Here is a 57,671-nt window from a genome sequence, read left to right on the forward strand (position 1 = left end):
AGTAAAAATATTTTGGCCGCAGGGCTTGCGGTGTCAGTCTGTAGAGCGACCATAAGACCAGAACAGAGTAAATCTGTTAAGGCAGGTGCGGAACCCCGCAAGGGAAAGAAGCAGAAACCCAAATCGTGAGGTTTGGGAATCGCCGTCCGTTTTACGGCGGCGAGGATGTCAATCCACAATACCCTCGATCGAGCTTAGGGTAACATCTCGGGCTTATTGAACTTAACTAGCGATAGATTCGAGAATTTATTAGCCCCATCAAAACAAAAAACCCTGATTTTACCTCGATTTTACCCGCTCTACCGCCCTAGCCCGACAAATAATTTCTCGCACAGATAAGAATTATTCTCAATAGCTGTACAATAGGAAAAGACAACTTTGCCAAGAATCGAGCAATGAACGATAAAATAACTCGGAGAGTCTTTCTAGGCGCGGGAACAGCCACCTTAGCGTTAGCAGTGGGTCAATTAGGGAAAATAAACGAAGTTTCCGCCCAAACTAAACAATTAAACCTCTATTCCTCCCGTCACTACAACACCGACCGACGATTGTATGACAACTTCACCCGACAAACGGGAATAAAAATTAACCTCGTGGAAGGGGAAGCGGATCCATTAATCGAACGGATTAAAAGCGAAGGCAGCAATAGTCCTGCCGATATACTCCTGACGGTAGATGCGGGGAGACTATGGCGCGCCGACCAACAGGGAATTTTTGCCCCCGTCAATTCCCGCATTCTTACCCAAAGAATTCCCGCTCATTTGCGTCACCCCAAAGGTCACTGGTTTGGGTTTAGTAAACGCTTGCGGGTAATTATGTACAACAAAGACAGAGTTAACCCCAGAGAAATCGATTCCTATGCAGATTTAACCAATCCCAAATGGAAAGGAAAAGTCGTCACCCGGTCATCCAGTAACATCTATAGTCAATCTTTTACCGCTTGGTTAATCGACATCCAAGGGGAAGCGGCCGCAGAAAAATGGTGTCGAGGATTAGTGGCTAATTTTGCCCGTCCACCCCAGGGTAATGATAAGGCACAAATCGAAGCTGTAGCCGCAGGAATTGCCGATTTAGCCCTAGCTAACACCTATTACTTAGCGGGGTATGCCGAAGAAAAAGACCCGGCTAAACGGGCAATTTATGACCAAGTAGGCGTAATTTTCCCCGACCAAGCAGGCCGCGGCACTCACGTTAATATTAGCGGTGGTGGTTTAATTAAAACTGCCCCCAATCGAGAATCGGCCATTAAATTTTTAGAATATCTTTCTAGCAATGAAGCACAGAACTTTTTTGCTAAGGGTAATCGAGAATATCCCGTCGTTCCAGGGGTTGCTTTAGACCCTTTCCTAGCAAAACTCGGACGCGGGAAAGAAGATACAGTTAGCGTGGCTAATTATGGTCCTAATTTAGCCAAAGCGGTACAGGTAATGAATCGCGCTGGTTGGAAATAAGTTATCAGTTATCAGTTATCAGTTATCAGTTAAGGCAATTGAAATAAAACCGAGAGATTATTAGCTGGCATAGGAATTACTTCTAACAATTGTAAACCTCGATCGCTCGCTGCTTGCACCACATCTTCTAAATTCCTAACTCCCCAAGTAGAGTTTTGAGAACGGAGAGAAAAATCAAAGCTTTCGTTACTAGGAGAAGTATGTTTTCCCTGCAGTTTATAGGGACCATAAAGATAGAGAATTCCCCCCGAACCGAGAATGCGACTCGCTCCTGCCATTAACGCTAAACAAGCGGACCAAGGGGCGATATGAATCATGTTAATATTAACAATCGCATTAATAACGATATTTTCCGTCTCTACCGCCCAAACTGACTGATGAACATCGATAAATAGGGGGCGATCGAGATTAGAACTAGGACAATAATCGCACCAACTGCGAATACTATCTAGAGCCAGAGGGTTACAATCCGAGGGAATCCAACGACAAGGAGCAAGACGAGGAGCAAAAAAAACAGCGTGTTCACCCGTGCCGCTAGATATTTCTAGGATATTCCCAGTCTTCGGTAAAAATTGGCTGAGAACTTCTAAAATCGGCTGACGATTGCGTTCTGTTGCCGGAGCATATTGACGTAAATCAGACATAACTAGGGTTTGCGGCAAAAAGTTGGTTGGTGGGGTTAGGAGTCGGTCGTCAGGCGTTGGTCGTCAGGCGTCAGTCCTGATGAAAAAATTTTCACCACCACAGATGAAAGAGGTTTCCTTCCCTACACCCCACACCCCACACCCTACACCCTCTTTCCAGTCAGGAGGATTATTTTTATTTATTCTCCCTTCTCCCCATCCTACTCTGCAATAACTACTGGCAGCCAGAAATACGTTGGTTTCTTATCATACTTTGTGCTTTTTGTCAAAAAAACTTTTTTTTTGCAATAAAACTACACAAAAAAAAGATCATCGTTGTTGGTGAAATTGACTAATTTACCCGTCCTAATTAGGATAACCTTCTAGGTTTGGTGAGGGTTTCAACCATTGCTGCCTAAAAAAGCACAGAATATCCCATTATGAAATTCAGTAAAATCGCTGTAACCATTGTAACATCGTTGTTAAATAAAAATCTTTCTCAATTAATTTTTAAGAATTTGTAAATATTGCGGAATGTTAATTTAAATATTCTCAAGTTTTTGGAGTCAATAAATAATTTTTGCTTATCTTTGGCGAACATTGGGTTAGGAGTCAGTATTCTCCGAGTCAGCTTTTTTCTCCCTTCTCCCTGCTCCCTGCTCCCCTCTCCCTGCTCCAGAAAAATATTAAGTTTTGTTAAGAAGTTAGTGACAAAAGACCAGCTTTAATCTCTATTATCGTAGTAAGTGGCTTTTGACCCGAATCAAGCCGGTCAAGATAAATAGTAACTTTTGCCCATCATCAAACAACGATTGTCAGTCTAACTAAAACAGTCGCTGTGGCCATGCCCTCGTGATCAATTCCTATGTCAACCCTGGTTATTGTCGAATCCCCCACCAAAGCTCGGACGATCAGCAATTATCTGCCTAGCGGCTATCGAGTCCAAGCCTCCATGGGCCACATCCGCGATCTGCCCGCCTCCGCCGAAGAAATTCCCCCCGCCCACAAAGACAAATCCTGGGCCAATTTAGGCGTGGATGTGGAGAACGATTTCGATCCCCTCTACGTCGTCCCCAAAACCAAAAGTAAAGTCGTCAAAGAATTAAAAGAAGCCCTCAAAGGGGCCAGCGAACTGATCCTCGCCACCGACGAAGATCGGGAAGGCGAAAGCATCAGTTGGCATCTCTTGCAGGTACTCAACCCGAAAATACCCACCAAAAGGATGGTATTTCACGAAATCACCAAAGAGGCAATCCAAGCCGCCCTCAAAAATTGTCGCTCCATCGACGAAAATTTAGTTCACGCCCAAGAAACCCGCCGCATACTCGATCGCCTCTACGGTTATACCCTCTCCCCCCTACTCTGGAAAAAAATCTCCAAAGGGTTATCCGCCGGCCGCGTGCAATCCGTGGCGGTACGTCTGCTCGTACAACGGGAACGAGAACGACGGGCCTTTAAAACCGCCAATTATTGGGACCTGAAAGCCACCCTCGAAAAGGACAAAAATCAATTCGAGTCGAAATTAGTCACCTTAAACGGTCAAAAAGTGGCAAATGGGAGCGATTTCGATGCCGACACCGGCAGACTGCTCCCCGGTCGCCAGGTGACACTTTTGGATCAAGCCACCGCCGCCGCCTTAAAAGAACGCATCCAAGACAAAATCTGGCGCGTTAGCCACACCGAAGAAAAACCCACCACTCGCAAACCTTCCCCCCCCTTCACCACCTCCACCCTGCAGCAAGAGGCTAACCGGAAACTGGGCATATCCGCCCGCGACACCATGCGAATCGCCCAAAATCTCTACGAACAGGGCTACATTACCTATATGCGAACCGATTCCGTCCATCTTTCCGATCAGGCCATCACCGCCGCCCGCAATTGTGTAGAACAAATGTACGGAAAAAATTACCTCAGTCCCCAACCCCGGCAGTACACCACCAAAAGCAAAGGCGCACAGGAAGCACACGAAGCCATCCGGCCCGCCGGTAGTAGCTTTCGCCTGCCCCGGGAAACCGGCCTGAGCGGACTAGAATTCGCCCTCTACGACCTAATCTGGAAACGTACCGTCGCCTCACAGATGGCCGATGCCCGCATTACCCAGATCGCCGTCAATATTCAGGTAGAAAATGCCGGATTTCGCTCCTCTGGCAAAAGAATCGACTTCCCCGGCTTTTTCCGCGCCTATGTGGAAGGTTCCGACGATCCCGAAGCCGCCATCGACGACCAAGAAATAATCTTACCCGCCCTCAACGTCGGTGACACCCCCAATTGTCGCCAACTAGAAGCGATTAGCCACGATACCCAACCCCCCGCCCGTTATAGCGAAGCCTCCCTCGTAAAAACCCTCGAAAGTGAAGGAATCGGGCGACCCAGCACCTACGCCACCATTCTCGGCACAATTATCGATCGCGGTTATGCCCAAATGCGGAATAAAACCCTCATTCCCACCTTCACCGCTTTTGCCGTGGTTAGTTTGTTAGAAAATCATTTCCCCGACCTGGTAGATCCCAAATTTACCTCGAAAATGGAGGAAACCCTCGACGATATTGCCACCGGTTCCGCTCAATGGTTGCCCTATCTCGATCGCTTCTATCGCGGCGAAAAGGGGCTAGAAAGCCAAGTAAAAGAGCGCGAGAGTCAAATTAACTCTAGCACCGCCAAATCGGTGATTTTAGAGGATTTACAGGCAACTATCAAGATCGGCAAATACGGTCCCTATCTGGAAGTCTCCCGAGGCGATGAAATCCTCACCGCTTCCATCCCCGCCGATTTAACCCCCGCCGACCTCAACCCCGAACAGGTAGAAACCCTGCTGCGACAAAAAACCGAGGGTCCCGATAAATTAGGTCTTCATCCCGACAGCGGAGAGCCAATTTATCTGCTGGTGGGTAGTTACGGCCCCTACGTCCAGTTAGGAGATGTCAGCGATGACAACCCCAAACCGAAACGCGCCTCCCTACCCAAAGGAGTCAAACCAGAGGATGTCACCCTCGAACAAGCGGTGGGTTTATTGGCACTGCCGCGACTACTGGGAACCCATCCCCTCACCGGAGGCAAAATTAAAGCCAGTTTAGGTCGTTTTGGCCCCTATATAGTTCAGGAACAGGGTAAGGAAAAAGAATATCGTTCCCTGAAAGCCGGCGATGATGTCTTAACCATAACCCTCGATCGAGCTTTGGCCTTATTAGCCGAACCGAAAAAAACTCGCAGCGCCCGCGGTTCCACCAAACCACCTCTAAAAGAATTGGGTAAGCATCCCGACGACGACGAATCCGTGGGATTGTACGAAGGTCCCTACGGAGTTTATATCAAACACGGTAAGACCAACGCCAAGATTCCCGAAGGAGAAACCGCCGAAACCCTGACTCTAGAACAAGCTTTAGTCGCCCTAGCGGCCAAGACAACCACTGCCAAGAAAACCACTACTAAGAAAACTACTTCTAGCACCACTAAAAAAACTACTTCCCCAGGCAGTAAAACTGGCAAAAGTAAGACGGTTTAGCGGTTACTGGCGGGGCGATTTTCTCCCTGGTTAATTCCTCGCTCTGATGCGAGGACAAATCTGGCTGGCTTTTTTGTCTTTTGCACCACTTTGAACGAGCTGCTCATATACCCCAAATTCCCTACTGTAAAGCAATCGCCATCGCTTCTTGGGGAATTTGCCGGTAAATTGGTTTTAAAAATTGTTCTATGGCATCTGATTCGGGGGCAGCGAGGGGAAAATTGCCTAAAATGTCGAGAATGGTTTGATTTTCATTCCCCGGCGTAATCACAACTAGGGAGGGATCTAGCTCCTCATCGTACTGCCAAAAGCGATCGATAGTGCTGTCGGGGGCAGTTTTTTCGACTACTGTGGGGGGTTCACTGACTGCTAAAGGTTGATTATCAGAGGAATAGGAGCGTTTTTCCCGTAAAGCTTCCAGAATTTGGCTTTTGCTTCGGCCGCGCAGTTGCAAAAGCAGGAAGGGATCGACAATAAAACGATCACCCAATTGATAGTATACTGCTCCTATATGTTTGCAGGGGTTGGCTTGATCGGGACAGGTACAACGAGAGCGAATATCAGCTAGGGAAAAGGGAAATAAATTCACCCCACTATCGATAAAAACACGCTCGATATGATCGGGCATTTGTCCCGTGAGCAATTGAGCGGAATAAATGGCCTTTTTGGAGAGAAGCTTAATAATATAGTCCCATTCTTCATCACTGAAAGCGACTAGGGATAAATCCACTATATAAGGCTCTGGTTCACTGCCTTGTACTCTGGCAATAACTTGCGAGTCTTCAAAGTCAATACTTAAAACATTGCCTTCTCTGGCGTAAAGTCTAGCTCGTTCCAAGCGTTTTTTAAAGCGATAGGAATCGAGTAGTTCTAGCCATTTTTGTACCCACCAAGCTTGTTCTGTCATTTTTTATTTCGCCAATTCAAAAATGAAACACATCAACCTTAAGAGTTGACAGAGAAAGGCTCATCAGGTATATTCTGATCTTTAACAACAACAAATCAGACCCAAAAACGAAGCCCTCAACATCTTAACATAGAACAAAGAAACTTGCTCTACCAACTTGGTCAAGAGGTAAATTTATCTCAACGGCAAATAGCCGTCTTGCTGGGATGTCATGTCATCTATGAAGCAGAAACCCAAATTGTGAGTTTTGGGAATCGCCGTCCGTTTTACGGCGGTCAGGATGTCAAGAAACCATCTACAAAATTTCTTGGGAGAGGGGATTAAACGAGCATACTAATGGACTGTTAAGACAATTCTTTCCCAAGAAAAGGAATTTTAAAATCCTTAAGCCAGAGGAAATAGAAAGAGCCGTAAACTTGATTAACAATCGTCCTCGAAAATGTCTTGACTATCGTACCCCGAATGAGCTATTATGTGATAGCTCAGACAGTGATGAAATTCAGAATTGAATTGGCAAGATGTACACAAAAACGAGGATTTTAGGTATGAAGACAGAACAGAAAAATCCACAATTAAATTGTCATAAATTAGCAGAAGTCTTTTTATCAAATCCCTTAATTGAAGATTGCTATTTTATGGTACGAGAGGATGAATTAGTCGCCTATATCGTTTCCTCTGGAGCTTGGAATTCTGAACAATTGTCCTCCGATTTACAGTCTCAGTTACCGGACAATCTTCTACCTAATATCTATGTGCAGATTTCCAGTTTACCCTTAACCGATAGCGGTGATGTCGATGAAACTGCATTAAAGAATATTGAAATTATCGATGATCATCAAGTTCAGGAAACAGAAGAAAAACTACGCTCTTTGTCAGATATTGATCAAGTTGCCGCTGTCATGACTTCCAAAAAAATCAAAATTTTACCCCTACATCTATCGGACTTATTGCCCTTAAAACCAGAGAAAAAAAATGATCATCAAGAATCTCAAACCCCGATTCATCTGGGGATTCACACTTCTAACACTCAAGCTAGAATCAGTCACGGACAGCTTTTAGAAGAATCTGAAATTCAGCCTAAAACCTTGGCAGAAATCCTCCAAAAAGCTGCTGAAAATCATTCAAATAAAGGGATTATTTATATTCAATCTAATGGATCAGAAGTTTTTCAATCTTATCAACAATTATGGGAAGAAGCTCAACAAATACAAGCCGGATTACAAAAGCAGGGTTTACAAGCTCAAGATAAAGTGATTCTTCAGCTATCGGAAAACTATGATATCATTTCCGCATTTTGGGGGTGTCTTTTAGGGGGATTTATTCCTGTTATTATTTCAGTGCCACCCAGCTATAAAGATTTTAATAATGAAATTCATAAAATATCTCAAGTTTGGCAGTTGTTAGATGAGCCTATTATTATCACAAATCAATCCCGTCAGCAAGAGATAAAATATTTAGAACAATGGTTGCCTAATCAAACCTTAAGCTTCAGTTTTATTGAAGAATTAAAAACTTATTCTCCCCATCAGACTCATATTAGTCAACCGGATGATATCGCGTTCTTTAATCTCACATCAGGCAGTACAGGAATACCGAAATGTATCTCATTAACCCATAAAAATGTCATCTCTCGTGCGCGAGGAACAAACATCATTTGTGAACATCAAAACGACGATATTATTCTTAATTGGCTTCCTTTTGATCATATTGGAAGTATTTCCGACTGGAATATTCGCTGTGTCGAGTTAGGATGCCAAATGGTTTATGTTCAAACTGAATATATATTAGGTCGTCCTTTGAATTGGTTAGATTTAATTGATCAATATCGAATTACCCACAGTTGGGCTCCTAATTTTGCCTATAATTTGATCAATGAAGCTTTAAAAAAAGAACCGGATCAAAATTGGAATTTAGATTGTGTCAAATTCTTTTTGGCAGCGGGTGAAGCTGTTTCTGGTCAAGCAGTTGGAGAATTTATTAACACCCTTCATCTTCAATATAATCTGAAAAAAACGGCGATGCGTCCTGCTTTTGGGATGGCAGAAATGGGGTCAGGAATTACCTATTATCAGCCTACAGAGCAACAGCCATTACTCTTTCATACGGTTGATAAATCCTCCTTAAATTCTTCCTTAAAACGAGTTCATCCTGAGCATCCCAATGGTGCAACCTTTACGGATTTAGGATTACCCATTCCGGGTATATCAATTAGAATTGTTAATGCTGATAATTTCCTATTACCAGAAGAAACCATTGGTCATTTACAAGTTAAAGGAGATGCAGTTTCACCGGGGTATTATAAAAACCCAGAAGCGAATCAAGACGCTTTCTTAAAAGATGGCTGGTTTAAGACAGGAGATTTAGCATTTATTAGTAACGGTCATTTAGTTATTACTGGAAGAAGTAAAGAAACCATTATTATTAATGGAGTCAATTATTATAGCCATGAAATTGAAAATGTGGTTGAAACCATTGAAGAATTAGAAGTGTCCTACACCGCCGCTTGTGCTGTTTATGATCCTAGGAATAGTACCGATCAATTAGCTTTATTTTTTAGTGCAGAAACCTTTGACCACCAGCATCTAGCGGAACTTCTGAAAAAGATTAGACGAAAAGTAATTAACAGTTTTGGCGTTAATCCTGAATATTTAATCCCCTTAAATAAAACGGAGATTCCTAAAACTTCTATTGGTAAAATTCAGCGATCGCAATTAACAAAACGGTTTACGAACGGAGAATTTAATTCTATTTTAAAAGAAATAGATATTTTATTAGAAAACGATCAAACCATTCCTGATTGGTTTTACCAGAAAGTTTGGAAACCTCGATCTCCAGTTAACTTAAAACCCGAACTTTCCAAGTATTGTACTTTAATTTTTCTGGATTGCTTGGGTTTAGGAGCATCTTTAGCAGAAAAAATCCAAGGTCAAAACTTACCCTGTATCACGGTTTTAGCAGCGGAAGAATTTTCTCAAATCAGTCAAAATTGCTATACCCTCAGACCCGGGACAGCCAATCATTATCAACAGTTAATGGCATCTTTATCCGAGCGAAAAATTATCCTTAGCAATATTATTCATCTGGGTACTTATCAAGACTATCAGGGAGAAATTTCAACAATTGAACAGTTAGAAAAAGCACTAGAAAAAGGAACCTATGATTTATTATTTCTAGTTCAAGCTTTAGCTAAAATTCATGATTTTAACTCAAAAATTCAATTGTTATTTGTTTCTAGTTATAGTCAATTTGTCATAGAAACCGATGAAATTGCCTATGAAAAATCTCCAGTTTTAGGACTGATCAAAACCCTAGCTCAAGAACTTTCTTGGTTGAATACTCGTCATGTTGATTTACCTCTGGATCAAACCGAAATTAATGTCAATTATCTGCTGCAAGAACTATCCGTTTTATCCAAGGAAAGAGAAATTGCCTATCGCAACGGGAAACGTTTAATTGCAGGTTTGGAAAAAGTCAATTTACTTCAACACCCCCAACAGGAATTACCCTTTAAATCAGGGGGAATTTATCTGATTACCGGAGGACTAGGAGGGATTGGCATACAAATCGCTCAGTATTTACTCAAAAATTATCAAGCTCGTTTACTGTTAATTGGAAAAACACCTTTACCAGAAAAACACCTTTGGAGTGAGTACCTCAAAACCGAAGATCAATTATCCTTAAAAATAAAAAATCTCCAAGCTTTAGAAAACCTTGGGGGAGAAGTAATTTATCAAGCGGTAGATGTGGCTAATTTCCCTCAAGTTAAACAGGCTGTAGAACAGGTGAAAAAACAATGGCAAGGAGAACTTAATGGGGTGATTCATCTGGCTGGAATTTACAAAGATTGTTTACTTCTGGACGAAACTCAAGAGGGTTTATCGACAATTCTTCGTCCTAAAGTAATAGGAACTTGGGTTTTACATCAACTCCTCAAAGAATCTCAGGGAATTTTTATTAGTTTTTCTTCCTTGGCTAGTTTTTTTGGAGGAGCAGCTTTGGGTTCCTATGCGGCGGCTAATAGTTTCCTTGAGTCTTTGAATACCTATCAAAAATCTAAGAATTTGTTCCCCAGTTATTGTTACAGTTGGACAACTTGGCAAGAAACCGGGATTAGCCAAGGTTATCAGATGCAATACATAACCCGATCTCAAGGGTATTATGATATGACAGTACGGCAAGGTTTAGACTCATTTCTAACCAGTTTATATCACAACCAAAGACAATTAATAATCGGTTTAGATGGGAGTAATAGCAAGATTAATCGTTTCACATCTAGGTCTGAAGGATGCCAAAAGTTAACGGCTTATTACACTCGTAAATCTACAGTTCAATCGGTCAATCTACCTAATCATGTTAGTCTAAAAGATCGATTGGGAACGTCCTATCAATGTCCCCTGGTGCTGCGACAATCTCTCCCTATTAAGGATAATGGAGACATTGATAAGCGGCAATTACTCAAGGAACTCCAAGGCAAAGAAAATAACGAATTGATAGCACCCAGAACGGAAGCTGAACGTCAAGTTGCTAAGATTTGGCAAAAGGTGTTAAATCTATCTCAAATTGGAATTCATGACAATTTCTTTGAACTAGGAGGACATTCTTTACTGGCGAGTCAAGTTATTTCTCGTTTACGGGATGTTTTCTCGGTAGAATTGTCTTTGCACAGTTTATTAGAATACCCCACCGTTGCCAGTTTAACTCAAACGATTGAGGTGCTTAATGTAGCCAACAATAGTCAAAGTGTATCCAAAAGTGGTAAAGTTATGACAACAGCCTCAGAAAATTATGAAGAAGGAGAATTATGAAAATAGCTTAACTAAAATTTAAGCTTTTCAGATCCATTTTGGAAAAAAATGTAAAAAATTGTATCCATCACTGAAATTTATCATCCAGAATATGCTATAAATAGTTTCGGTTTAAAACAGTCTTTTTGTGGAGTATGTAAGCGGTTGCTCCCATAGCAACTGACTTTAACAATAACCACCGACTCCTCGCCATTGATAATTGTTGTTGGGTCTATAGTGTTTAGTCTTTGAGGGACTTAAATTTATGAAAACAGTTGAATTTTTATCGGATCTGAATCATTTAGGTGTGACAATTTGGATGGAAGGGGATAAGCTGCGCTATCGTTCTCCTCAAGGTGTTATGACTCCCGATTTACTCGAACAATTGAAAGAGCATAAAGAAGAACTCATCGTTTTATTGCGTGAACAAGCTGACAATTTTAGTTCGGAAACAGACTATGATGTGGCAATTTGTGGCGGTGGATTAGCGGGTTTAACCTTAGGGAGACAGTTAAAACTTAAACAACCTAATCTTTCCGTTGTTGTTCTTGATAAAATGGCTCGTCCTTTACCCGAAGCTGGTTTTAAAGTGGGAGAATCAACCGTTGAAGTCGGGGCTTTTTATTTAGCAAATACGCTTCAGTTAACCGATTATTTTGATCATCAACATTTGCCTAAATTGGGATTACGCTATTTTTTCAAACCTCAAGAAACTGAATTTCATAAAAGACCTGAACTGGGATTATCAGAGTTTCATGCTCCTAAATCTTATCAAATTGATCGGGGTAAATTAGAAAATGATTTACGCCAATTTAATATTGAAGCAGGAATTGACCTTAAAGAAAATTGTTCGGTTAAAGACATCGAGTTTGCTGAAGGGCTACAGCAACAGCATAAAATTATTTATACTCAAGGCAGTGGAGCGAATCAAAAAACTCATTGTATTAAATCCCGATGGGTTGTCGATGCGATGGGTCGCCGTCGATTTATACAGAAGAAACTCGGTTTAGCGAAACCTAATCATAATAATTACAGTGCGGTTTGGTTCCGAGTTGAGGGTCGTTTTGATGTCAGCAATTTTGTGCCAGCCAGTGAAGAAAAATGGCATCGGCGTGTTCCTAATAACAACCGTTATTATTCTACAAATCATTTATGCGGTGAAGGATACTGGGTTTGGTTAATTCCTTTATCCACAGGTTATACCAGTATTGGCATTGTGACTCGTCAAGATATTCACCCGTTAAAAAATTATCATAACTATGAATTAGCCTTTCAGTGGTTAAGGGAAAATGAACCCGTTTTAGCGGCTCATTTAGAAGGTAAATCCCCAGAAGACTTTAGAAAGATGCCGAAATATAGCTACTCCTCGAAACAAGTCTTTTCCTTTAATCGTTGGGCTTGTGTCGGTGAAGCAGGCCTATTTCCTGATCCGTTTTATTCCCCCGGTTCAGATAGTATTGGTTTTGGCAATTCTTTAACCACTCAAATGATTGAACTTGACCTTAAAGGTCAACTAACTCCCGAAAGAGTTGACGATGCGAATCACTTTTATTTAACCTATCACGATGGGTTAGCCTTTAATATTCAAAATTCCTATAACTGTCTTAAAAATGGGACAGCGATGGCTACAAAAGTCATCTGGGATACGTTAGCTGGATGGACATTTGGTTGCTTAATGATGTTTAATTCCATCTTCCTTGACCCGGAACTTAAGATGAAAGTTCAACAGATTAATGCAGAATTTTTCCCTCTTTCCTATCGAATACAACAACTATTCCGAGATTGGGCAAATCAATCCCTGGGTCGGGTTAGCTTTGAATTTATTGATTACTTAGCAATCCCCTTTGTGAATGAACTGCGAACCAGGAATTTACAATCTAATAAAACCGAAGCTGAAATCATAGAAGCTTATCGAGCCAGCTTAAAATTATTAGAAGAATTTGCTCAAGTCATTTTTCAAATTGCCTTAGAAGATACCAGTCCCGAACTGTTAACTAAAATTAACGAACACCCCTGGTTAAATGCTTGGGCAATTAGTTTGGATGCCAGTAAATGGGAGACTGATGGGCTGTTTTCTCCTAAGAACGAACCTCGTAATTTACACAGCATTAAAAAACAATATTTAGAGGCAATAAACCGATAAAAATAGACGAATCAAGTTGATTGGATTTCTAACAGTAGCTCAAGTTAGAGCTACTAAACTCAGCCAAACATCACCCCCATTCCAAAAATACCAGAACATTAATTAAGGAAAAGGATACTATTAATGAAAGTCGCAGAATTTTTATCTTACTTAAATAGTTTAGACATCAAGCTTTGGCTTGAGGAAGAAAAGTTAAAATATCAAGCTCCCCAGGGAGCGATGACACCAGAAATTAAGCAAGAAATCGGCACAAGAAAACCAGAAATTCTCACTTTTTTAAGAAGCGCAACAACACCGTCTAAACCCCTTGAATCGGTCATTAATACCGTTGCCAGAACTGAAGATTTACCCCTATCTTTTGCTCAACAGAGAATGTGGTTTCTCTATCAGATGGATCAGCAAAATTCGGCTTATAATGAAGCTCTAACCATCCGTTTAACGGGACGCTTAAACATTGATATTTTAGAGCAAACGATTAATGCTATTATTCAACGGCATGAGAGCTTACGCACAAGCTTTCCAATGGTTGAAGGAAAACCTATTCAAAAAATTGCTCCATCTCTGAAGATTAAATTATTAGTTGTTAATTTAAAAGATATCCCCCAAGAGCAAATTGACAAACAGATTATTAAAGAACTACAAAAACCCTTTGATTTAACTCAAGCTCCCCTATTACGATGTACTCTGTTTGATCTGGGATATGAAAATTATATTTTAGTCAACGTCTTCCATCATATTATTATCGATGGTTGGTCAAAAGGCATTTTATTTAAAGAATTATCTGAATTTTATCAGGCATTTTTATCCAATTCAACCGTAGATTTACCCGAATTACCTATACAATATGCGGATTTTGCGGTATGGCAAAGACAATGGTTACAAGGTGAAATCTTAGAAAATCAGTTAAATTATTGGAAAAAACAATTAACGGGCGCTCCTCCTTTATTAGAACTTCCAACCGATAAACCCCGTCCAGCTACTGCCAATTTTCGAGGTCATAGTATCTCGTTTCAAATTAACTCAGAACTCACCGAAAAACTGAAACTTTTGAGCCAAAAGTCGGGGGTGACTTTATTTATGACCTTACTGGCTGCTTTAAACACTTTACTCTTCCGTTATAGTGGCCAAGATGATATTTTAATCGGGACACCCACCGCCAACCGAAACCGACAAGAAATTGAACCTTTGATTGGTTTTTTTGTCAATACTTTAGTGCTGCGGAATTCCCTAGAAGGAAATCCGACTTTTTCAGGATTATTACAGCAAGCTCGCAATGTTGTTTTAGAAGCGTATGCTAATCAAGATGTCCCCTTTGAGCAAGTGGTTGATGGGTTAGAAATCGAACGAAGTTTAAGTTATAATCCCTTATTTCAGGTAATGTTTGCGCTGCAAAATGCCCCCCTCAATGCTTTAGAATTACCCAATTTAAAAGCTCAATATCTAGCCGTTGAACAACAGAGAATTAAATTTGATCTCAGCTTAGTTTTAGAGGAAATCGAAACCGAAAAAGGAGCTTATTTAGAAGGTTTTTGGGAATATGATAGCGACCTATTTACTCCTGAAAGAATTAACCGCATGGTGGGTCATTTCCAAACTTTATTAAAGGGGATTGTAGCCAATCCTCAGCAAACCATCGGGGAATTACCGTTACTGACTGAATCGGAAAAACAGCAATTATTAGTAGAATGGAATCAAACTCAAACGTCTTATCCTGATCATTACTGTATTCATCAGTTATTTGAAGAACAGGTTGTTAAAACACCTGATGCTATAGCGGTCATCGATGGAGAACAATCCCTCACCTATGAACAGTTAAATCAAAAAGCCAATCAGATTGCCCGTTATTTACAAAAATTAGGGGTTAAACCAGATCAATTAATTGGGATTTGTGTCGAGCGATTGCCCTTAATGATTATTGGATTTTTAGGAATCTTAAAAGCTGGAGGAGCTTATGTACCACTGGACACAAGCTATCCCGAAGAACGACTTGAATCTATCATAAATGATGCTGAAATCAAAATTTTATTAACGCAACAGCACCTCATCAAAAAACTACCAACAACAGTCAATCAATTGATTTGTTTAGAACAAGATGAAGACCCAATTAAACAACAAAGTAAACAGAATCCTCTCAGTCATGTTAACGCTGAGAATTTAGCCTACGTCATCTATACTTCAGGTTCTACAGGTAAACCTAAAGGAGTTGCTATTCCCCATCGAGGAGTGACTCGTTTAGTCTGTAATACTAACTATATATATTTAAAACCAACTGATAGAATGGCTCAGGTTTCTAATCCTTCTTTTGATGCCGCTACTTTTGAAATTTGGGGGGCGCTGATACATGGCGCACAGTTAATAGGAGTAGATAAAGATACAGTTCTTTCTCCTGAAAAATTTGTTCATTTTCTCCAAAAATATCAAATTACTATTTTATTCTTAACGACAGCGTTATTTAATCAGTTAGTTCAGACTATTCCCCATGCTTTTCAAAGCTTAAGATATTTACTTTTTGGTGGCGAAGCAGTTGATCCTCAATGGGTCAAAGAATCCCTTAATAAAGGAACCGCTCAAAATTTACTTCATGTTTATGGGCCAACAGAAAGCACAACTTTTACCTCTTGGTATTTAATTAAAAATATTCCTTCAGAAGCTACAACTATTCCAATTGGTCGTCCTTTAGCTAATACAGAAATTTATATTCTTGATCCCTATTTGCAACCTGTTCCTATTGGTGTTAAAGGCGAATTGCATATTGGTGGTGATGGTTTAGCCCGTTGTTATCTCAATCGTCCTGACTTAACTGAACAAAAATTTATTCCCAATCCTTTTAGTCAAGATTCGTCAGCACGTCTGTATAAAACAGGTGATATAGTACGCTATTTAGCCGATGGGAATATTGAATTTATTGGACGGATTGATCATCAGGTAAAAATCAGAGGTTTTAGAATTGAATTAGGCGAAATAGAAGCCGTTTTATTTCAGCATCCTCAAGTCAAAGATGGAATTGTTATCGCCAGAGAAGATCTACTTGGAATCAAGCGTTTGTATGCTTATGTTGTTCCGAAAGATAAACAACTCACTCAGCCAGAATTACGAATTTTTCTCCAAGAAAAGCTGCCCAATTATATGATTCCTGCTTTCTTGATTTTCTTAGATGCTTTTACTCTTAATCAGAATGGAAAAATTGATCGCAGTGTTTTACCTAGACCAGAAATTGATGTTAATGAATTAGAAAATTATCTTCTTCCTAGTACCGAGAAAGAAACAATTCTAGCCCAAATTTGGCAGGAAGTTTTAGGGCAAAATCAAATTAGTATTAATGAGAATTTCTTTGACTTAGGAGGCGATTCAATTATCGCCATTCAAATTGTCGCTAAAGCTAATCAAGTGGGATTACAAATTACTCCTAAACAATTATTTAGTCATCAAACTATCGCTCAATTAGCCACCGTAGCGGAGACAACTGCTATCACTGAAATTGACCAGGGATTAGTTACAGGTGAAGTCCCCTTAACTCCGATTCAAAAATGGTTTTTTGAACAAAACTGGCCCGAACGTCATCACTTTAATCAATCTATCTTGTTAGAGGTTCCCAATAATCTACAACCAGATTTATTAAAACAAACTATTTCTAAATTACTCTATCACCATGATGCTTTGCGGTTACGGTTTGTTCAAAAAGGGGAACAATGGCAACAAAATCACAGCGATGATTGCAATAATTTTGCTTTTGAAAAGGTGGATTTATCCCGTCTATCTTGCGATGAACAATTGACCAAGATCGCAGAAATTTCCGAGGTTCAACAACGGGTACTGAATTTAGAGGAAGGCCCCTTAATGGCGGTGGTTTTCTTCGCCTTGGGTGAGAGTGGAAAAATGTTAATTGTAATTCATCATTTAGCAGTAGATGGAATTTCTTGGCGGATTATCCTCGAAGATTTCGTTACGATTTACCAGCAATTAGAAACCCAAAAGCCCCTGCAACTTCCTCCTAAAACCAGTTCTTTTAAAACTTGGGCTGAGGAACTGCAAAACTATGCGAAAACCCCAGAGTTTTACGCTCAATTCAAGTATTGGCTAAACCGTGATTTTTCATCCGTTTCTCCTCTTCCTGTAGATGTTCAGGGGGATGCCCAATCTAACATTGTTGCCCATGCCAAAACGGTCTCTTTCACCTTAACCGAAGAACAAACCCGCTTACTCTTACAGGAGGTTCCGCAAGCTTATAACACCCAAATTAATGATATTCTATTGACCGCTTTAGTCCAAGCTTTTGGCCGTTGGACAGGAAATTATAAGCTTTTGCTTGACATGGAAGGTCATGGAAGAGAGAATGTAATTGAATCCGTGAATTTATCTCGAACTGTGGGTTGGTTTACCAGTATTTTTCCCGTCTTTTTCACCTTAGAAAATCTTCACCATCCGGGTGAATGTCTCAAGTCCATTAAAGAGCAATTACGACAAATTCCGAATCGGGGATTTGATTATGGAATTGGATATTATCTGAATTCAGATTTAACGATTCAATCCCCGTTAAAAAACTATCCAAAAGCTCAAATTAGCTTTAATTATTTAGGTCAATTTACCAGCCATCAAATCGGCGAGATGGGCTGGAAATTATCTCAAGAATCCAGTGGTTCCATTCATAGTCCTTTGGGACAACGTTCCCATTTAATTGCGATTCATGGAATTGTGGTTGATGGGCAACTTGACATGGAATGGCAATATAGTGAAAATTTTCATCATCAAACAACGATCAAAAATTTAGCCGCTGCTTATCGAGATTCTTTAGAAAGCCTGATTAACCATTGTTTATCGGCAGAAGGGGGCTATACTCCATCGGATTTTCCCGATGCGGATCTTAATCAGGTAGAACTAGATGAACTGCTTTCAGAACTCGATTTTTAAACTCAATTTAATGTTTAACCCTCATGCTTGATAACAACTATGTCATCTCCTAATCTTCCCAGTGAAATTGAAAATCGTAAAAGCGAACATCTGCGAGTTTGTATCGAAGAAGATGTAGAATTTCAACAACTTACAAGCGATTTAGAAAAATATCGTTTTACCCATTGTTGTCTTCCTGAACTTGACCGCAGTGATATTGAACTGGGGACAACCTTTTTGGGGAAATCTTTAAAAGCTCCAATTCTAATCTCTTCCATGACCGGAGGAACAGAATTAGCCCATTTAGTCAATACTCGATTGGCAACGGTCGCTCAACGCTATGGTTTAGCGATGGGGGTGGGTTCTCAACGCATTGCACTCGAACAACCGGAATTAGCGCCGACCTTTGCAGTCCGTTCTCTGGCGCCAGATATTCTCCTGTTAGCGAATTTAGGGGCTGTACAGTTAAATTACGGCTGCGGTTTAGAAGACTGTTTAAAATTGGTGGAATTATTAGAAGCTGATGCCTTAATTCTGCATCTCAATCCTTTACAAGAATGGGTGCAATCGGGAGGCGATTCTAATTTTAAAGGGTTACTCGCTAAAATTCAGCAAATTTGCGCTCAATTACCCGTTCCTGTCATCGCCAAAGAAGTCGGAAATGGCATCTCTGCGGTGATGGCCAAACAATTAATTGAAGCCGGAGTCGCCGCGATTGATGTGGCGGGAGCCGGAGGCACGTCCTGGGCCAAAGTCGAAAGCCAAAGAGCCAAAGACAACAGACAAAGGCATCTCGGACAAGTTTTTGCCGATTGGGGTTTACCTACGGCTGAATGTATTACCGCCATTCGGTCCATGAATTCAACCATTCCTTTAATTGCTTCTGGGGGCTTAAAAAATGGCTTAGATCTTGCCAAATCCATCGCTTTAGGAGCCGATTTAGGAGGGTTGGCTCGACCGTTTCTCGTAGCAGCGATTGAATCAGAAGCCGCCGTTGATGAGTTGGTAAAATTTTTAATTGCTGAACTTGAAATTGTTTTATTTTGCACCGGAAATCCTAATTTATCCGCCCTTAAAAATTCAGGAGCCTTAAAACCATGTTAAAGTTTTCAATGGAATTGTGTTATCCCCAGCTTGATGTCAAAACCTTAAGCGTTGGCACTTTGGGTCCAAAAGAAACCAGTAGTGAACAAACCTTAAATTATCTAATTTCTCAATGGAAATTACAACAGATTTCGGTTAATAGTCATTTATTTGATAGCTTTACAGATTTAAAAGAATCTTTACTCGAAAATCAGATAGATTTGGCGTTAGTCCCCCATGCCTATGAAAAAATTAATGATTTCTATATGGAACCGAGGTTTAAACTAGGTTTTATCTTCACCTATCCCACACCCGTTTACGGATTAGCCAAGCGAAAAAATGAAGAAATCGTTTTAGAAAATTGTACCCTGGTCACTCATCCCGCTCCTCTTCCTTTACTTCCTTATTTATTACCTGGCGACCTGAATCAAAATAAGATTAAAATCAAATTTGTCAATTCTACCAGTGTGGCCGCTATTCAAGTTAAACAAGGGTTGGCAGATTTAGCCATTACCAATGAAAATGCCCTCCGAGAATATGATTTAGAATTTATTTCACAATATGGTAAAATTGAGATGAGTTGGTCTTTATTTCACAAAAAGGAAAACACCATGATTCAAAGTATTTATTTACCAGTGCATACCTAAAAAAGCTACCTATCCGCTCAAAATAGTTGCCTTCATCACATAAAAATAATTGAGATTTAACCTCTCAATTTCATTTTGAACCTGTACCCTAAAATCATGTCTGAATTTTTCCCAATTCCCGATCCTCTTAAACTCAATCATCATGTAGAATTAGAGGTTTTTCAATGCCAAGATACCATTTTTCAATTATACGTTATAGCTCCTAATGCTAAACTTGAATCCCACCAACATCCTGAAAGTCAAATTGGCATGGTATTCTCAGCAGAACTAGAACTGTATATTAAAGATTTGATTAAACCCTTAAGACCTTTGCAAGATGTTTATATAGCTGATGGCAATATTCCTCATGGTGCTTTTAATCCTTTATCAGAACCGATGATTGGATTTGATCTTAAACGGATTACCTCTGCTTTACCGTCAGAAGATGTTTTATTAACACTATCCAACAACCAAGATAAAATCACTCATTTACCTTGTCAATCTGTTAAGGGTTCTTGGTTTGAAATTGTCATGATGAAAATCCCTTCTGGTTATTCCATTCCCCCACATCAAGGTGAGCAAGAAGAAATCGGATTTATTTTGAATGGAAAATTAGAAATCTCCATAGAAAATGAAGGACAGTTTTTAGAATATGGTCAAATTTATTATGCTCCTTCAAAAGTTTTAAAAAAGGGATATAATTCATCGAACCAAGATATTAATTTGATTAAAATTTTAATTTAGTTCGTTTTATGATTTTAAGTTTAACCTCAAAATGCTAGGACAAAGTTTATGGATTTAGGATTAAAAGATAAAGTGGCTTTGATTACGGGAAGTAGTGCGGGAATTGGGTTTACCATTGCTGAAAAATTAGCAGAAGAAGGCTGTCACTTAATTATTTGTGGTCGCAATTCCCAACGCTTAGAACAAGCTTATCAATCTCTGGCTCAAGCTTATCCTGTCCAAGAAATTCTGCGTTTAGTGGCTGATGTCCATCAAGCTCAAGATTCTGAACAATTAATACAGAACTCTTTAAATCAATATGGCAAAATTGACATTTTAGTCAATAATTCTGAAGGAGCTAACTTTGCTGAAAATTTAATTGAAAACCTTTCCGATGAAGATTGGTTAAACGTTTTTCAAGGAAAATTAATTGGTTATATTCGCTTAACCAATTTAGTGTTACCGATTATGAAAAAACAACATTGGGGAAGAATTGTTAATATCATTGGGACATCGGGAAAAGAGCCATCTCCTCGTTTAGTTAAATCGGGTGTTGTCAATGCAGCTTTAATGAATTTTACCAAATCAGTAGCTAGACAAACCGCCCCCTATAATGTTTTAATTAATAGTGTTAACCCCGGCGTTATTGATACCCCTAGACATCGAGAATATTTAGAAATTTATGCCAAAAAGCAAGGAACAACCCCAGATTTAATCCGAGAAGGAATTCTCAAAACAATTCCCATGAATCGAATTGGTACGACTGAAGAATTTGCTAATCTCGTTGTATTTTTAGCTTCAGAATGTGCGAGTTATATAACGGGAATTACTATTCCCATCGATGGTGGTTTATCCTCGTCAGCATTTTAAATTCAACCCTCCAGCATCATCAACAAGCATCATGAACACACAAACTAAACTCTCAAACCAAGCTCTTAACTATTATCCCATCGCAGATAAACAGTTTTTTCCCGTGTATTCCTATATGAATAATAGGATTAATATGTGGAATACAGAAAGAAAATTAAAACAAGAACTTCTCAATAATTCTTCAGTCATATTTGTTTATCAAATGGGGAAAGTCGGTTCAATGAGTACCTATTTGACCCTAAAAAAACATCTGCAAAATCAAGCTATTTATCATATCCATAATCTGAATTCAGAACATTTCTCAAAAATTTGGGAAACAATGCAACTGGAGAAACATTATCATGCTTTTACCTTTGGGCATTCCTGTATGACCAAATATTTAAGCGAACACATTGAGGAAATTAAAAATCAAAAAAATATTAAAATTATTACTGGAGTCCGAGAACCCATCGCCCGTAATATTTCTTGGTTTTTTCAAGTCATTCATTGTCAATCTGTTTTTCCTGAATTTTTCATAAAATATCAAGAAGGATTAATCACAATGGATGAAATTATTAAAAAATTTTGGTCTCAAAAATTTGTTTATGGAAAGCAGTTTGACTGGTTTGAAGAAGAATTGCAACCAGTTTTCGGCATTGATATCGCTTCCATTGATTTTCCGAAAGAAAAAGGTTATGCGATTGCGAATTTCCCAGACAGAAATATTGACTTATTAGTCTTAAAATTAGAAAAACTTGATTCTTGCTTAAAAGAAGCCCTAGAAACTTTTTTAGGTGTTGAAAATTTAGATTGTGAACGACTTGACCGAGCAGACTTTTTAGAAGCGGATGACTATCTCATCTATGATAATTTAAGAAAGAGTCTGACCTTTAGTGATGAATATTTAGAAGAGATTTATGATCAACCATTAGTGCGTCATTTTTACACCGATGAAGAAATTAACAAATTTAAACTCAAGTGGTCTAGTCAACGTTAAAGGTAATTCGTTCTAAGTTTATCGTATTTATTGAATAAAATTTGATTCAATAAACTCACGCACATTTTTATTTAATCTATTGGGAAAAATAATGGTAACACCTCAACAATCTAGGGTTAGTAAAAAAGATATTGAATCCATTTATCCCCTTTCTCCCATGCAGCAGGGGATGCTGTTTCATTCTTTATATAATCCAGAATCAAAGACGTATTTATCACAAATTCAAATCACCTTGCAAGGTAATTTAGATATTAATGCATTCCAACAAGCTTGGCAAAAAGTAGTAGATAGACATAGTATTTTACGGACTTGTTTTGCTTGGAAAAAAACCAAACAGCCTTTACAAGTGGTTAGAAAAAATGTCACCTTACCTTGGTTTAATTATGATTGGCGAGCGCATTCTCTCGCCGAACAAGAAACTAAATTTCAGGAATTATTAATCTCTGATAAAGAGCAATATTTTGAATTAGATAAAGTCCCCTTACTTCGATGTCATTTAATTCAAGTCGAAGATCAAAAATATGAATTTATCCATACTGGACATCATATTTTATTAGATGGTTGGGCAACAGCAATTCTGTTGAAAGAAGTTTTCGAGTTTTACGCTGGACTCATCAACCATCGACCCGTCAATTTACCGACACCCCGCCCTTACCAAGACTATATTAATTGGGTACAACAGCAAGATCAAACTGAAGCCGAACGATTTTGGCGACAAAATCTTCAAGGTTTTACCTCTCCAACTCCATTAGTCGTTGATAAACCGTTAAATCCTCTTGTTACTCAAAGTAAAAATTATCTTCATCAAAAATCAAAACTTTCTCCAGAAATTACCAGTCGTCTGAAATTACTCGCCCAAGAATATCGCCTTACTCTTTCTACCCTAATTCAAGGAGCTTGGGCTTTATTATTACATCATTATAGTAGTGAATCTGATATTGTATTTGGGGCAACCGTTTCGGGACGACCGCCCAATTTTACAGGAATTGAATCGATGGTGGGGATGTTTTTAAATACCTTACCCGTTCGCATCAAAATTGAGCCTCAACTTGAATTATTAACTTGGTTTCAACAATTACAACAAGAGCATTTAGAACGAGAGCAATATAGTTATAGTTCTCTAATTGATATTCAAAAATGGAGTGAAATTCCGTCCCCTCATTCAGTTTTTGAAAGTTTTGTTGTCTTTGAAAATTTACCCTTTAGCGACAATGATAGTCAGAATTTAGGCGGTTTACAAGTCGGTGAAATGCAAGATTATGGCAATGCTGATTATCCCTTAACGGTTATTGTCACCCCTGGAGAAGCCTTAAGTATTAAAATTATTTATCCTCAAGAACGATTTGAAAATGACACCATTGAACGGATGTTAGGTCATTTTAAAACCTTATTAGAAGGAATCGCTATTAATCCCCATCGTCGGATTCAAGACTTACCTTTATTAACGGAAGCTGAAGGTCAATTATTATTAATTGAATGGAATCAAACTGCAACCCAAAAGCCTCTAAAACACTGCGTTCATCAATTATTTGAGCAACAAACTCTCAAAACTACTTCAGCCATTGCCGTTGTTTTTCAAGAGCAACAATTAACCTACCAAGAACTGAATGAATCTGCTAATCAATTGGCTCATTATTTACAAAAAATTGGGGTGAGTTCTCAATCTTTAGTCGGGATTTGTTTAGAACGGTCTGTTAATATGGTAATTGCCATTTTAGCGGTGTTAAAAGTAGGCGGTGTTTGTGTTCCTCTAGACCCAACCTATCCTCAAGAAAGACTTTCTTACATCCTGCAAGACACCCAAATCAAAACCTTATTAACCCAAAAAGATTGTCAATTTATTTTAAACAGTGAAACCATTTCTCAACGGATTTTATTGGATGAACAAGGGTCAGAAATTGCCTTAGAACCCAAGACTAATCTCGGCAACCCCGTGAGTTTAAAGGATTTGGCTTATCTTATTTATAGTTCAGGCTCTACGGGTGTGCCCAAAGGGATTATGATCCTGCATCAATCCTTAACAAATATTATTGAGCATCATCAAGTAAAAATGTCATCTGCAAGGAATTTCTTACAATTTGCTCCCTTTAATTTCGATGTCAGCTATCACGAAATCTTTGCCGCTTTGTGTTTAGGGGGAAGCTTATTTATTGTTCCAGAAGATTCTCGCTTAGACCTTGCTAAATTAAGTCAATTGTTCGCTAACAATCCAATTCATAAAGCCATTTTGCCCGTCACCTTATTACAACAATTAATCGAAACCTATAGTGAGGAAACCTACTTATTTGCTAACTTGCGTGAAATTATTTCAGCTGGAGAGCAATTACAAATTACTCCAACGATGATTTCTGTATTCAAAAAACTCGAACATTGTACCCTTTACAATTATTATGGACCCACAGAAGCGGATATCGTTACCAGTTATACCTTTGACCCCAATCCTGAGCTTTGGCCGAAGTATATTCCCATTGGTAAACCCGCGATTAATGTGCAAGTTTATATTTTAAATTCCCATCTTCAACCCGTACCTATCGGAGTCACTGGGGAGTTATATGTTGCGGGTGGCGGTTTAGCGCGGGGTTATTTCAACAATCCCCAATTAACCAAAGAAAAATTTATTGCTAATCCCTTTAGCGATAATTCATTGCTGTATAAAACTGGAGATTTAGCTCGTTATTTACCCAATGGAGACATTGAATATTTAGGAAGAATTGATGATGTGGTCAAAGTTAGAGGTTATAGAATTGAATTAGGGGAAGTAGAAACTATTTTAAATCAACATCCTCAAATTGCCCAAGCTGTTGCTACAGTTCAGGGAGAAACCGCCAGAGAAAAATATTTAGCCGCTTATTTTATTCCCCGTCCAGGTGAAACCATAAACCAAGTTGAATTACGTCATTTCCTTGAAAACTGGCTACCCGATTATATGATTCCCTCTGCTTTTGTTGTGATGGAATCTTTTCAACTCAGTCCTAACGGTAAAGTTAATCGAAAAGTCTTACCAATACCCGATAAAAACCCCTTATCGTTAACTCAAAATTATGTCGCTCCTCGAACTGCAATTGAAGAAGTTTTAGCAGGAATTTGGGCAGAAATTTTAGAAGTCGAACGAGTTGGGATTGAAGACGATTTCTTTCTGTTAGGTGGGCATTCTTTAAAAGCAATTCAACTGATTAGTAAAATCCGTCAAACCTTAGAAATTGAAGTTTCTGTGCGTCAACTTTTTAATCACTCAACTATCAGCCAATTAACTCAAGTCATGATTGAATTAGTGGGGAATGAAGGGTTACTAAATGAAATTGCCGTAACAGTTCAAGAAATTTCCCAACTTTCACCAGAAGAAGTTCAAGCTTTATTATCTCAAAGCTGAACCTAAATGACTTAATCTTTCTATAATGGACATTGATTTAAACTGAAGGAAAAAAAATGACAAATCATCTCTTTGATTTAACAGGTAAAGTTGCAATTATCACGGGTGCTGCCCGAGGAATTGGTCGGGTATTAGCGCAAGGATTAGCACAAGCTGGAGCTAAGGTGGTAATTGGTGATATTAATCAAGTTGGTGCTGAACAAACGGTTCAACTGATTCAAGAAGCAGCAGGCGAAGCCATCGCAATTGAGACCGATGTTCGTCAACGTCAAGCTTGTCAGAATTTAATTAACCAGGCGGTTGCTCATTATGGTCAACTCGATATTATGGTCTGTAATGCAGGAGTTGAAATTCTCAAAAACACTGATGAATTAGAAGAATTTGAATGGGATCAGGTTATTAATGTTGACTTAAAAGGTTATTTTAATTGCGCTCAACTCGCAACCAAACAAATGATCAAACAAGGAACAGCAGGTTCAATTATTATGAATTCTTCTATCTGTGCTTTCGTTGCTGTTCCCAAATCTTCAGGAGCATATAGCGCCGCAAAAGGTGGTGTCAATCAATTAGTAAAATCCCTAGCGGTCGAATTAGCTAGTCACAAAATTCGAGTCAATGCTTTTGCACCGGGCTATATGAATAATATGATGGAAGGAACAGAAGGTTTACGTTCAACTTCCGATGAAATGGACGAATTATATACTAGAATTCCCATGAAACGAACTGGAGATTTAGAAGAGTTAATTGGCCCTGTCGTGTTTTTAGCGTCCGAAGCTTCCTCTTATGTCACTGGAGCAATTTTAATGGTAGATGGAGGTTATACCGCTATTTAGCATCAATAATTAAACAATTTTTAGGTTGATTTGTATCCATGAAACCAACCTAAAATCACTAAATTAAATAAATCCTATTAACTCATGTCAAAAATGAACCATAATTCTCAAGACAAACAAAAATTACTGAAGCTATTACTACAAAAAAAAGGAATCGGTTTAAAAACAAATACGATACCGACTAGAAATCCGTCTCAATTTGTACCGCTTTCTTTTTCCCAAGAACGACTTTGGTTTTTGTACCAATTAGAATCTCAAGGCTATACCTATAATATGCCGTTTCGCTTTCAAATTGAAGGCAATTTGGATATTAATATTTTTAGAAAAGCTTTAGAAACTATTATGCAACGTCATGAATTGTTGCGAACTTGTTTTCAAGAATTTGACGAAATTCCCCGACAAATTATTAACCAGAAAATTCATTTAAATTTGCCTTTGTTGGCTTTACAGTCTTTATCTTCTGCGGAACAAACCCAAGAATTAGAGCGATTAACCGAACAAGAAATTTATACTCCCTTTGACTTAACCCAAGCCCCCTTAATGCGGACTTTTTTGGTTAAATTAAAAGCTGATTCTTATCTTTTATTTTTGAGTTTACACCATTCTATTTTTGATGGCTGGTCAATGAAAGTTTTACTACAAGAACTTTCTCGTTTATATCAAGCTTTTTTACAAAAACAATCTAATCCTTTACCCGATTTACCTATTCAATATGGTGATTTTGCCGTTTGGCAAAGACAACAGTTACAAGGAGATAAACTCACCCAGGAAGTTAATTATTGGAAACAAAAATTAATGGGAATTCCACCGTTATTGGAAATTCCCACTGATCATCCTCGTCCTCCCATACAAACGTTTAAAGGCAATAATTGTACATTTAAACTAAGTCCAGAATTAAGCCAAAACCTGAAAAATATTAGCCAAACGTCAACCGCTACTTTGAATATGACGCTGTTAACGGCTTTTAATATTTTATTATATCGTTATAGCAGTCAAGAAGATATTGTGATTGGAATTCCCAGTGGAAATCGACAATTTCCTGAAATTGAACCCTTAATTGGTTGCTTTATTAATACCTTACCCATTCGCACTCAGTTTAAAGAAAATCTCTCGTTTAAAGCTTTATTAAATCAAGTCAAACAAGTAGTTTTAGAAGCTTATGAACACCAAGATTTACCCTTAGAGAAGGTGGTAGAAGCGGTAAATCCTGAACGAAATATAAGTTATAGTCCTTTATTCCAAGTGATGTTTTCTTGGGAAGATATGCTGCACATTAATCATTTTTCGATGGCGGATTTAAAATTAACTCCCGTTCCGATGAATGCTTTAATTGCTCAATTTGATTTAACCTTAGCCATGCAAGAAACCACTGAGGGTTTAGTTGGATCGTTTGATTATAATTGCGCGTTGTTTAATCAAGACACGATTGAACGCATGATTACCCACTTTAAAACTTTATTAGAAGGAATTGCCGTTAATCCTGAACAATCAATTGAATTATTACCAATTTTACCGTTATCAGAACAAAAGTTATTAGCTCAATGGAATCAGACTAATATTGCTGAAAATCCAAAGGTTTGTATTCATGAATTATTTGAACATCAAGTTTTAAAAACGCCGAATGATATTGCCATAGAATGGGGCAAGGAAAAAGTCACCTATCAAGACTTAAATTATCGTGCCAATCAATTAGCTCATTATCTCCAATCTAAGGGGGTTAAAGTTGAATCGTTAGTGGGAATTTGTTTAGAACAATCTGTATCTATTATTATCAGTTTTTTGGCAATTCTTAAAATGGGTGCTGCTTATCTTGTTCTAGCTCCCAATTATCCCCAAGAGCGTTTAAACTATATCTTAAATGATGCTCAAGTCTCGGTATTAATCACTCAAAATACCTTGGTTAATTTATTCCGTGATCATCAAGCAGAAGTGGTTTGTCTGGATAATGAAGAAAACTTAATTGTTAGTCAAAGCCAAAACAATTTAGTTAACCCTATTCAGCCAAATAATTTAGCTTATATTATTTATACCTCTGGTTCAACAGGCACTCCTAAAGGGGTTATGATTGAACATCAAAGTTTAGTTAATCATAGTTTAGGAATCATTAAATTCTATGATTTAACAAATCGTGATCGAATTTTACAATTTGCTTCTTTTACCTTTGATGTAGCTGCTGAAGAAATTTATCCAACCTTTTTAACGGGTGCAACTTTAGTCATGCGTCCTGCATTAATATTCCCTTCTTTAGCTGATTTTACTCAATTTATTCAGCACAATCGTTTAACAGTCATTAATCTTCCGGCTACTTATTGGCATGAATGGGTATTAGATTTATCTCAAACTTTAATAACCTTACCTGAAACCCTACGCTTAGTGATTACAGGAAGTGAAGAAGTATTACCAGAGCGATTAATATTATGGCAAAAAATACTATCAAATAGTCAACGAGAAGATATCACTTGGTTGAATGCTTATGGTCCGACAGAAGCGACGATAACCAGCACAGTTTTTAATCCCAATTTGAGTCATAAAATTGCTCAAATTCATTCTGTTGCCATTGGTAAACCGATTACAAATACACAGGTTTATATTTGTGATCGCTATTTGCAACAAGTCCCCATTGGAATACCAGGAGAACTGTTAATTGGAGGTTTAGGTTTGGCCAAAGGTTATCTCAATCGCGATGATTTAACCCGTGAAAAATTTATTACTCATGCTTTTAATTCATCAGAATATCAACGTTTCTATAAAACTGGAGATTTAGCTCGTTATTTACCCGATGGAAATATAGAGTTTTTAGGACGCATTGATAATCAAGTTAAAATTCGAGGGTTTCGTATTGAAATTGGCGAAATTGAAGCCGTATTAACTGAATACCCAGATGTCCGAGCGACGGCGGTAATTGTTCGAGAAGATCAAAAAAATAATAAACAATTAGTGGCTTATATTGTGCCAAAATCTCCATCCATTGATCCTGCAAAATTGCGAAGTTTTCTGAAACAGAAATTACCAGATTATATGATTCCAGCTTTCTTTGTACAGCTTCAAGAATTGCCCTTAATGAGTAGTGGGAAAATTGATCGTAACGCTTTACCCGCACCCACCGAAATTCAGGAGCAAAAAACGATGATTACACCCCGAACAGCTACGGAAAAAATTGTTGCTGAGATTTGGCAAGATGTTTTAGGGTTAAAGCAAATTAGTATTTTCGATAATTTCTTTGACTTAGGTGGTCATTCTTTAAAAGCTGCCCAAGTGATTTCTCGACTGCGAGAACAATTAGCTATTAATATTCCTTTAAACTATCTTTTTTCAGAACCGACGGTAGCAGGATTATCCTCTAATTTAGACTTGAATTTATCTGATACAATTGAGAGTGATCAAATCCCAGATTGGCAAGTCGAAATTACCTTAGATCCCTCCATTCAACCGCCGAATCTTGTGGCTCCCTTTCCTCAAAAACCTGCTGATATTTTGCTAACAGGAGCTACGGGTTTTCTCGGAATTCATTTATTAGCTGAATTGTTGGACAAAACCGAAGCTAATATTCATTGTTTAATTCGAGACAAAAGTTTAGAACAAGCTCAAGCGAAAATTTACCAGAAATTAAAAATCTTTCAATTATGGGATGAACAGAAAAGCTCTCGTATTATTCCTGTTATTGGTGATTTATCCCAACAACGTTTAGGAATGTGTGAACCTGATTTTCTGGAATTAGCCAATCAAATTGATCTGATTTATCATAATGGAGCTTGGGTTAATGCCATTTATCCCTATTCAATACTGAAACCCACTAATGTTTTAGGAACAGCAGAAATCTTGAGATTAGCGTGCTTAATTAAAACCAAACCTGTCCATTTTGTCTCGACGATTTCTGTTTTTTCCCCCAGTTATGCTCAAGGAAACTTAATTCAAGAATCTGATCCCCTGGGTATAAATCATGGACTCAATGCCGGTTATACTCAAAGTAAATGGGTCGCTGAAAAATTAATCATGGAAGCTGGAAAACGGGGACTTCCGATGACAATTTTCAGAGCATCTCGAATTATTGGACATAGTAAAACTGGAATTTGTAATAGAGAAGATTTGTTTTGTCGTATGATTAAAGGCTGTATTCAATTAGGAATGATTCCTGATTTTGGCGATAGTACAGAAGACCTCACTCCTGTGGATTATGTGAGTGGTGCAATTATACATTTAGCCAGTCAAGAAAGCTCTTTAGGGAAAGCATTTCATTTGTTGAATTCTCACCCAACCTTAAATCGTGACTTATTTGATTGTGTTCGGGAAATGGGTTATCCGTTGCAGTTGGTTTCTTTTGAAAAATGGCGATCACATTTAACAGAACAATGTAAAATTAATACAGATAATGCTTTATCTCCGGTGTTAGATAATTTTTCAGATGAAAATTTATCCGCAGGTTATCCCCCCCAGTTTGATGCTCAAAATACGGTAATGGGGTTAAAGGGTACAGCGTTTAATTTTCCAAAAATTGATGACAGATTGTTAAAAACTTATTTTGAATATTTTACTAAAAGTGGGTTTTTAACACAATAAATGATCGATTTCATCACACTCCATAAGCTGAATTGCACAGCTTATCTCATACCCAGATTCAAAATATCCAGAGCATCAATTCTAAGAGGGAAATGTTATGTTTAACTTAAAACATAAATTATATTTATTAATTTCAAAATTCTTAGAAGAACAAGAACGAATCGAAAAACGTAAACAACTTTCCGAAAATGCCACGGTTCACAGTTCCGTAAAATTTATCGGAAAGTGTGAAAATTATAGGGTAGATAAAAGTTTAATTACTATCGGAGAAAATACCATAATATTAGGTGAATTGTTTTTATTTACCCATGATGGAAAAATAGAAATCGGTAAAAATTGTTATATTGGTGAGAAAACTGGAATTAGATCAGCAAATTCTATCAAAATTGGCAATGAAGTTATAATTGCCGATGATGTCAATATTTATGACACTGATGCTCATTCATTAAATTATGTTTTAAGACATAAACATTTTGTGGAAGTAGCAATTTTAAATAATCTGATTAAGGATACTAAGTATCTTGATATAAAATCTGCACCTGTGGTGATAGAAGATCATGTTTGGATTGGATTTAATGTTGGAATTCTTAAAGGAGTTACGATTGGGAAAGGAGCAATTATTGGAGCAGGTTCGGTTCTAACAGAAGATGTAGAACCTTTTACAATCGTTGCAGGTAATCCTGCCAAAATTATCAAACGATTATGAATCTGCTCCAATGCCTAAACAATAGGTTAATATTGATTCCTGATATGTAAAAAATCTAGAAAATAGTAGTAATAGAATTTGTGATAATAATGCAGATTTTTATGGTATGCTGAATTAGTGTCTAACTCAATAGATAGACCTTAAAAGTTCTAATGTCCCCCATTTTAGTGCGAGAAGAATTCCATGAATGTTGCAGAAAAAGCCTCAGATACTATAAATCTCAAAGAAGATACCCGAACTTTCAATCAATCTCTTCAAGAATTTTTAAGATTTATTCAAGTTTATTGGTATCCTAAAGAACACCAGGATAGAGCTTTTTCGCAGATTATTCGTTCCTGGGGAATGCTCGTTTTATTGTTTTTATTATTAGTGGGAGTAGTAGGTCTTAATGCTTTTAATAGTTTTGTTTTTAGAGACTTAATTAGCGTCACAGAAGCTAGGGATGCAGAAAAATTAACTCATTTTGTCATTATTTATGGGATTACTCTAGGCAGTATGACGTTTTTCACAGGATTGTCTAGGTTTCTTAAAAAACTAATTGCGCTGGATTGGTATCAATGGATCAATAGTAGTATCTTGCAAAAATATTTTAAAAATCGTGCTTATTATCAAATTAATTTTAAAGGGGATATTGAAAATCCAGATCAACGTTTATCCCAAGAAATTCAACCCATTGCCAGAACAACGATGGACTTTTTAACAACCTGTGTTGAAAAAGTTATGGAGATGCTGGTTTTTATTGTCATCCTTTGGTCAATTTCTAAAACCATTTCTATTGTGCTTCTGGTTTATACGATTATTGGAAATATTCTTGCCACCTATATTACTCAACAACTAAATAAAGTCAATAAACAACAATTAGAAATCGAAGGAACCTATAAATACGCCATTACTCATGTTCGGACTCACGCTGAATCAATTGCATTTTTTAGAGGGGAAGAAAAAGAGTTAAATATTATTCAAAGAAAGTTCAATCAGGTGATTAAAATCATGATGGAAAGAATTAATTGGGAAAGAACCCAGGAATTTTTTAACCGAGGCTATCAATCCATTGTTCAAATCTTCCCCTTCTTAATTGTTTCCCCATTATATATTAGTGGTGAAATTGAGTTTGGACAAGTTAACCAAGCCAGCTATTGTTGCTATTTCTTTTCCACAGCCTTATCCGTGTTAGTGGATGAATTTGGACGCTCCGGTGAGTTTATTAATTATATTGAACGTTTAGAAGAGTTTTACCAAGCTTTAGAGGGTGTAAGCAAACAAAAAACCCCAGTTAATACCATTCAAGTCATTGAAGATAACAATCTAACTTTTGAGGATGTCACCTTACAAACTCCCGATGCCGCTAAAGTGATTGTCGAACATTTATCCCTATCCGTTGAACCAGGGAAAGGTTTATTAATTGTTGGGCCAAGTGGTCGAGGAAAAAGTTCTCTTTTACGCGCTATTTCTGGGTTATGGAATACAGGGACAGGTCATTTGGTGCGACCTCCCCTCGACGATTTATTATTTTTACCCCAACGTCCTTATATCATTTTAGGAAACTTGCGTGAACAGCTAATTTATCCTCAAACGACAACGGAGATGAGTGAATCCCAATTAAAAGAAATCTTACAAGAAGTTAACCTACAAGATGTTCTTAATCGCATCAAAAATTTTGATGAGGAAGTGGATTGGGAAAATATTTTATCCTTAGGAGAACAACAGCGTCTAGCCTTTGCGCGACTATTCGTTAATCAGCCAGATTTTGTGATTTTAGATGAAGCCACCAGTGCTTTAGATTTAAAAAATGAAGATCATTTATATAAACAGTTACAACAAACTGGCAAGACCTTTATTAGTGTCGGACATCGAGAAAGTTTGTTTAACTACCATCAAAAGGTTTTGGAACTTTCCGAGGATTCTACTTGGCGTTTAATGAGAATGGAAGACTATCATCCATCAGCAGCGATTGCAACTCATTCTAACAATACCAAAACCGTTGATGAAACGATAGAAATTGTCTCTGAAATTAACAATCAAGACAATTTTACCCATCAAGAAATGCAAAAACTGACCAACTATAGCTTAAGTACCATCAAAAATAAAGCCAGTCGAGGTCAAATAATTGTTGCCAATGATGGCATGAGCTATCGTTATGACAAAACCCTTGATATTGCCAAATGGGTGAGAGTTTAGCTTCTCAAGGAGCTTCGATCGAACTTAAAAAGGCATCTTGCCGCAGTTCGGGAACCTTCAAAGAAGATTCTCGACCCATTACATTGTTCGCCAATTCCGAGTTGAATTGGCGAATTAAAAGCCGCCAGGACTTAAATAACTGGGATTTTCCTGTAGGGAAGTATCGAAGGGATTGGGTAAATCTTGGGTGCGAATTAAGGGGCCAGACTGTTGCTGTTGCATGACATCATAGTATAAAGTTTCGACCAATTTCGCATCCCGGGTAATCATATTATCGAAATAGGAACCTTGCATAAAAGTACGCCAACCCTCCCGAGAGTTGAACTGTCCTAAAATGCTGGTGTAGTCGTAGAAACGACCCGTATTGTTATTAACAGCGCGGTTAAACAAACCGGGGATATTATTAAATCCCACCGCCGTATCGGGAGAGGGGACAAGTTGCAATTGTTGGGTTTTTACCGGTGCCGGAGTGGTGGCGGGGGAACGTTGGGCGATCGCAATAGGCGAACTCAACCAGACTAAACCGGTTAAACAAAACAGGGAAGGAAGTAAAAATTGAGCGCGCATGGCTAAAAATCTCCTCACAGGGATAGGGTTAATTAAAAAATCGCGTCAATGGGATGAGAAAGAAATCAATACTAGCGATCGAGTCAATATATAATGACTTTTGGCTTAATTGTAACCGAAATTTTGGAGTCAGTCAGGCTCCCAATCCTGAAAATATGGCTAATTCCTCGGTAGCGAATCTCGATACTGCTTCCCTGCGTCAATTTCTCCTCGATGCTCTTGTCCGTCTTGCCTATGGAGAGGGGGATTTCACCCTGTCTTCAGGACAAAAAAGCAGCTACTATATCAACGGCAAACAAGTTACCCTCACTGCGGAGGGAGCTTTAGCCGTGGGGCGTTTATTGCTGTCGCTACTGCCTCCAGATACCCAAGCGGTGGCAGGATTAACCCTAGGGGCGGATCCGATTGTCAGCGCCGTTATTGTGGTATCTGCCTACGAAAATCGCCCGATTCCAGCTTTAATTGTCCGCAAAGAGGCAAAAGGTCACGGAACCATGGCTTATATCGAGGGGCCGACTTTAAACCCGGGTGCCGCGGTGGTTGTTCTCGAAGATGTGGTGACAACGGGCAAAAGTGCCATGGTAGCGGTAGAAAGATTACGCGATGCCGGTTATCAAGTAGATTTAATCATTGCTTTGGTGGATAGAGAGCAAGGAGGGGCGGAATTTTACCAATCTCAGGGAATACAGTTTCAAGCTTTGTTTTCGATTCGGGACCTACAGGCGGCTTATCATAATAAATAGCAGGGAGTGGCCAGAAACGCTCGATAACTGGGTTTTAACAGTCGGTAAAACTTATCGCACAAGGGACTGGAGAGCGGCTTTAACTGCCTAAACGGTAAGTTATCTAGATTTTTTTCCTGTGAATAATTGGTCACTAGCTGAGGTTGTCGGCGCTAAGAAACAGCTGGGAACATTGATAGATTCAGAGTCTAACTATTGACTAATACCTATTCTCGGCGGGGGAATCAAGATTGCTTGACTCTCTTGGCTGCTAATGAGTTGAAGCCTTTGTCACTTGACTGATAACCCTCAGACCGACTAACTGTATACTAGGCTATAAGATTTGCTTAAAAATCTTCAAACCATGCCGAACTATCGACAGTACAGCGATCGCCAAATATGAATCAAGGCATAGATTTACAAGAAAGTTTCATTAAATCCCTAACAGACCTGGGATTAAGTGGAGGACTGGCTAAAGCGATTTGGATGCCTTTACCCATGTTCCTGATGATTATAGCCGCCACGGTGGGGGTTTTAGTCTGCGTCTGGTTAGAAAGGAAAATTTCCGCCGCCGTCCAACAGCGTATCGGGCCGGAATACGCAGGCCCCTTGGGCGTTTTACAACCGGTCGCCGACGGTCTCAAATTAGTCTTTAAAGAAGATGTCGTCCCCGCTAAGGCTGACCCTTGGTTATTCCTCTTCGGGCCGATTTTGGTGGTGATGCCGGTGTTTGTCTCCTATCTCATCGTCCCCTTCGGTCAAAATCTGGTGATTACTGACCTAAACGTAGGTATCTTTTTATGGATTTCCTTGTCCAGTATTGCCCCCATTGGCTTATTAATGGCGGGTTATGCCTCGAATAATAAGTATTCCTTGCTGGGAGGCCTGCGGGCGGCGGCGCAATCGATTAGTTATGAAATTCCCTTGGCTTTATCGGTATTAGCGATCGCAATGATGTCTAATAGTCTCAGTACCATTGATATTGTCGAACAACAATCCGGTTATGGCATTTTAGGCTGGAATATCTGGCGCCAACCGGTGGGTTTTCTGATTTTCTGGATTGCCGCTTTAGCTGAGTGTGAACGTCTGCCTTTCGATTTACCGGAAGCGGAGGAGGAATTAGTCGCCGGTTATCAAACCGAATACGCGGGGATGAAATTCGCTCTCTTTTATGTGGGTTCCTACGTTAACCTCGTGCTGTCGGCCCTAGTTTTCGCCGTCCTCTATCTTGGCGGTTGGGAATTTCCTATCCCTGTCAATGCTTTGGCCGGCTGGTTGGGAGTGAGTGAAACCAATCCTTGGCTACAAATTATCACCGCTTCCCTAGGGATTACGATGACAGTATTAAAAGCCTATTTTCTCATCTTCATCGCTATTCTCTTGCGTTGGACCGTACCCCGGGTTCGCATTGACCAATTACTCGATTTAGGCTGGAAATTCCTCTTACCAGTATCTTTAGTTAACTTACTACTTACCGCCGCCCTAAAACTAGCTTTTCCCTTTGCTTTTGGCGGTTAATTCCCGTTTTTGCCCTGTTAACCTACTACCCCTCTGACCATCATGTTTAACATCCTCAAACAAGTCAGCGATTACGCCAAAGGTAGCATTCAAGCGGCGAAATACATCGGCGAAGGTTTATCCGTTACCTTTGATCATATGCGTCGTCGTCCGATTACCGTCCAATATCCCTACGAAAAGTTAATTCCCTCGGAACGTTATCGGGGTAGAATTCACTTTGAGTTCGATAAATGTATCGCTTGTGAAGTTTGTGTGCGAGTTTGTCCGATTAATTTACCGGTAGTGGATTGGACTTTTAACAAGGAAATTAAAAAGAAAGAACTCAAACACTACAGTATCGATTTTGGGGTCTGCATTTTCTGCGGTAATTGTGTGGAATACTGTCCGACTAATTGTTTGTCCATGACCGAAGAATACGAACTAGCGACCTATGATCGTCATGAATTAAACTATGATAACGTCGCCCTAGGCCGTTTACCCTACAAAGTCACCCAAGACCCGATGGTGACACCTCTGAGGGAATTAGGTTATCTGCCTAAAGGTGTCATCGAACCCCACGATTTACCCGCCGGTAGTCAACGCGCTGGTAAACGTCCGGAAGAAATTACCGATTAATTAGCAGTTAGGGGGCTCCGAGACAGCTTTTTCTCCCCAATCCCCCCCGCAACGCGCACGCAGTGACCACCCCATCACCTAATCCCTGACTGATAACTAATAATTAATAACTCTCAAACCTAAAAGGAGATGGAACTACTGTGAATTTAGCCGAGGGCGTTCAAATAGTATCTTTTGGCATTTTAGCAGCCCTGGTAATCGGGACCGCTTTAGGCGTGGTACTATTATCTAATATCGTTTATTCCGCCTTTTTATTGGGCGGTGTTTTTATCAGCATTTCCGGTTTATATCTCTTACTAAATGCTGATTTTGTAGCGGCGGCACAAATTCTAATTTATGTGGGCGCAATTAACGTTTTAATTCTCTTTGCCATTATGCTTGTTAACAAGCAAGAGGACTTTTCTGATATTCCTAAACGTTGGATTCGTCGGGCATCTACAGCTTTAGTTTGTGTGGGTTTATTTGTGCTGTTATCGACCATGGTTTTAATCACGCCTTGGTCAATTTCTAGCACTTCTCCCGCCGTAGTAACTAATACTTTAGTAGAAATCGGTAAGCATTTCTTTAGTGATTTCCTGCTACCCTTTGAATTAGCTTCCGTGCTGTTATTAATGGCCATGGTCGGAGCAATTATTTTAGCTCGTCGTGACCTTATCCCCACCCTAAAAGCTGAAGAACCTACGGCCACAGCTTTAACATTACCCGAACGACCTAGAGAATTAACCGCCCCTAAATAGGACAAAAGAAAGAGGTATCATGCAGATTCAGTTAGAGTATTATTTGTTATTAGCGGCGGCTTTGTTTTGTATCGGAATTTACGGTTTAGTCACCAGTCGCAATGCCGTCCGGGTTTTAATGTCGATCGAATTGATGCTCAATTCCGTTAACATTAACTTAATGGGTTTTTCCAACTATCTTGACCCCGCTAATATCCGAGGCCAAATTTTTACTATTTTCGTGATTACCGTAGCGGCAGCCGAGGCAGCCGTGGGTTTAGCGATTATCCTGACTATCTATCGTAACCGCGACACGATCGATATGGAACAGTTTAACCTGCTCAAATGGTAAGGTTTTAAATATTTACCCCCCCTCTCTCCCTTTTTTGGGGAGAGTTTTTTTTGGCTAATTTTCCCTGTTAACGGGGATAAATCTCGGTGACAACTCGATCGGGGGAGCTACTACTAACAACAATGTTATTATCTTCTAAAGTTCCGATCGCTTTATCGCCAGTGAGATTAAATTTTGGTTCCTGTTGTTCATAGATAATATTCCCCTCGGCCTCGACAATTTTTTCCGACATTTTCCAAGTTAAAATCTGACTATACAATTGCGCCCCAGTTTTCTGATTAATTCCCTTAACCCCGTCCTTGAGATAAGCGATGCGATTGCCTAATTCCACCACCACACGATTACCAGTAATAGTGATTTGATCTTGATATTGAAAAATTTCCGTGGGGCGATCGGAAGTTAAGGTACGATTTTGATAGTTCCAAATTGCCTGAGAACCAGAAATCTGTAAAGGTGGTTCTAAAGAGCGATATTCGAGGTTTTCTTGCAGGATAACCTGATTATTTTTTCTTTCCCAACGACCACCGATAGCAGTAAGGCGATCGATAATAGTTTTATTAATATAGCGATCAAAAGCGACTTTTTGATCGGTACTAATGACCTGTTGCGGAATTTCCCAGTACAGGCGCTCGGTTTGCAGGACGACACGAGATTCCTTGGCGGTAGCCACCACTTGACCTTGTAATTCTAGTTTTTCTTGGCGCGTGTCGTAGCGTCCTTGGCGGGCCTTGGCTTCTAGTTGTAGATGACTACCTTTGATCCCTTTGGGGGAGATTAAAATACCTTCCTTGGGTAGCCAACGCAATTCAGGAGCGTTAATAATGGCTTTATTGCGGGGATCTACAGCCACAATATTATCTTTGAGGAGAATTTCCTGGCCTTCCTTGTAAACTTCACCGCGGTCAGCACTAACCTGTAAAACTACTTTCCCATCTTGATAGATATTACCCTTGATATTTTCCAGACGGGCAATTTTTTGGTCTTGGGTGTAGGTAGCTTTTTTGACTTGAATTTTCCAGAGGGGTTGTCCCGAGGGGTTAGCCTGTTCTAAGGTGGCATTATTGAGAATTAGGCGGCCAGTTTCTTCAATTTTAGGCGATTCTGTCGGCGAAATTGTCGGCGGATCGGGAGGTTGACAGGCTGTTAATCCCAGCAAACCGATTAGAAGGGCAGCCCCGCGCCCAATTGATAATTTTAATTGTAACCGCTGCCTCAATTTCGATCGCTCCGCTGCTATTTTCTCTCCTCCCAGTGTAGGGTAAGGGGTCGCCCCTTGACCGGTTGAAAGTAGTTCACTCGCTAGTTTTGCTGGGAAAAACCCCCGGTTGAACGGTGAGAGTTTGTTGTTTACCCCTGCGGTTAATCTCGATTTCCAGATTACCACCGATCGCACTGGTTTCTACACCTTGCTGCACATCGGCGGCGGTTTTAACGGGGTTTCCTGCCACAGTTTCGATGATATCACCCGCTTGCATTCCGGCTTTTTGAGCGGGGGAATTTTCCACCACTCGCAGGACGATTACCCCTTCATTTTGGTCAATATTAAAGTTTAATTCTTTAGTTTCGTTCAATTGCTGCCGTAATTCTGGGTTTAGCGTCACCATGTGGATACCGATGTAGGGATGTTCCGCTTTACCCTTGCTAGATAGCTGTCCCGCCACTTTTTGGGCGGTTTCGATGGGAATAGCAAACCCTAAACCCTGGGCATCGGCCCGAATTGCCGTATTAATGCCGATAACTTCCCCCTTGGCGTTTAGCAACGGGCCGCCGGAATTGCCGGGGTTAATAGCGGCATCGGTTTGAATAAAACGAACCCGTTTATCGGGAACCCCCACTTCGCTGCTAGTGCGTCCTAGGGCGCTAATAATGCCCACTGTCACCGTATTATCTAAGCCCAGGGGATTGCCAATAGCGATCGCCCACTCCCCGGGGATTAAAGTTTCGGCCTTGCCAAAAGTCACCGTCGGTAAATTTTTCGCCTCGATTTTCACCAGGGCCACATCGGTCATATTGTCAACCCCCAGGACTTTACCTTGATGAGTTTGACCGTTTTTCAAAGTCACTTTTACTTGGGTTGTCCCTTCCACCACATGGGCATTAGTTAAAAGTAGTCCATCTGTACTAACAATAAACCCGGAACCGGTTCCCCGTTCCAAATGCTCCCTGGGAATCGGCACTTCATTACCAAAAAAGCGCCGAAAAAAGGGCTGTTTAAATTCTTCGGGAATTTGGTCGGCCACTTCCCGGGCCGAGTCAATCCGCACCACCGCCGGCCCGACTTTCTGCACGGCCTGGGCGATAAAATTAACATTGCCGTCGTTTTGGGGAATAACAGGGAGAGAGAGGGAAGCGGGGAGGATTGCCGGCGGTTTATTTACCTCTAGGGGCGCTTTTCTGCTTAAATACTGATTTCCTAGCACACCCACAGTACCGCCTAGGGCGAGTAATCCCAGTGAAATCCCCAATCTTGTCAATAAACCCATAAGCTCTAGCCCTAAAATGTCGTGTGCGGTGGAATCGGCGCCAAACTTACCTACAATTATAGGCTGTCTTTTTTGTCGGTAGGGAAGAATCAATGGGAACTTACCCCGTTCACCCGTCTTCTTTTAGCGGTAAAATCACGAAACAGCTATGAGAATCTCAGTTCATGCAATTGTTTGATCGCATCCGTTTAGGGATAGCCGTAGCGGTGGCTAAAACCGTTACTGCTGTGGTTAAAGGACTCCGTTTAGGGGCTGCCAGCGTCTTGCCGGGGGAAATAGCCCGTCGTCTCCATCCCCGTTTGTTGCCGCTACTCTGTGGGCAAGTCCGAGGGGGGGTAATCTTGGTGGTTGGCACGAATGGAAAAACTACCACTTCCCTACTCCTAAGAACTATTCTAGAGCGTCAAGGGGCAAAAGTCACCCATAATACCACTGGGGCGAATTTAATTAATGGTTTAATCACTGCTTTATTGGCCGATGCCAATTTATTCGGCACTTTAAAGGCTGATTATGCCATTTTAGAAGTGGATGAAAATATTCTCCCTTTGGTTTTAAAAGATTGTCGTCCTCGCGCTATTTTAGCTCTCAATTTGTTTCGCGATCAACTCGATCGCTATGGGGAAGTGGATACGATTAGTCGCCGTTGGCAAGGGGCCATATCTCCCCTACCCACCGATACTTTAGTGATTCTCAATGCTGATGATCCGACCCTTTCCCATTTGGGTCAACAACTGCCCCAAAGAGTTGTATATTTTGGCTTAAGTGAGCCGGAATTATATCTAGAAGAAATTCCCCACGCTGTGGATTCTATTTACTGTCCTAAGTGTGGCGCTTCTTTGGATTATCGTGGGGTTTATCTCTCCCATTTAGGGGATTTTAGTTGTCCTAGTTGCGGCTTTAAAAAGAGTAGTCCTGCTTTTCATAGTCACGATTGGCCGCAGATTTTAATCGGTGTTTATAATAAATATAATACTTTAGCGGCGGGTTTAGTAGCCCAGGAATTAGGGATTAAAGATCGAGAAATTTTTGAGACAGTTCAGGGTTTTAAAGCGGCTTTTGGTCGAGCGGAAGAATTAGAAATTGAGGGTAAAAAAGTTAGAATTTTACTGTCTAAAAATCCTGTGGGTATGAATGAAACAATTCGCGCAGTGGCTGATATTTTACAGAAAGAAAAGTCTTCTACTACTCTCTTAGTTCTCAATGATCGCATCCCCGACGGTACGGATGTTTCTTGGATTTGGGATGTGGATACGGAAAAATTAACCCGTTTGGGAACAACTTTAGTAGTAACGGGCGATCGACTTTATGACATGGCTTTACGCTTACAATATAGTCAGGATAGTCTCGCTTATCCCGTTAATTTAATTGTTGAATCCGAGCTAAAAAAAGCGCTCCAAATTGCCCTTAATAACACCAAAAATGAGGAAACTTTACATATTTTACCCACCTATTCTGCTATGTTAGAAGTACGAGAGATTCTCACGGGACGAAAGATTTTGTAGAAATTAGAAAAGGGGGACATAAGCGCAAGCTTACATTAGCTTTTTTTGTGAGATGCTTACACGCAGTTGTTCAGATATTTGTAATAATTTTTGATATTTCTACAAACTTGAGATGCAGTCCGTCTCCTGTCTCCTGTCTCGGAGTCTCCTGTCTCGGAGTCTCCTGTCTCCTGTCTCCTGTCTCCTGATTAAAAATTATGCAAGAAATAGAACTAAAAATCGGCTGGTTGTATCCGACCTTAATGAGTACCTACGGCGATCGAGGTAATGTTATTACTATTCAAAGAAGATGTCAATGGCGTGATATTCCTGTGACAATTATTCCCCTAGATGCTCAAACAGAAGCCGAGACATTTTATCAAGTAGATATAATTGTTGGGGGTGGGGCGCAGGATCGGCAGCAGGAGATCGTTATGCGGGATTTACAGGGGAGAAAAGCAGCGGCGATGAAAGAACAATTATCGGCAGGAATACCGGGAGTTTTTACCTGTGGTTCCCCACAATTATTAGGACATTATTACGAACCAGCTTTCGGTCAAAGAATCGAGGGATTAGGATTATTAGACCTAGTAAGTAAACATCCCGGCCCCAATGCAAAACGCTGTATCGGTAACGTGGTTTTTGAAATTACTGCCTCCCCCTTAGCGGAGGAAATTAAAGCTATGACTGGGGAAAAACCGCTAGTAATTGGTTTTGAAAATCACGGGGGTCGTACCTATTTACAAACCGTTTCTCCCTTAGGAAAGGTGATTACCGGTTACGGAAATAACGGAGAGGACGGTTATGAAGGGGCATTTTACCACAATGCGATCGCTACCTATGCCCACGGTCCCCTACTACCCAAAAATCCCTTTTTAGCCGATTGGTTAATCAGAAAAGCTTTAGAACAAAAGTATCAAAAACCCGTTTTTTTAACAAAACTTGATGATTCTCTGGCCCTGAAAGCAAGATTTGCCATGTTTGAACGACTAGAACTAACCGGCGTGACCAATAAAGCCTAAACTGGTCATATACACTTATGGCAGGAGATAGTCAAACTAGCCATTAAGAATTTTAATTGTGGCAGCTTATGAAATTATGACTGGAAAAATTATCGATCGTCAAACGGCGGGGTTTCTCGTCCTCATCATTCCCCTAGCGGTGCTAATCATCCTTGTTTTTACCGCTTGGCCATTGATCCTACTTGTCTTCTTCTTAACTCTGGCAGTCAAGGTGTGGCAAGACTATCGCTGGTCAAAATTATCGACGGTGATTAACCCCTATTTCAATCAACTTTTACAGGACAATCAAGGTTGTCTCACCCCGATTGACCTATCGGCAAAAGCCAATCTCACGGCCAAATTAGCCAGACAATTTTTAGACAAAAAAGCTGAGGAATTTGGGGCGCAAAAAAAAGCTGTAGGCGATCAGGGTATGGCCTATTACTTTATCACCGCCAGTACCTTGGGTAGTATTTTTGATGAGAGTGACCCCTCTTTAGAACAAATAGGGGAAAAACAAATTCCTGCGATTACTGCATCGAGATTCCCTCGGACCAATTTAGAGCAATCGCAGGAGACTAAATCCCCCCTGATTGTCGCCGAGAAAAGCGAAAATTCCGTCCCGGAGGTTCCTGTTATTTCCTCCTCCCAACCTCTGACTAATTTAGGTAAATTATTTGAGGAAAAAGAGGAAGAAAATACCGCAGCGATCGCTGTTCAAGAAACGGTAATTCAAGAACCGGAGGAGATAATTAATCCTAGTTTGAACAGTCCTGACAGTTCTTTATCCCAATCAGAATCAGAAGTTAGGGAAGAATCTCTAGCCACTGTATCTGAAACCATCTCATCGATGAGTTTGGCGGATTTGGCTAAACGTTTAGGAGTTACCCCAGCCGTTTTGGGTAGAAACAAAAAAAATAAATCGGAAGCAGAATTTGCCGATTGGAGTCGCATCAGAGATCCCGATGGTATTGCTTGGAAATTTGACGCAAAAAACTCCTTATTTGTGGTCAGCTGATAGGGAATTTGTTTTGTTTTTTAGACAGGCTCAATGCCTGTCTTTTTTGGCTCTACGTCCGACCCCTGTTTCATCTACAAAATTGCCTTCAAGCACCAAAATCTCTTCACCACCGGGATGTCCATGCAGCGGGAAAAAACCACCGGGATAGAATCGAGTCAGCATTGTTACTGGATGATCCTGGATTTCATGGTCAGACTCGAAACAGCCAAACCAAATTCCAGTAAAGTTTGTCTGAAACCAAGTTAATCGTGTGGGAAGCACAGATGTGCGACTTATTGACATACTCCCACCGTCAAGCTAGGCTGTGACGGGGGATTCTTGACCTATCACTATCGTAAATTCCTTGTTCAACGAGACAGCTTAGATTCTCAATGTCTCCACTGAAACCCCAGAGGCCGGACTCTCCCAAGGCGTTTGGGTCGGTTTCTGTTTGCCCAACAGTACCGTTGAGATGATTTCCCAAATATTGCCACCCTTTTTTAAGAATATTTATTGCTGCATTATGATCCCTATCTAAGATTGTTTTACAATTGGGGCATTGATGAGTAAGTGCAATCGCCTATCTTGTAGTGGACTGTTTCAGTTAAAATAGGGCAATAGATTTCGGCTTAAAGTCTTAGATTATAGAATTTATAGCATTTTTCTAATACACCAAATTAGCTGAAACAGTCCAGTAGGGTGCGTTAGTGATAGCGTAACGCACCCATTTTCTTAAGATGGTGCGTTACGGCGCGATAATAATTTAATTATTAACAAATTTCCTTTAAATACGCGCAAACACGCACCCTACAAGCTGATTTAAGAGAAGTAGAATCCTTTATTTAGTCAATGGTTAACATATAATTGAGTTAAGACATTCTCACTCAACGATTTTCCCTATGGCACAAGGTCAGGAACCGAACGATAAAAATTATGAAGTGGAGCGTCAATTGAGGAGTCTTAATCGGCGCCTGGAGCGTCTGGAAGATACCCAAGTGACAGGAAGAGAGCTAAACCGGAGTTTTGATCGAGTCTATGAGGAAATTGATCATCTTGAAGATAAAGTTGATCGGCTTCAATCGAATTTTGAAGAGTTTCGTGATGAGATTAACCAAAAATTAGATACGATTTTACAACATATTACGGGCATCAATTAAATTGACAGCGATCATCAATAAAGTATTATCGTAGGTTGGGTTGAACGATAGTGAAACCCAACACTTTTAAATAATTGAGTTGGGTTTCGTTCCTCAACCCAATCTACAGATTACTAAAAATTGTTGATAAGTAACAATTTTAGTTATTCCAAATTGTTGCAAAATTAATAAATGTTGATCGCCTGTAATTAAAAAGTCAGCTTGACTATCTTTGGCTAAGGCTAAAAGGTAGTTATCTTTAGCATCTCTACAGATATTAATTTTTGATTTAGTCTCAATACATAACCCAATTATGCTTAAAAGTTCAAGTAATTCTTGAACTTTACTTTTGGGAAAATGCTTTTGTAATTTTGGTCTTTTGGTAACAAGGTTAATCTCATTAAGTAGCTGTGGAGAAAAAATCGGCACAAGAGTTTTGGCTAACTGTTTACCAATAAGAAAGCTAATCCAAAGGTTAGTATCAATAATAACTTTAATCGGTGGCTTGTTGTCCATAAATTTCAGCCCTAACTTCCTCCACTTCTTCGGTAATTGTCTCTAGGGAAAGCTCATCAGTTTTAAAGGTTTCTAAAAGTTGGGTTAATTTGTGATTTAAAGTTTCTTTTTCGAGTTCTTTACTGAGTTTTATTTTGTCACTTTCTGGGAGTTGTTTAACCAAATCTAAAATCTGGTCAAAGTTTAAGGTTAGTTGGTAAGTTTTTTGGTTCATTTTCTCAAATTATTGTTTATTGATAAAGTTTAATTGCTCGCAGTGCATACTCAAAACAACGTTCCCGAATATCTATTTGTTTCTTCTATTCTTTTTGATAATTCATAATTCATAATTCAAAAGAAAGGTCTGGTTCAGCCTCTATACAACCGATAAAATCAGACCAATCTTCTGTTCGCTGCTCTTTCATTTCCTGTGGGTTGGGAGAATATCGTTTTTTGAGAATATCTACAAGTTCAAGAATAGTCTGTTGTGCGTCGAGGGGAAGAGACGCAATATCTTCTTCAATTGTTTCTAGGTTTATCATTGTCATTGTTTAAATGCGCGACAGCTTATTCTCATTGTAGCAAATTACTGAAACAATTAGGCTGAAACTAATTCAAATTTAACCTTTATTTTTAGGGCTGTAGCGATGAGATTTAGCAACAAAAAAGAGTTTCCTTCATAGTCAGCATTTTCTAAGGCTTCAATAATAGATTCATCAGTATTAATTAATTCTGCTAAAGCTTTTGTTGAAAGATGATGTGTTTCCTTAATCTTAAATATTTTTCTGGCTACTTCGTCATCAATACGAGCCTTTTCTAATTCTAATTGACGTTCTGGATTATTAGCATAATAACGTTGGTAAAGAATTTGTAAGCCATCGGCTGTCGTTTGGTGTGTATTCATATCAACTCCTGAAAATAGGTGTGTAATTCGGGATTTTTTTCAAATTTAGCTTTGTTTTTAATTGCTTGCTCGATTTCCAGTGGTAGAACTTCTTTTTCTTTAATTATACCATGAGAAATGACCACAGCTTTGTTTTTATAAAAGAAATAAAGAATTCTATAATTTATTCCTTTAAAATTAACTCTCAATTCATAAATTTTGTCCCGCAAAAAGTCTGCTTCTGGTCTGCGTAATTCATATCCTAGTTCTGCCAGTCTTTGTAATTTGATAAAGCATTTGTTTTGAGCTTTGCCAGGAAGACTATCAAGCCATTCTATAATTGGTATATTACCTCTTTCATCTTGGTAAAAAATAAGTTGTATTTTTGGCATATTAAAGCTTTTATATATGTGAGTTTTCTAACAAATGATAAATTAAATAGTGTCAAGTATCGAGTTCCCCAAAAGCTGATGTTTACATGAGCAAAACCCCTCAAATTAGACTTGACAAAAAACCTGAGATCGTTATATTCTACAGGTAACAAGCTTTTAAACGAGAGAGCCACGCCCCACGCACCAATTATATCATTCATTCTACCTGAATATCAAACAGGAACTAGAAACCTGTTACTAGGGAGAGATTACTGCGGGGGGGATATTCGGTAGCAGTTAAATAATCATAATAAAAACCACAGAGGACACAGAGGACACAGTGGCGGCTCTTGTCGGGTGCGTTAGTGATAGCGTAACACACCAATTTTCTTAAGATGGTGCGTTACGGCGCGGTAATAGTTTAATTATTAACAAATCTCCTTTAAATACGCGCAAACACGCACCCTACAAGCTACTAACAAGGCTCATTTTGACTCGTTGATTAAGGGCAGTGGCAATTTTTTGTAGCATTATTAGGGGATTGTCTTGATAGTCAGCGTCTTCTAGATCTTCAATAACGGATTGCTCAACATGGATTAGGTCGGCTAGTTGTTGTTGAGTTAATCCAGCATTCATACGAGCGTCATAAATCAATTGTGCGATTTCTGAGTTGAGGGATTCTAGGGCAATTTGTTCTTTGATTGTGGGATCGTCTGCAATCATTTGGTGAATGATTTTTACGGCATCTGTGGTTTTAGGCATTGTTTATTTCTCCTTGATAAGTATGAAGTTCTGGATTTTGTTTAAATTGTGCTTTTCTTTGGATAATTCTCTCGATGTCTTGTGAGGGAACGGCGGAAGTTTTTTTGATAAGAGCATGACCAATAATTGCTATATTTTGACCATGATAAAAATAGAGGATTCGATATTGTATGGTTCCCTGTTTGGCTCTAAGCTCCCAGATATCATTTCTGAGATAATCGGCAGCAGGGCGGCGCAGTTCATGACCTTGTGCGGCAAGTTGTTCGATTTTGGTTATACATTTGGCAAATCCTTTTTTATCAGTTTTGAGTAATTTCTGAAGCCACTCAACAACGGGTGAGATGCCTTCTGCTTCTTGATAAAAGATGATTTTTGTCTTTGGCACGTTTCTTTTGAAATAGTATGCGATGAAAAATCAATAAATGTAATCAGGTGATGGTAATGGGTATCGAATTGCTGGATAGCTCATAACCTCGTTGAAAAGAATTATGCGATCGCCCCTTGTTTATCCCCTAAATTAAACTTAGAAATTCCGCGATAATAGACATCAACATCGTTAAGTATCGAGTTCCCCAAAAGCTGATGTTTACATGAGCAAAATCCCTCAAATTAGACTTGACAAAAAACCTGAGATCGTTATATTCTACAGGTAACAAGCTTTTAAACGAGAGAGCCACGCCCCACGCACCGATTATATCATTCATTCTGCCTGAATATCAAACAGGAACTAGAAACCTGTTACTAGGGAGAGATTGCTACGGGGGGATATGCGGTAGCAGTTAAATAATCATAATAAAAACCACTCCAGACACAGTAGCGGCTCTTGTAGTGGACTGTTTCAACTAAAATAGGGCAATAGATTTCGGCTTAAAGTCTTAGATTATAGAATTTATAGCATTTTTCTAATACACCAAATTAGCTGAAACAGTCCAGTAGGGTGCGTTAGTGATAGCGTAACGCACCAATTTTCTTAAGATGGTGCGTTACGGCGCAATCATAATTTAATTATAACAAATCTCCTTTAAATATGCGCCTAACACACCCTACAAGCTACTTAACGGTGTTAACTCCCTACAAGAATTTAATTGGAAACACCTAATTCTTTTAGTCTATCCAGAGAGTTTTGATACCAAGTTTGATTATTTTGTTGTCGATGAAGTTGGGATGCTTGGCGAAAATCCTTAATTGCCTTTTCATTGTCATTTAATTCTTTGTATATTAAACCGCGATTATAGTAGGGAACAGCAAAGTCAGGATTGAGTTTAATTGCTTGATTGTAGTCGGCAATCGCGCCTTGCTTATCTCCTAAATTATACTTAGCCCATCCGCGATTATTGTAGGGAAAAGCAAAGTCGGGATTGAGTTTAATGGCTTGATTGTAGTCCTTGATCGCCCCTTGTTTATCTCCTAAATTATACTTAGCCCATCCGCGATTATTGTAGACATCAGCATCATCAGGATTGAGTTTAATCGCTTGATTGTAGTCTGCAATCGCTCCTAGTTTATCTCCTAAATTAGACTTAGCACTTCCGCGATCATAGTGGGCATTAGCATAGTCAGGATTGATTTGAATTGCTTGATTAAAGTCCGTGATAGCCCCTTGATTATCTCCTAATTTATACTTAGCAACTCCATTATTATAGTAGGCTACAGCATCGTCAGAATTGAGTTTGATCGCTTGATTTTGATCCGCAATCGCCCCTTGATTATCTCCTAAATTATAATTGCCTATACTGTAAATTGCTAGTCCGATCACCCCCCCAAATACAATCATCCCAATGCCGTTATATAGCCATTTACGTCTAGTTATTCCTGATGGATTCTTAATTTTTCTCTGAGGAGGAGGTGAAACGGGGGGAGGTTGTACTACAGATCTACTTGAGGGAGGATTATTCAACACTGTCAGAACTTCTGAAGCTGATTGATAGCGCTGACTAGACTTATCTTCTAACATCTTGTTGAGGAGATTCGCTAAAAAATCACTAATTGATCTTTTTTGCGATTTTAATACCGATTGCCATAACCATCGCCGCTGATTCACATCATAGACCGAATCAGGCAAATTACTGTTACTTTGGGGGAAACATCCTGTTAATAAACGGACACAGGTAGCGGCTAAACTATATAAATCACTAGCGGCGACTGCACTGCCCATGATATGTTCATAAGCAGCATAACCCGGAGTATATAAACCTGTCCCCATTTGGGAGGTTTGCTCTTTAATTCCCCCAAAATCAATTAACATCAATTTACCGTCACTCCGACGACGCATCAGATTATCCGGTTTGATGTCACGATGGATCAATCCTTTAGAATGGAGATAGACAAGGACTGGTAATAATTGCTGTAATATTTCCTTGATTTTCTGTTCACTAAATCTTCCTTCTCTTTGATACTCTTGAAGCAGGGTTTCTCCTTCAATAAACTCCTGCACTAAATAGAGGGAGTTCCCCTGAGAGAAGTAATCATAAACGGTGGGGATTTGTTCGTATTTTAATTCGTCTAATTTTTCCGCTTCTCTTTGAAATAACTCCTTAGACTTCTCCAGAGCAGCTCCCTGCATTTGAGCGATAAATTTTTTAATAACCCGGGGTTTTTGATTAAAATTCAAGTCCTTAGCTTGATAAGTTCTACCGAATGCGCCTTCGCCTAATACTCCGACAATGAGATAACGGCTATGAAAAGAATATGATTGGCTAGTTTGGCTTAAATTTCCGCCACATCCTTGACAATAGCTATAATGAGTCGGATTTTGAGGATGGGAACATTCGGGATTGAGACAGTAGAGGATACTCATAAATCATCTGGAGGAATTTGATTAAGTACCTAAAAAAAATTGATGATCTCATTGAGAGAAGATGTGTAGGCTCCCTTAGGCGGTTACAAATCCGGTCAAAAAACCAAAATTAACAATCCGCCGTAACGCACCAATTCTATCATTAATTCTACCTGAATATCAAACAGGAACCAGAAGCCTGTTCCGCGGCAGTGGGAGTTAGGGGTTGCTAACAGGGGGAACAGTGATGACAAAGCGGATAACAGTTCCGATAACTGCTGTTGCCAAGATGGTGATTAATGCCCAAATTTGGGCTTTCTGGGAGCCTTTAATCTCTTTTAAATCACCTTGTAAGGTGTTGAATTCTCCCTGTAATGCCTTGAGGTCTCCCTTGACTTCGGCCTCGAATCTGACTTGAACAATCCTGATCTCTGTGACATCTTTCTGGAGCGCGTCTAGCTTCTGATTGGTCTCTTTAAGATTCTGATTAATCTGGTCTAGGATTTTTCCTAAATCGGTTTCGATGGTGGGGCCGCTCATGGGTTAGACTCCTAATTAATTGGTGCTGTTGTTTCTGACTTAGATTTCAGTGTTTGAACAAATTGTAAAACTTTTTGTTGCTTTTCCAGTGTCAGTTCTCGCCATTGTTCAAGTATTTCTTCTTCTTTACCCATAAATACCTCGCTCTTCAATTATGAATTGTTGGGTTTTGAGCAAGGCTCATTAATAAAAACCACTCCAGACACAGAGGAAACAAAGATCATATCATTTTGGGTTTGCGGTGGACGTTGTAGAATAGAGAAAACCTACTACGCTGATAGATACCATGCCCTCTCCTGCTATTACCACGATCATCAAGATGGTTGAGTCTCTGCCTGATGAGCTTCAAGAGCAGTTAGTAGAGTACGTTCGAGCTTATATTGCAGAAATTGAAGAAGAAAAACGATGGGATCAGTCGTTTAAACAGACGAAGAATAATCTAGTCGCAGCAGCCCAAAAAGCCAAAGAAGAGATTGCAGCAGGATTGTCCGCACCGAGTTGATTTTCCTTGAGGATGTTTATGGTGATAACTTTAGCACTCCTAGCCTGTGTTAGCCGAGCGCCTAACGGACTATAAATTACATAGCATAGCGACTTTTTTCGGAAGTATCAAAGCGAGCAAGCGTAATTTTTTTGGCGAGGATAGAAGTTTTTTGCGGCAAAAAAACAGAACGTTGCCGGAAATATTCGCTAAAATATTGACGGTAGAGAGGACAACTGACTCGGCAAAACTTACCTTGTCGGTGAATTAGTCCGAGACTTTCTAGGTGAAAAGCGGCAATTAAATCAATTTCTATGTCTTTTTCTGCCATCACCACCTTAGCAAAGATAGCCGCTAAATTGCCTTTTAAGTATTGTAGATGCGAAAGTAAACGTTTAAGATGGTCTGCAAAAATATTACTTTCCTCCTCGATAGAAGTAGCTAGAATGGTTTCTAGGGTACAATTACCCCGATCAATATGATAGCAAGCAAGACGAATTAAATAGGGATTACCCCCTAGAAATATCCGTAATTTTTCGCAGTCAAAATTCTGATCTAATCCCTGTCTTTGACTTAATTCTCGTACTTGTGCGCTGGTAAAATTAGGCAATTCGATCGGTAAACCAAGACTGAAAGGAGATTGATAGGTATCTGAGGTTTTATCAAGCTCCTGTGCAGGGGAATAGGCAACAATTAAACGTAATTTTTGCCAGAGGGGTTTGTTTTTGCCTTCCTCGTGCCAGAGGTGGAGAATACTAAAAAATTCTTCCCTTAGCTGTGGATAGGGGAAAAGATATTCAAGATCATCAAAGGCAATCACTAAAGGGCGATCGAGATGGGAGAGAATATGCTTTTCTAGATAGATTTTACAGTTAATTTTACCACCTAAGAATTCATCCCAATCCTCTGGGAGATGATTGTCTAAATCTAACTGGCGACTAATACTAACACAAAGCCAACGCAGCCAGTGATTTAAATCTTGAAAAATTGATCTTTCTGCTAACCGAAAACTGAAATAAAGGGTATGGTATTGCTGTTGTTGTGCATGATTAATAATTCTAGTCATCAGGGAAGTTTTTCCCATTTTTCTGGCCGCATTAATCCGGATCAGACTACCCCCGCGCAATATCTCTTGATAACAAGTCTGTTCTAGATTATTTCTGTTGATATAAAAGGGGGAATTGAGGGGGACTTGTCCCTCTGGTAACTCAGGCAATAGTTGAGGATTAATAGTGTTAGTTTCTGGTAGGTTAGGACGATAATAATCGCTATTTTCTAAAGTTAAATTAAAAGCTTGAAAACAATGTTTCAGGGTTTGTTTATCCACTCCCGATTCACAAGCAAATACCTTCATCAGAGTATCTACCCCTAAAAGAGTTTTCTCGCTGAGGACTTCTAGGGTGAAACGATGACCGCGATTATCCCGATACTCCGCTTCTTGTTTGGCAGTAAGTAATTTTTCTAGTCCCGTGGAGGTGAGGATAACCCCGCGTCTGCGGCGCTGTTTTTCTGGTTTTTCCATGAGAGTTTTTCCCTGTCCTGAACTCAAACTCTGCACCCCTAGAGGTTTTGAGTTTCCTATAGACTTCTCCTCAACAGGAAAACAATCAATTCCGTAATTTTACTGGTTTAGCCATCGAGAACCTAGGAAAAATAACCAGACCACTTATTTTCTTCCCCGTCTGAGTTATTTCTGGGATAGGGGTAAATCTTAGCCTACTTGCTGACGATAGCTATTCATTTCTAGGCTATCTTCCCCATAAAGATCCTCAATGTGTTCATGACAACAATCGATCGCAAATTGATCGAATTCTCCCGGTGCAATTTGATACATTTTGGCAAAAATATCGGGTTGAACACGACAAAATTCTGGTCTCTGGTCATAAATGGTACAGAGACGGGTTTGGCGATCAAAGTGTATACACCAACCTTCTTCCCCCACCATGCTGAGATATTGACTTAATTGTGCGGGAGTCAGATATTCTTCTAAGTCAGGACGCTCATCGGGATTTAGTTGACAACAAGCTCCACAATTTTTAATACATTTCCAATTGGCCATATAACCGGTGTGCCACGATGAATTAATCCTAGTACCTACTGACTAGCTTACCAGCAATCAGTCCCAATTTTGCCTTCCAGCAGCAATTCCCCTCAATAGTTTTAATCTAACCCGGCGATCGGGAGTGAAAGCTTGACGAGGCAAGGATCGAATAAAATGGGCGTTGTAAGGGTCGAACTTACGGCATCCTGCTTGTAAGGCAGGCGCTCTACCACTGAGCTAAACGCCCGAATTAATTTCGTACTTTCTCAGTATAACATATATTTTCAAAAAAGTATATTATTTTTTTGAGCGAGTTAATTTTTTTCCGATGCCCTCTGGTCGAACTCACGATCGCATTACCCTAATTCTGCTGCCACCGATTGCGGGGGCGAGTTTTTTGGTCAGTGGCAGTGGTAAATTAACCCTATTACTGTTGGCCAGTTATTTGTTTAGCGGATTTCTGTTTGGACCGGATCTTGACATCCACTCGGTACAATACAAACGTTGGGGTTATCTGCGCTGGTTGTGGCTACCCTACCGTTCCATGATCCGTCATCGCGGTTGGTTATCCCACGGTTTATTGATCGGCACAATTTTTCGGTTATTTTACTTCGGTAGTTTTCTTTTACTAGCGGCGATCGTCATCATTCCGATCCTGCAAAGTTTCTGGGGTATAGACTGGGATTGGCGACTGTGGCCGCAGCAAGCGCTCGCATTATGGCAACAGTATCCCCGGGTAGCGATCGCTATTTTCCTGGGTTTAGAATTAGGGGCGATGAGTCATAGTTGTAGTGATTGGATCGGATCGGCCTACAAACGTTCTCGAAAAGTGGCTCAAAAACCGGTAAAAAAGAAAAAACGTTAATAGTCCGCGTCCACAATTTCTAATTAGCCTTACTTTTATATTCTTGCCAAGTTTTCGGACTGATAAAGAGAGTTCCTTTTTCTTGCTTGTCGGGAAACTGGATATAATTTTTCTCTAAATAATCCTTGAGTTTTGGTGATTGCAGAAATTCCTTTTCAAATCGATAGAGAAAAACCAAATCGGGCTGTCTTTTTTCGATAACTTCTAGGATAAAATTCCCATCAAGATTCTGATTGATAAATCTCTTTCTGGTGATGACGGCAGTTTCTGGGGGTGTTTTCAAGAAATATTGATATATATAGTGAGGATTATCGGTTAACAGAAGTTTATCGGAGTTTTTAAATTTTTCAAACACAGCTTCTGCTAAAAGAGGTTTATACCTTTTATTAAATTGAACATAGGCATTAATTGAGGGATCACGATTGGTGATTATTCTTAAGGTATTAAAGAGAAATTGACCAGACAGTGGTAGAAAAATCAGCATTTTGAGAACTAATTCCCGGGTTATTTTTCGATTTTGCCTAAATTCCCCGAGACTATCACTAATTTTTAACTGTTCGACAAACAAGGCAATTATCCAAACGGCGGGAATAATTAAGTGGATATAATAATGAGGCCAAATTGGGGCAACTGTGGCAAATCTAAATAGATTAGAACCTAACCAGACCAACGGCGGTAAAAGTGGTATTATATTGCGAGTAAAAACCATCGCTATAATAGCGATTACTGTGACGATCAGATAAATTGGTTCGTACTTTAGGGCGCTTTGCAAGAGAGTCCATAAGGTGAGATTTTCTTGAGCGAAACTAGCGGCAACACTGACATGAGATTTAATGATATTTGCGTAGGAAAAAGGAAAAATAGTCAGGGAACCCAAGACAAAGACTAAAACGACAGCGACTGACCAAATAACAATATCAATGATTCTTTTAATAAAACTATTCTGTTGATTAAGAAAAATAATTAAAGCTACAGTTGGGATAATAGTAATGCCTGAAAGTTTAATTTGCAGGGAAAAAACGAAAGCAATGGCACTGAGTAAATACAGCCCATACTTAAGCTTACCCGTGAATTGAAGGGCTTTAAAGATAATAAAAATACTTAAGATTGTAAAAAAAAGTGAGGGTAATTCCCGCAACATTGTCGTTGACAGGTTAATATACACTGGACAGGTTGAGAGAATGAATACTGATAAACAAGAGGCCAATATTCCGCAATTAACTCTCAGAATTAGATAAAAAATTACTAACATAATTGTGGACAAAGAAAGCACCATAAGGCGGGCGGCATAGAGAGTAAATCCTGTCACGCTTAACCAACCATTTAGTAAAAGAGATAAACCCGATAAATGATCGTGCCAAACTTGTTCGTAGAGATGATAACCTTGTTTAGTGACGTAGGCAAGTACCATGGCCACCGCTTCATCAAAATTAAGGATATAGGGATAATGAAGCGGGACTTTCCAGAAAACAATTCCTAGGAAAAAAACTGCAATGGCAATTAATGCCATTAAATCAAAACGATAAGATTTCTTATTCATAACTTTTTCTGGACAAGAATTGCTGCGTATCTTATCACAGATTGAGACATCAGTTATGGGTTAAAAAAGATACCAAGATTACTTTTCGGAACTACGCCCTAAATCTTTAGATCTATGATAGGCCGCCACCACTGCCTCGATAATAGTCGATCGAAAAGAGCCTTTTTCTAATTGTCTCACCCCGGCAATCGTCGTTCCCCCGGGGCTAGTGACGCGATCCTTTAATTCACCCGGATGTATGGCCGATTCTTTTAATAGGGTTGCCGTCCCCAAAACTGTTTCTAGGGCCAATTGAGACGCGATCGCTCGCGGTAATCCGGCCGCCACACCACCATCGCTTAAAGCTTCCACCATCAAGGCCACAAATGCCGGGCCCGATCCCGATAATCCCGTTACCGCGTCCATCAAAGCTTCGGGAACTTCCACCACCGTACCGACCGCAGCAAAAATATCTCTGGCTACGGCCAGATGTTCCGGTTCCGCATGACGACCGGGTGCGATCGCTGTAACCCCTTGTCCCACCGTGGCGGGGGTATTAGGCATCGTCCGGATGACGGGGCGATCGGGAAAGCCCATTTCTAAGCGATTGAGGGTAACTCCTGCTAAAATCGAGATAATCAAGGGTTTTTCGGGTATTCCCAGCAAACTATTCACTACTTGCTCTAAAATTTGCGGTTTTATCGATAAGATTAACACCTCAGTTGCTCTAGCGGCTTCCCGGTTATCCTCACTGACTTGTACTCCGTAGGTATTAACCCAAAAGTTGCGCCGTTGGGATTGGGGTTCACTGACTAACACCGTTTCGGGACTATAAATATTTTTTTTTAATAAACGGCTGAGAATGGCCTCGGCCATCACTCCACCGCCAATAATTCCTAAACGAATAGACACAGTATTATTTAAAGTAAAAAGTAAACAGAAAAAAAGGCAGATTTAGAGGTCTTACCCCCAAAAAAACGCATCCTCTCGAGAATCGATCGATTTTTAGCTTCGACAAACTTAACGAGAGGACTATGGGAGGATTCATTGAGCTAATCGACTGCTTTCGGCTCCCCAAGCAGCTGCGGGGGAAACGGGACGAGCCATTTTCGGGTTGTCGGTGATATC

49 protein-coding genes, 1 tRNA gene and 3 pseudogenes (1 of these 53 running past the window's edge) are annotated in these 57,671 nt (G+C 39.6%); 30 read left to right on the forward strand and 23 right to left on the reverse strand.

The window, feature by feature from the left end; genetic code table 11:
• Together IM500_RS05000 and IM500_RS05005 are read left to right on the forward strand one after the other, a co-directional pair.
• Positions 1 to 129, forward strand: a pseudogene (locus tag IM500_RS05000) (RNA-guided endonuclease TnpB family protein); the annotation flags it as partial.
• Between the two features lie 266 nt (positions 130 to 395).
• The gene (locus tag IM500_RS05005) at positions 396 to 1,451 is read left to right on the forward strand and encodes a Fe(3+) ABC transporter substrate-binding protein (protein ID WP_287737870.1); all 1,056 of its coding nucleotides are present in this window, start codon (positions 396 to 398) and stop codon (positions 1,449 to 1,451) included.
• Positions 1,452 to 1,480: 29 nt separating this feature from the next.
• Here the strand turns inward: IM500_RS05005 and IM500_RS05010 are convergent, their stop codons facing one another.
• Positions 1,481 to 2,095 carry a DUF938 domain-containing protein gene (locus tag IM500_RS05010; protein ID WP_190723702.1) on the reverse strand — a complete coding sequence of 205 codons (615 nt, stop codon included), beginning with the start codon at positions 2,093 to 2,095 and terminating at the stop codon, positions 1,481 to 1,483.
• Between the two features lie 506 nt (positions 2,096 to 2,601).
• Between IM500_RS05010 and IM500_RS24690 the strand changes: the two genes are divergently transcribed.
• Positions 2,602 to 2,802, forward strand: coding sequence for a hypothetical protein (locus IM500_RS24690; protein WP_423202562.1), 201 nt, complete (start codon positions 2,602 to 2,604; stop codon positions 2,800 to 2,802).
• A gap of 137 nt (positions 2,803 to 2,939) precedes the next feature.
• Positions 2,940 to 5,576 (forward strand): type I DNA topoisomerase, encoded by a 2,637-nt coding sequence (gene topA / locus IM500_RS05015; RefSeq protein WP_190723703.1) that lies wholly within the window; start codon positions 2,940 to 2,942, stop codon positions 5,574 to 5,576.
• Positions 5,577 to 5,697: 121 nt separating this feature from the next.
• Here topA and IM500_RS05020 read toward each other — a convergent pair whose 3' ends face one another.
• Positions 5,698 to 6,483 carry an SWIM zinc finger family protein gene (locus IM500_RS05020; protein WP_147068690.1) on the reverse strand — a complete coding sequence of 262 codons (786 nt, stop codon included), beginning with the start codon at positions 6,481 to 6,483 and terminating at the stop codon, positions 5,698 to 5,700.
• Positions 6,484 to 6,627: 144 nt separating this feature from the next.
• On the opposite strand from IM500_RS05020, the gene IM500_RS05025 reads away from it, so the two are divergent.
• From IM500_RS05025 to IM500_RS05090, 15 genes and pseudogenes are all read left to right on the forward strand, one after another.
• Complete coding sequence (locus IM500_RS05025; protein WP_012267925.1) at positions 6,628 to 6,807, forward strand: hypothetical protein; 180 nt, start codon at positions 6,628 to 6,630, stop codon at positions 6,805 to 6,807.
• Positions 6,789 to 6,992, forward strand: a pseudogene (locus IM500_RS24695) (transposase); the annotation flags it as partial. The gene IM500_RS05025 and the pseudogene IM500_RS24695, both read left to right, overlap by 19 nt.
• Before the next feature lie 36 nt (positions 6,993 to 7,028).
• The gene (locus IM500_RS05030) at positions 7,029 to 11,288 is read left to right on the forward strand and encodes a non-ribosomal peptide synthetase (protein ID WP_287737872.1); all 4,260 of its coding nucleotides are present in this window, start codon (positions 7,029 to 7,031) and stop codon (positions 11,286 to 11,288) included.
• Between the two features lie 244 nt (positions 11,289 to 11,532).
• Entirely contained in the window at positions 11,533 to 13,410 is a 1,878-nt protein-coding gene (locus tag IM500_RS05035; RefSeq protein WP_190723705.1) for a TubC N-terminal docking domain-related protein, read from the forward strand.
• A gap of 123 nt (positions 13,411 to 13,533) precedes the next feature.
• On the forward strand, positions 13,534 to 18,318 hold the full coding sequence (locus IM500_RS05040) for a non-ribosomal peptide synthetase (RefSeq protein ID WP_287737874.1): 4,785 nt from the start codon (positions 13,534 to 13,536) through the stop codon (positions 18,316 to 18,318).
• A gap of 39 nt (positions 18,319 to 18,357) precedes the next feature.
• Positions 18,358 to 19,401 (forward strand): type 2 isopentenyl-diphosphate Delta-isomerase, encoded by a 1,044-nt coding sequence (gene fni, locus IM500_RS05045; RefSeq protein WP_002796364.1) that lies wholly within the window; start codon positions 18,358 to 18,360, stop codon positions 19,399 to 19,401.
• Entirely contained in the window at positions 19,395 to 20,027 is a 633-nt protein-coding gene (locus tag IM500_RS05050; RefSeq protein ID WP_012267922.1) for a LysR family transcriptional regulator, read from the forward strand. The genes fni and IM500_RS05050 overlap by 7 nt, the downstream gene beginning before the upstream one ends.
• Before the next feature lie 96 nt (positions 20,028 to 20,123).
• The gene (locus tag IM500_RS05055; protein WP_287737876.1) at positions 20,124 to 20,750 is read left to right on the forward strand and encodes a cupin domain-containing protein; all 627 of its coding nucleotides are present in this window, start codon (positions 20,124 to 20,126) and stop codon (positions 20,748 to 20,750) included.
• Between the two features lie 48 nt (positions 20,751 to 20,798).
• Complete coding sequence (locus IM500_RS05060) at positions 20,799 to 21,599, forward strand: SDR family oxidoreductase (protein WP_287737878.1); 801 nt, start codon at positions 20,799 to 20,801, stop codon at positions 21,597 to 21,599.
• Positions 21,571 to 22,575: a putative capsular polysaccharide synthesis family protein gene (locus IM500_RS05065; protein WP_233256357.1), complete on the forward strand. Its 1,005-nt coding sequence runs from the start codon at positions 21,571 to 21,573 to the stop codon at positions 22,573 to 22,575. Before IM500_RS05060 ends, IM500_RS05065 begins: the two co-directional genes overlap by 29 nt.
• Before the next feature lie 91 nt (positions 22,576 to 22,666).
• Positions 22,667 to 25,945, forward strand: coding sequence for a non-ribosomal peptide synthetase (locus IM500_RS05070; protein ID WP_287737880.1), 3,279 nt, complete (start codon positions 22,667 to 22,669; stop codon positions 25,943 to 25,945).
• A gap of 56 nt (positions 25,946 to 26,001) precedes the next feature.
• On the forward strand, positions 26,002 to 26,778 hold the full coding sequence (locus tag IM500_RS05075; protein ID WP_190723708.1) for an SDR family NAD(P)-dependent oxidoreductase: 777 nt from the start codon (positions 26,002 to 26,004) through the stop codon (positions 26,776 to 26,778).
• An 84-nt stretch (positions 26,779 to 26,862) separates the two neighbouring features.
• Complete coding sequence (locus tag IM500_RS05080) at positions 26,863 to 31,335, forward strand: non-ribosomal peptide synthetase family protein (RefSeq protein ID WP_353737892.1); 4,473 nt, start codon at positions 26,863 to 26,865, stop codon at positions 31,333 to 31,335.
• 97 nt (positions 31,336 to 31,432) lie between these two features.
• Positions 31,433 to 32,041 (forward strand): acyltransferase, encoded by a 609-nt coding sequence (locus IM500_RS05085; RefSeq protein WP_190723710.1) that lies wholly within the window; start codon positions 31,433 to 31,435, stop codon positions 32,039 to 32,041.
• Between the two features lie 183 nt (positions 32,042 to 32,224).
• Complete coding sequence (locus IM500_RS05090; RefSeq protein WP_190723711.1) at positions 32,225 to 34,219, forward strand: ABC transporter ATP-binding protein/permease; 1,995 nt, start codon at positions 32,225 to 32,227, stop codon at positions 34,217 to 34,219.
• 114 nt (positions 34,220 to 34,333) lie between these two features.
• On the opposite strand, the gene IM500_RS05095 is transcribed toward IM500_RS05090, so the two are convergent.
• Positions 34,334 to 34,786, reverse strand: coding sequence for a hypothetical protein (locus tag IM500_RS05095; RefSeq protein WP_002796351.1), 453 nt, complete (start codon positions 34,784 to 34,786; stop codon positions 34,334 to 34,336).
• Positions 34,787 to 34,839: 53 nt separating this feature from the next.
• Between IM500_RS05095 and pyrE the strand changes: the two genes are divergently transcribed.
• The 5 genes from pyrE (at position 34,840) to nuoK (ending at position 38,709) form a co-directional block, all read left to right on the forward strand.
• Positions 34,840 to 35,529, forward strand: coding sequence for an orotate phosphoribosyltransferase (gene pyrE, locus IM500_RS05100; protein WP_081417843.1), 690 nt, complete (start codon positions 34,840 to 34,842; stop codon positions 35,527 to 35,529).
• Positions 35,530 to 35,907: 378 nt separating this feature from the next.
• Positions 35,908 to 37,026 (forward strand): NADH-quinone oxidoreductase subunit NuoH, encoded by a 1,119-nt coding sequence (gene nuoH, locus IM500_RS05105; RefSeq protein ID WP_002762098.1) that lies wholly within the window; start codon positions 35,908 to 35,910, stop codon positions 37,024 to 37,026.
• A gap of 42 nt (positions 37,027 to 37,068) precedes the next feature.
• On the forward strand, positions 37,069 to 37,641 hold the full coding sequence (gene ndhI / locus IM500_RS05110) for an NAD(P)H-quinone oxidoreductase subunit I (RefSeq protein WP_002733194.1): 573 nt from the start codon (positions 37,069 to 37,071) through the stop codon (positions 37,639 to 37,641).
• A 140-nt stretch (positions 37,642 to 37,781) separates the two neighbouring features.
• A complete protein-coding gene (locus IM500_RS05115; RefSeq protein WP_002762100.1) occupies positions 37,782 to 38,378 on the forward strand; it encodes an NADH-quinone oxidoreductase subunit J in 597 nt (198 codons plus the stop codon).
• Positions 38,379 to 38,403: 25 nt separating this feature from the next.
• Positions 38,404 to 38,709, forward strand: a complete 306-nt coding sequence (gene nuoK / locus IM500_RS05120) for an NADH-quinone oxidoreductase subunit NuoK (protein ID WP_197533180.1) — start codon at positions 38,404 to 38,406, stop codon at positions 38,707 to 38,709.
• Positions 38,710 to 38,776: 67 nt separating this feature from the next.
• Here the strand turns inward: nuoK and lptC are convergent, their stop codons facing one another.
• Positions 38,777 to 39,925 carry an LPS export ABC transporter periplasmic protein LptC gene (lptC, locus tag IM500_RS05125; RefSeq protein ID WP_190723712.1) on the reverse strand — a complete coding sequence of 383 codons (1,149 nt, stop codon included), beginning with the start codon at positions 39,923 to 39,925 and terminating at the stop codon, positions 38,777 to 38,779.
• A gap of 76 nt (positions 39,926 to 40,001) precedes the next feature.
• Complete coding sequence (locus IM500_RS05130) at positions 40,002 to 41,192, reverse strand: HhoA/HhoB/HtrA family serine endopeptidase (protein WP_147068702.1); 1,191 nt, start codon at positions 41,190 to 41,192, stop codon at positions 40,002 to 40,004.
• Positions 41,193 to 41,356: 164 nt separating this feature from the next.
• On the opposite strand from IM500_RS05130, the gene IM500_RS05135 reads away from it, so the two are divergent.
• From IM500_RS05135 to IM500_RS05145, 3 genes are all read left to right on the forward strand, one after another.
• Complete coding sequence (locus tag IM500_RS05135) at positions 41,357 to 42,694, forward strand: Mur ligase family protein (RefSeq protein ID WP_190723713.1); 1,338 nt, start codon at positions 41,357 to 41,359, stop codon at positions 42,692 to 42,694.
• A 197-nt stretch (positions 42,695 to 42,891) separates the two neighbouring features.
• Entirely contained in the window at positions 42,892 to 43,695 is an 804-nt protein-coding gene (locus tag IM500_RS05140) for a type 1 glutamine amidotransferase (protein WP_190723714.1), read from the forward strand.
• Between the two features lie 76 nt (positions 43,696 to 43,771).
• Positions 43,772 to 44,692, forward strand: a complete 921-nt coding sequence (locus IM500_RS05145) for a hypothetical protein (RefSeq protein ID WP_190723720.1) — start codon at positions 43,772 to 43,774, stop codon at positions 44,690 to 44,692.
• A 30-nt stretch (positions 44,693 to 44,722) separates the two neighbouring features.
• Here IM500_RS05145 and IM500_RS05150 read toward each other — a convergent pair whose 3' ends face one another.
• Positions 44,723 to 44,956 carry a cupin domain-containing protein gene (locus IM500_RS05150; RefSeq protein ID WP_249267838.1) on the reverse strand — a complete coding sequence of 78 codons (234 nt, stop codon included), beginning with the start codon at positions 44,954 to 44,956 and terminating at the stop codon, positions 44,723 to 44,725.
• Positions 44,957 to 44,987: 31 nt separating this feature from the next.
• Positions 44,988 to 45,242: pseudogene (locus IM500_RS05155) on the reverse strand (zinc ribbon domain-containing protein); the annotation flags it as partial.
• 331 nt (positions 45,243 to 45,573) lie between these two features.
• Here IM500_RS05155 and IM500_RS05160 point away from each other — a divergent pair.
• Entirely contained in the window at positions 45,574 to 45,831 is a 258-nt protein-coding gene (locus IM500_RS05160; RefSeq protein WP_147068706.1) for a hypothetical protein, read from the forward strand.
• Positions 45,832 to 45,924: 93 nt separating this feature from the next.
• Here the strand turns inward: IM500_RS05160 and IM500_RS05165 are convergent, their stop codons facing one another.
• The 10 genes from IM500_RS05165 to IM500_RS05210 form a co-directional block, all read right to left on the reverse strand.
• Entirely contained in the window at positions 45,925 to 46,326 is a 402-nt protein-coding gene (locus IM500_RS05165) for a putative toxin-antitoxin system toxin component, PIN family (RefSeq protein ID WP_287737887.1), read from the reverse strand.
• Entirely contained in the window at positions 46,304 to 46,540 is a 237-nt protein-coding gene (gene vap15, locus IM500_RS05170; RefSeq protein ID WP_061432407.1) for a type II toxin-antitoxin system VapB15 family antitoxin, read from the reverse strand. The genes IM500_RS05165 and vap15 overlap by 23 nt, the downstream gene beginning before the upstream one ends.
• A gap of 109 nt (positions 46,541 to 46,649) precedes the next feature.
• Positions 46,650 to 46,853 carry a hypothetical protein gene (locus tag IM500_RS05175; protein WP_190723717.1) on the reverse strand — a complete coding sequence of 68 codons (204 nt, stop codon included), beginning with the start codon at positions 46,851 to 46,853 and terminating at the stop codon, positions 46,650 to 46,652.
• A 50-nt stretch (positions 46,854 to 46,903) separates the two neighbouring features.
• The gene (locus tag IM500_RS05180) at positions 46,904 to 47,209 is read right to left on the reverse strand and encodes a helix-turn-helix domain-containing protein (protein WP_002732780.1); all 306 of its coding nucleotides are present in this window, start codon (positions 47,207 to 47,209) and stop codon (positions 46,904 to 46,906) included.
• Positions 47,206 to 47,580 (reverse strand): type II toxin-antitoxin system RelE/ParE family toxin, encoded by a 375-nt coding sequence (locus IM500_RS05185; RefSeq protein WP_002734817.1) that lies wholly within the window; start codon positions 47,578 to 47,580, stop codon positions 47,206 to 47,208. Before IM500_RS05185 ends, IM500_RS05180 begins: the two co-directional genes overlap by 4 nt.
• Before the next feature lie 444 nt (positions 47,581 to 48,024).
• Complete coding sequence (locus IM500_RS05190; RefSeq protein ID WP_002731911.1) at positions 48,025 to 48,321, reverse strand: helix-turn-helix domain-containing protein; 297 nt, start codon at positions 48,319 to 48,321, stop codon at positions 48,025 to 48,027.
• Complete coding sequence (locus IM500_RS05195) at positions 48,314 to 48,706, reverse strand: type II toxin-antitoxin system RelE/ParE family toxin (protein WP_002775262.1); 393 nt, start codon at positions 48,704 to 48,706, stop codon at positions 48,314 to 48,316. The genes IM500_RS05190 and IM500_RS05195 overlap by 8 nt, the downstream gene beginning before the upstream one ends.
• Positions 48,707 to 49,402: 696 nt before the next feature.
• Complete coding sequence (locus tag IM500_RS05200) at positions 49,403 to 51,118, reverse strand: serine/threonine-protein kinase (protein ID WP_287737890.1); 1,716 nt, start codon at positions 51,116 to 51,118, stop codon at positions 49,403 to 49,405.
• A 198-nt stretch (positions 51,119 to 51,316) separates the two neighbouring features.
• Positions 51,317 to 51,637 carry a hemolysin XhlA family protein gene (locus tag IM500_RS05205; protein WP_002734355.1) on the reverse strand — a complete coding sequence of 107 codons (321 nt, stop codon included), beginning with the start codon at positions 51,635 to 51,637 and terminating at the stop codon, positions 51,317 to 51,319.
• Positions 51,638 to 51,648: 11 nt separating this feature from the next.
• Complete coding sequence (locus IM500_RS05210) at positions 51,649 to 51,771, reverse strand: hypothetical protein (protein WP_002800399.1); 123 nt, start codon at positions 51,769 to 51,771, stop codon at positions 51,649 to 51,651.
• 152 nt (positions 51,772 to 51,923) lie between these two features.
• Here IM500_RS05210 and IM500_RS05215 point away from each other — a divergent pair, with 152 nt between their 5' ends.
• Positions 51,924 to 52,139 carry a hypothetical protein gene (locus tag IM500_RS05215; protein WP_002800398.1) on the forward strand — a complete coding sequence of 72 codons (216 nt, stop codon included), beginning with the start codon at positions 51,924 to 51,926 and terminating at the stop codon, positions 52,137 to 52,139.
• Between the two features lie 76 nt (positions 52,140 to 52,215).
• Here the strand turns inward: IM500_RS05215 and IM500_RS05220 are convergent, their stop codons facing one another.
• The 3 genes from IM500_RS05220 to IM500_RS05230 form a co-directional block, all read right to left on the reverse strand.
• A complete protein-coding gene (locus tag IM500_RS05220) occupies positions 52,216 to 53,640 on the reverse strand; it encodes an AAA-like domain-containing protein (protein WP_190720482.1) in 1,425 nt (474 codons plus the stop codon).
• 189 nt (positions 53,641 to 53,829) lie between these two features.
• Positions 53,830 to 54,177 (reverse strand): YkgJ family cysteine cluster protein, encoded by a 348-nt coding sequence (locus IM500_RS05225; protein WP_190720481.1) that lies wholly within the window; start codon positions 54,175 to 54,177, stop codon positions 53,830 to 53,832.
• A 157-nt stretch (positions 54,178 to 54,334) separates the two neighbouring features.
• Positions 54,335 to 54,406: transfer RNA gene (locus IM500_RS05230), tRNA-Val, on the reverse strand.
• An 81-nt stretch (positions 54,407 to 54,487) separates the two neighbouring features.
• Between IM500_RS05230 and IM500_RS05235 the strand changes: the two genes are divergently transcribed.
• The gene (locus IM500_RS05235) at positions 54,488 to 55,024 is read left to right on the forward strand and encodes a metal-binding protein (RefSeq protein ID WP_002796310.1); all 537 of its coding nucleotides are present in this window, start codon (positions 54,488 to 54,490) and stop codon (positions 55,022 to 55,024) included.
• 19 nt (positions 55,025 to 55,043) lie between these two features.
• Here IM500_RS05235 and IM500_RS05240 read toward each other — a convergent pair whose 3' ends face one another.
• From IM500_RS05240 to IM500_RS05250, 3 genes are all read right to left on the reverse strand, one after another.
• Positions 55,044 to 56,564 carry an ArnT family glycosyltransferase gene (locus IM500_RS05240; RefSeq protein WP_190720479.1) on the reverse strand — a complete coding sequence of 507 codons (1,521 nt, stop codon included), beginning with the start codon at positions 56,562 to 56,564 and terminating at the stop codon, positions 55,044 to 55,046.
• A 78-nt stretch (positions 56,565 to 56,642) separates the two neighbouring features.
• The gene (gene proC, locus IM500_RS05245; protein ID WP_190720477.1) at positions 56,643 to 57,455 is read right to left on the reverse strand and encodes a pyrroline-5-carboxylate reductase; all 813 of its coding nucleotides are present in this window, start codon (positions 57,453 to 57,455) and stop codon (positions 56,643 to 56,645) included.
• Positions 57,456 to 57,587: 132 nt separating this feature from the next.
• Positions 57,588 to 57,671, reverse strand: partial view of a cell division protein SepF gene (locus IM500_RS05250; RefSeq protein ID WP_061432398.1) — the end only. The gene runs 489 nt beyond the window's last position; 84 of the gene's 573 nt are visible here — the last part of the coding sequence; its start codon lies off the right edge, out of view; it ends in the stop codon at positions 57,588 to 57,590.

Origin of the sequence: Microcystis sp. M179S2, from assembly GCF_020245805.1 — a bacterium.
Lineage (GTDB): Bacteria > Cyanobacteriota > Cyanobacteriia > Cyanobacteriales > Microcystaceae > Microcystis > Microcystis aeruginosa.

What these genes read in the sequence shown, in the direction of transcription:
- IM500_RS05005 (WP_287737870.1), top strand. Translation starts at nt 396, where the DNA reads ATGAACGATAAAATAACTCGGAGAGTCTTTCTAGGCGCGGGAACAGCC.
- IM500_RS05010 (WP_190723702.1), bottom strand. Translation starts at nt 2,095, where the DNA reads ATGTCTGATTTACGTCAATATGCTCCGGCAACAGAACGCAATCGTCAG.
- topA (WP_190723703.1), top strand. Translation starts at nt 2,940, where the DNA reads ATGTCAACCCTGGTTATTGTCGAATCCCCCACCAAAGCTCGGACGATC.
- IM500_RS05020 (WP_147068690.1), bottom strand. Translation starts at nt 6,483, where the DNA reads ATGACAGAACAAGCTTGGTGGGTACAAAAATGGCTAGAACTACTCGAT.
- IM500_RS05030 (WP_287737872.1), top strand. Translation starts at nt 7,029, where the DNA reads ATGAAGACAGAACAGAAAAATCCACAATTAAATTGTCATAAATTAGCA.
- IM500_RS05035 (WP_190723705.1), top strand. Translation starts at nt 11,533, where the DNA reads ATGAAAACAGTTGAATTTTTATCGGATCTGAATCATTTAGGTGTGACA.
- IM500_RS05040 (WP_287737874.1), top strand. Translation starts at nt 13,534, where the DNA reads ATGAAAGTCGCAGAATTTTTATCTTACTTAAATAGTTTAGACATCAAG.
- fni (WP_002796364.1), top strand. Translation starts at nt 18,358, where the DNA reads ATGTCATCTCCTAATCTTCCCAGTGAAATTGAAAATCGTAAAAGCGAA.
- IM500_RS05050 (WP_012267922.1), top strand. Translation starts at nt 19,395, where the DNA reads ATGTTAAAGTTTTCAATGGAATTGTGTTATCCCCAGCTTGATGTCAAA.
- IM500_RS05055 (WP_287737876.1), top strand. Translation starts at nt 20,124, where the DNA reads ATGTCTGAATTTTTCCCAATTCCCGATCCTCTTAAACTCAATCATCAT.
- IM500_RS05060 (WP_287737878.1), top strand. Translation starts at nt 20,799, where the DNA reads ATGGATTTAGGATTAAAAGATAAAGTGGCTTTGATTACGGGAAGTAGT.
- IM500_RS05065 (WP_233256357.1), top strand. Translation starts at nt 21,571, where the DNA reads ATGGTGGTTTATCCTCGTCAGCATTTTAAATTCAACCCTCCAGCATCA.
- IM500_RS05070 (WP_287737880.1), top strand. Translation starts at nt 22,667, where the DNA reads ATGGTAACACCTCAACAATCTAGGGTTAGTAAAAAAGATATTGAATCC.
- IM500_RS05075 (WP_190723708.1), top strand. Translation starts at nt 26,002, where the DNA reads ATGACAAATCATCTCTTTGATTTAACAGGTAAAGTTGCAATTATCACG.
- IM500_RS05080 (WP_353737892.1), top strand. Translation starts at nt 26,863, where the DNA reads ATGTCAAAAATGAACCATAATTCTCAAGACAAACAAAAATTACTGAAG.
- IM500_RS05085 (WP_190723710.1), top strand. Translation starts at nt 31,433, where the DNA reads ATGTTTAACTTAAAACATAAATTATATTTATTAATTTCAAAATTCTTA.
- IM500_RS05090 (WP_190723711.1), top strand. Translation starts at nt 32,225, where the DNA reads ATGAATGTTGCAGAAAAAGCCTCAGATACTATAAATCTCAAAGAAGAT.
- IM500_RS05095 (WP_002796351.1), bottom strand. Translation starts at nt 34,786, where the DNA reads ATGCGCGCTCAATTTTTACTTCCTTCCCTGTTTTGTTTAACCGGTTTA.
- pyrE (WP_081417843.1), top strand. Translation starts at nt 34,840, where the DNA reads ATGAGAAAGAAATCAATACTAGCGATCGAGTCAATATATAATGACTTT.
- nuoH (WP_002762098.1), top strand. Translation starts at nt 35,908, where the DNA reads ATGAATCAAGGCATAGATTTACAAGAAAGTTTCATTAAATCCCTAACA.
- ndhI (WP_002733194.1), top strand. Translation starts at nt 37,069, where the DNA reads ATGTTTAACATCCTCAAACAAGTCAGCGATTACGCCAAAGGTAGCATT.
- IM500_RS05130 (WP_147068702.1), bottom strand. Translation starts at nt 41,192, where the DNA reads ATGGGTTTATTGACAAGATTGGGGATTTCACTGGGATTACTCGCCCTA.
- IM500_RS05135 (WP_190723713.1), top strand. Translation starts at nt 41,357, where the DNA reads ATGCAATTGTTTGATCGCATCCGTTTAGGGATAGCCGTAGCGGTGGCT.
- IM500_RS05140 (WP_190723714.1), top strand. Translation starts at nt 42,892, where the DNA reads ATGCAAGAAATAGAACTAAAAATCGGCTGGTTGTATCCGACCTTAATG.
- IM500_RS05145 (WP_190723720.1), top strand. Translation starts at nt 43,772, where the DNA reads ATGACTGGAAAAATTATCGATCGTCAAACGGCGGGGTTTCTCGTCCTC.
- IM500_RS05160 (WP_147068706.1), top strand. Translation starts at nt 45,574, where the DNA reads ATGGCACAAGGTCAGGAACCGAACGATAAAAATTATGAAGTGGAGCGT.
- IM500_RS05165 (WP_287737887.1), bottom strand. Translation starts at nt 46,326, where the DNA reads ATGGACAACAAGCCACCGATTAAAGTTATTATTGATACTAACCTTTGG.
- vap15 (WP_061432407.1), bottom strand. Translation starts at nt 46,540, where the DNA reads ATGAACCAAAAAACTTACCAACTAACCTTAAACTTTGACCAGATTTTA.
- IM500_RS05175 (WP_190723717.1), bottom strand. Translation starts at nt 46,853, where the DNA reads ATGACAATGATAAACCTAGAAACAATTGAAGAAGATATTGCGTCTCTT.
- IM500_RS05180 (WP_002732780.1), bottom strand. Translation starts at nt 47,209, where the DNA reads ATGAATACACACCAAACGACAGCCGATGGCTTACAAATTCTTTACCAA.
- IM500_RS05185 (WP_002734817.1), bottom strand. Translation starts at nt 47,580, where the DNA reads ATGCCAAAAATACAACTTATTTTTTACCAAGATGAAAGAGGTAATATA.
- IM500_RS05190 (WP_002731911.1), bottom strand. Translation starts at nt 48,321, where the DNA reads ATGCCTAAAACCACAGATGCCGTAAAAATCATTCACCAAATGATTGCA.
- IM500_RS05200 (WP_287737890.1), bottom strand. Translation starts at nt 51,118, where the DNA reads ATGAGTATCCTCTACTGTCTCAATCCCGAATGTTCCCATCCTCAAAAT.
- IM500_RS05205 (WP_002734355.1), bottom strand. Translation starts at nt 51,637, where the DNA reads ATGAGCGGCCCCACCATCGAAACCGATTTAGGAAAAATCCTAGACCAG.
- IM500_RS05210 (WP_002800399.1), bottom strand. Translation starts at nt 51,771, where the DNA reads ATGGGTAAAGAAGAAGAAATACTTGAACAATGGCGAGAACTGACACTG.
- IM500_RS05215 (WP_002800398.1), top strand. Translation starts at nt 51,924, where the DNA reads ATGCCCTCTCCTGCTATTACCACGATCATCAAGATGGTTGAGTCTCTG.
- IM500_RS05220 (WP_190720482.1), bottom strand. Translation starts at nt 53,640, where the DNA reads ATGGAAAAACCAGAAAAACAGCGCCGCAGACGCGGGGTTATCCTCACC.
- IM500_RS05225 (WP_190720481.1), bottom strand. Translation starts at nt 54,177, where the DNA reads ATGGCCAATTGGAAATGTATTAAAAATTGTGGAGCTTGTTGTCAACTA.
- IM500_RS05235 (WP_002796310.1), top strand. Translation starts at nt 54,488, where the DNA reads ATGCCCTCTGGTCGAACTCACGATCGCATTACCCTAATTCTGCTGCCA.
- IM500_RS05240 (WP_190720479.1), bottom strand. Translation starts at nt 56,564, where the DNA reads ATGAATAAGAAATCTTATCGTTTTGATTTAATGGCATTAATTGCCATT.